Genomic DNA, 57,671 nt, shown 5'->3' with positions numbered 1-57,671 from the left:
AATATCCAGTTTATCAATTATCCTAATCCACCTTTAACGACCACGGTTATCCTAAATAAAGGAAAATCTTATATCCTTGCAGGAGTTGGGAATATCCTTGCCAACCGGGAAGGTTTCATAGGCACAAAAATCGTAGCAGACAAACCCGTATCAGTCACCAACGGTAATTCGAACGGTTATTATGCCACTACAACATCTGCAGACGGATCTGACCTTATCATGGATCAATCTGTACCTGTTGAGCGTCTCGGAAATGAATTTGCAATGGTAAAAAGTATTTCCACCAGCTCCGCCAATATGGAAGGTGGAATTATTGTGGCAACAGAAAACAATACTGATATTTACTTAAACGATGGGGCCACTCCTGTAGCAACTATTCAGGAAGGAGATTTTTACAGAATCTTAGCTAGTTCATATGTTGCACAGGCCGGAGGACATTCAAATATTTATATACGGACCACTAAAAATGTATATCTCTACCAATTGATAGGCTCAGGCAACGCCAACAATACCGGCGGCTATAATTACATCCCACCGTTGAATTGTTTTTTACCCAGAAAAATTGATGAGATCGGTAAAATTAATGAAATGCCCACCTACACCGGTACTATTAATTTAAAGTTGAATATTTTAACAGAAGCCGGCGCCGCTGTAACGGTAAATGGAAATACGCCACCTGCCGCTCAGGGGCCTTTTCCGCTCACAGGAAATACCCAATGGGTAACTTATGCCATACAGGGGATCACAGGTAACGTTACAATTACATCCACAAAAGCTGTTACGGCAGGAGTAAACGGAGGATACAATACCGCCGGATACGGTGGCTATTTTGCAGGATTCTCTTCTGTTCCCGTTATTGCCAAACAAACTGGAGATTGTATTCCCGGTATTGTACTGGAAGTGGATGACAGTTTTGAAAGTTATCAATGGTTTTGGAACGGAAACCCGATTCCGGGGGCAATCAGCAATTCATATACTCCGACTGAGGCAGGAAACTATACCGTAAAGGTTACAGTGGGAACCTGCCCGCCTGCCATAACTCCTGTATACAAAGTATTCACCTGCCTGCAGGAATCAACAGAAACAATGACAGTCTGTAATGGTTATCAACCCATAGTCCCTGAATTTACAACCTCTCCTCAAACGTATGTTCCCGGCACAGTAACTATTGTGACACCACCTGCAAATGGTACGGCAACAATTGATCCCGTGAGTGGAGTAATAACTTATGTACCGAATTTCGGATATTTTGGCCCGGATTCAATGGTTTATAAATTCTGTGGTAATGCCCCTGAATTTATTGACTGTGAGCAGATAACTTTAAACTTAACAGTGTCTTCACTGCCTGTTGTCAATGATGCTACTTTAAGAACCTGTTTTCTTGAAGAAAATGTAGCAACAGGATTATTCAACCTTACCACAGCATCTGTGACCACACAAACCGGGGTAATAAAAAAATATTACCCATCCCCTACTGATGCTGAAAACGGAACAAATGAAATCACGAACCCAACTGCATATATCGCTCCGAATGGAGTCGTTTATATAAAAGTAATCAATGCCAACGGCTGTTACAAAGTAGCCAAAGTAACATTAATTGTTTTTCCGCCGGTACAATCTGAGGTACTTATTGATAAAATCATTTGTATGGAAGATACCACCACCTTAGATGCAGGTCCTGGATTTGACGGCTATGAATGGAGTACGGGAGCTTTAACCCAGTCTATCACCAATGTTACAGTAGGTACTTATTGGGTAAAATTAAAAACAGGAGAATGTATTACCAAACAACCCGTAAATGTATATCCGGCAGAACAACCGATCATTACTAACATAGAAGTTGCCAACAATACAGTTACCGTACATGTTATAGGAGGTACTGCTCCATACAGATATTCGATAGATAACACCAACTGGCAGGATTCTAATATTTTTGAAGATGTTCCCAGAGGTGATGTTACGATATATGTAAAAGATAATTATGATTGTGATCCCATAAATGTAGCCATTACGGTTCCTAACTTAATCAATGTAATCACCCCGAACGGAGACGGAGTTAATGATATTATCGATTATTCATCTTTAGCCCATAAAACAAATCTGGTCTTCAGTATTTTTGACAGATATGGAACCAAGCTTCATCAGGGTGATAGAAATAACGGGTATCAATGGGACGGAACAACTGGCGGAAAAAAAATCTCTACCGGAAACTACTGGTATGATATCAGCTGGAACGAGCCCAATAAAAAGCAAACCGCAATACGATTTACCGGCTGGATCCTTGTAAAAAACAGAGAATAATAATTTTTATAAATCTTTATGAAAACCACGACTCAAAATCGTGGTTTTTTTATTATTTTTTCAAGGCATTACTACTTTTTATTATTAAATTTGTGACAAAAGCCAGCACTAAATGAAGAAATCTTTATCTTTTTTATTTATACTTTGCGTTTTCATGTCTACTTTCGCTCAATTAGACAGAGAACATTGGTTTGCTCCCATGATGGACAGAACTGCCAATCCAAATCCATATCAGAAGCTATACCTGTCCACCAACCGTACGACCCCGTTTCCCGTAAGCATTTACAATAATAACATCTTAATAGGAACTGTAAATATCAGTAAGAATAATCCTCAGAAATTTGATGTATTAAGACAGTATATCATTACCACCCAACAGGCAGACCTGTTTACTCCCACATCAAAAGGGCTTTATCTGAAAGCAGATTTCCCTTTCTATGCCAATCTGAGATTTTCGGTATTCAATCATGCGGAAATCATTACTTCAAAAGGAATTCCTTCCACAGGAAAGACTTTTTATGCTGCTAATGCACCCATTACTGTTATTAATTCCATTTTGAATTTCATGACCAGTGTATTGGCAACAGAAGACAATACAACCGTTACGGTTTCAGGATATAAACCTACTGTGCAGTTTTCAAACGGTACATCAGGGATGACCAACCCTACTATGACTTTTACCCTTAATAAAGGACAATCTTATATCATTGAAGGCAGTGGAAGCCTTACCGGAAATTCCGATGGATTCATCGGTGCCAAAATTGTTGCCAATAAACCGGTTAATATCACCAATGGTAACTTTAACGGCCAATATGCAGGTAACTTTCCCACAAGTTCCGATATTTTAATGGACCAGGCGGTTCCTGTTGAAAGATTGGGATCTGAATTTGCCCTCGTGAAAGGAAACGGAAGTGTGGGCGCCAATATGGAAGAAGTTCTTGTTATTGCCACCGAAAACAATACCCAGATTTTTGTCAACAATGAAGGAACTTCCCTCGCCACATTGAATACAGGCGAATATTATGTAATCCCGGACACCAAATACCAGGCCCAGGGAAGCAGCCACTACAATTTATACATCAAAACCACAAAAAATGCATATGTCTATCAGATGCTGGCCGGAGATTCCGGAGTGGGCAACGAGGTAGCTACCGGCGGTTTTAATTTTATTCCTGCCCTAAACTGTTATCTGCCTAAGCAAATTGACGAGCTGGGATTGATTGACGAAAATTTTGTTCATTCCAATAACAACCCTGCCGGAATTCTCAATATCCCTACAAAGCTTAATCTTATTACAGAAAGAGGTGCCACAGTAACGGTAAATGGCGTTACTCCACCGGTCAGTACAGGTCCTTTCGGCATGACAGGTACCAATAACTGGGTTACTTACGGGATCCCCAATGTAACAGGAACAATCACAGTGGTTTCGAATAAAGCGATTACTGCCGGAATCAATGCAGGGAGTGACGCAGTAGGATACGGAGGTTTCTTTGCAGGTTTTCCGACACAACCGGTGATTTTAAAATCGGGTGGAGATTGTGTTCCCGGAATTGTTCTTACTGTAGATCCTGTTATTTATAATGCTTATCAATGGTATGTAAACGGGACTCCTATTCCGGGAGCTACCGGAGTTTCTTATTCTCCTACGCAATCGGGCTATTATACCTGTGCAGTAACGATGGGAAGCTGCGCGCCACTGATAACGGAACAATATAAAGTTTTAAACTGTACCAAATTAAGTACTGCAACTTATGATATTTGTACTGATAAAGTAATTACTCCTGCATTCAGCAGCTCTCCACAGACTCCTGTAGTTTCTACTATAGCGATTACAACGCCTCCTACTTTAGGAACAGCAACGATCAATGCAACTACCGGAGCAATCATTTATACTGCAACCAACCCAGGAACAGCAGGAACAGATACCTTCACCTATACGTTCTGTGGAAATGATCCGGATTTTCCGGATTGTGAAACGGTGACGGTAACAATCAATATTCAGCCAGTTACAGTAAATAATGTTACGCTAACCACTTGCAGCATAAACGGACAGGGAACTTTTGACCTTACCTCTGCCAATGTAACGAATAACTCACCGGTAACGATAACCTATTATCCTACCCTTTTAGATGCTCAGAATGAAAATGCAGCAGCATTAATAACCGTACCCACGGCTTATCAAGCTCCCAACGGTACCATTGTCTATGCTGTTGTAAAAAACCCTACCGGATGTAAGAGCATCGCACAGATTACTCTTAATCTTTATCCCGTAGCCATTGTATTACAAAATTACACAGCCAATTTATGTGATGATAATCTGGATGGCCTGGTTACAGTTATTCTGTCCAACATTACTCCTTTGGTGCTTAATAACCCTACTTATTTTACCAATGTAAGATATTACGCCAACTTAGCTGATGCCAATGCAGGGAATGCCACGACATTACCCAATACCTGGACTTTCAGCACCAGTACAACCATCTATATCAGGGTAGATTCTCCCGATGGATGTGCCGCGGTAGTTCAGCCTCTGGTTTTCAATATCGGTGCTAAAATACCTTTAATAACCGGCACCGTAACCGCAAGCTTTTGTGATGATGATTTAGATGGCACCAAACAGGTAGATTTAAACCAATATCTTGCTCAATTTACAGCAGATCCGCTGGTAACCGCAAGCTATCACAGCACATTAGCTGATGCTCAAAATAATGTAAGCCCACTTACCAACCCTGTTACCATTACAGGGACTCAAACCATCTATGTAAGATTTGAAAAGTCCGGGGTATGCCCTCAGGTGGGAACAATCATCATTACTATTAAAACTCCGAAAAGCTCACCTCTTCTGATGGATCAGATGATCTGTCCGCAAACCACCACAACATTGGATGCAGGCCCGAATTTTGAAAGCTATCTTTGGAGTACCGGAGCAACAACCTCTTCCATTACCAATGTTCCTATCGGCAACTATTGGGTTGACCTCACAACCAATGGCTGTGTGTACAGACAATACGTGAACGTGATTGAAGCACCAACACCGGCTATCATTTCGATAGACATCAATGGAACTACAGTAACGATTGGAGCCAGTGGCGGAACTCCGCCTTATGAATATTCACTGGACGGAAATACGTGGCAGACTTCAAATGTTTTCCTGAATGTACCGAGAGGCAGCTATATTGCTTATGTAAGAGACGCCAAAAGATGTACGGAAGTTCAAAGACCGTTTACCATCATCAACCTGATCAATACCATTACGCCTAACCTAGACGGGCACAATGATGCTATAGATTATTCGGCATTAATGGGAAAAGACAATATTGAGTTCAGAATATATGACCGGTATGGTGCAGAGATTTTCAGAGGAGACAAGTCTAACCGATATATATGGGACGGAACATTAGGTGGAAGACCGGTGTCTACTGCAACGTATTGGTATACCATCAGCTGGACTGAATTCGGGGCTACCACAAATGTAAAATACTCAAGCTGGTTATTGGTAAAACAAAGATAATTTGTATAAATTTCTCTTAAAAAAGGCATTTATAACATTCATTAACAGTTCTATGGTAAAGTTTAATATAACTTTAACCTGTTTTCACTATTTACTTAGGTATAAATTGAATGATTTCTGTGTAATTTTGCCCCATTATATGAAGAATCTTATTACTCTATTGCTATTGGTTTTTCTGACAAAAATCAATGCTCAAACATATTCGGGGGAAGTATTCCTTAGAGATAATTCAGTATTATATCTCAACCAGGTATATGTTACGAATCTTAATACTCAAAAAACCGTTCTTACAGATTATAACGGAGACTTCAATATCCAGGCAAATGCAGGTGATATTATCCGCTTTACCTCTATTGTTACGGAGAGAAAAGATATTCAGCTTTCTCCTCAGATGCTTGGCCCTAAAAATCTAATAGAGCTGAAAATTGCTTATCATGATATTCAGGAAGTTGTTATCAGCAGATTTAAGCCTACCGGGAATTTAAGATATGATGTAACGGCATTGGCCAAAAAAGATAAGGCACTTGAACTCAAAAAAGTAATCGGCTTACCGGAACCTAAAGGTGACGGTACCCCGCCTCAGCTTCCTGTTGCCGGATTACGAGATGGCGGACTGACTTTCAGCCTCGAGAGTATCTTCGATATTTTATCGGGTGAAAGAAAGAAAAAACAGCGTTACATCGCCTATGAAAGAATGAACTCCTCCGTCAGCCAGATCAAAAATTATCTGGGAAAAGATTACTTTACAAAATTCAAGATTCCTGAAAATCTGATTGATAATTTCCTGCAATTTGTTTATTCGTCGGAAAATCTTGATCCTTATATTCAGGCAGGAAATTTTGAGGCTGTAAAAATTCCGATTGAAAAATATATGCCTATTTATCAGAGAAGGCTGAGAAACTCCCATCTTCAGGAAGTCGTAAAATAGTAAATCATATTATAAATAAGTATATGTCAATCGACGGTATATTTTTTGTATATACATGCTTTATAACTTTTTTTTCGTTTTAGATTAAAAATAAAAATAAAGTTATCCCGTTTGTATTAGTGTACCACACCGAATCACAATAGCAAAAGGAGCATATTAATAAAAGTGCTTTATTTTAACTTATTATATGTATTAAATGAAAAAAATACTTTTACTATTTAGTTTATGTATCTGCTTTGGTCTTTCAGCTCAGAAAAAAGGAAAAGATTACAGCAATATCCTGAAAAGCAAAAATATCTATGAGATCAATGCCTTCCTTCGCGATGCACATCCTGATGATCCCCGGAGATCAGTATTAAAACCCAAGGTTATGGATATGATGAAAGACTATATAAAGAATGCTCATCCGGCCGATCAAAAGGTTAAAGAAATGCAGGAAATGCTGGCTCTGCTGAAAAGAAGACCTTCCACTAAAATTACTTTTGACGAAATGAATGCTATCATTAAGCAGAAGCAGATCGCCAAATATAAAGCAGAACTGGCAGCGAAACAATCTACAGTGGTCTACACTCCAAGTAATGCCAGCAATGCTATTGTCGTAAATACATCTGCAAGTACAGTAGCCATTCCGGATGCAGAAGCAGAAGAATTCAATATGCTCATGAAAGTTTCTCCAGTAGAGCATAGAAACAATACCGTAAAAATACTCAACTCCCTTTTCGATAATGATCCGACGACTAAGGAATGTATTGTTCTTATCGAAAACAAATCCGATTGTAATATTATTGTAAGAATGGAGGGAGTAGGTACCACAAAATACAGACTTGCCGTTCCCGCTCATAATGAAAATTCAATTGTGGTAGAAAAAGGAAATTACCTTTTCACAAGTCTGGTTTGCGGGGCGCAGTACGCTTCTCAGAAAACCATTCAAAAACCTATTATGGTGGCATTGGGAACTTCAGACGGCAAATAATCAAAAAATTCCGAACCTTTCTTTTTAAAGCTAAAAGCAACATAATCTGTTTAAATTTTGCTATTTTTGCAGGATTTTTATAAACAGTTATGGGCAAGAATAAAATAGCAAGATTTACAGAAAACAAAATATTACCAAATGTCATTCAGCCTACCAGAGAAGAGGCATTGAACGGTTTTGAGCTTAAGGGAAAATGGAGATCCGATTTTTTTAAGAATGATCATCCTATTGTCCTTGAATTGGGCTGTGGAAAAGGGGAATACTCTGTAGGGCTTGCCAAAACCTTTACTGAAAAAAACTTCATAGGAATAGATATTAAAGGAGCTAGATTCTGGTTTGGGGCAAAAGAAGCTGTTGAAAACAATATGAATAATGTAGCATTCTTACGGTCTCAGATTGAGCTTGTAGATTGTTTTTTTGCAGAAAATGAAGTAGATGAAATCTGGATTACTTTCCCGGATCCTCAAATTAAGTACAGACGTACAAAACACAGATTGACCCATCCTGATTTTCTTGACAGGTATAAAAAATTTTTAAAACCCGGCGGAATCGTTCATTTAAAAACCGATTCTGAATTTCTGCATGGGTACACCTTAGGTTTTCTTCAGGGAGCCGGCTACGAAATCCTTACTGCCCATCATGATATTTACGGAGCCCCGGAATATGATCCTAACACAGAACATTTAAGAGATATCAGAACTTATTACGAAGAACTTTTTTCTGCTAAAGGAAAAACAATTACCTATATTAAGTTCCGGATTAATTAAATCAAAAAAAACACATGAGAAATCGATGAAATCTGATCTTTTACTCTAACAACAGCAAATACAATTAATATGTGAAATTAATATATAAAACTATAACCCATGAAAAAAAATTTCCTCACATTCCCTTTATTCTTTGCCTTATTTTCATGCAACACTACTCATGATGTTCAGAAGTCTACTACCAATATCCTTGACAGTAAGAGTATAAGCGAAATTGAATTGTTTTTAAAAACAGCTCATCCGGAAGATCCGAGAAGAAGTGTTTTAAAGCCAAAGCTGATTGCTTTAAAAAACCAGGAATGGACAAAAGGCAAAATAAATGCAAAGCCAATGCAGGCAAGGCCTGTAATTTCCGAGATCCCGAACAGCATTATGAAAAGCTCCAACTCGGCAGAAGCTGAGGAATTTAAGCGTTTAATAACCTCTACATCAAACCAGCACAAAGATAAAACCGTAAAGCTCCTGAATGCCATGTTTAATGAAGATATCAGCAGTAAAGAGGTGATTCTTTTATTTAAAAATAATTCAGACTGTAATTTAGTCCTGAGAATTCAGGGGAAAGATTTTTACAATATGGCAGTTCCCGCTCATGGTGAAAATTTCATTGTTATTAATAAAGGGACTTATACTTTGAACAGTAATGTCTGTGATATTCGATACAGCTCACAGAAAGAAATAAAAAAAAGTATTTTTTTAACCATTAACAATCCTGAAGAGTCAACGAATCAAGTGGTTTTAAAAAAATAAAAAAAGCTTAATTTTACATCACAAATTTTTAATATGAAAAAGGCATTTCTCTTTTCAGGCTTTACTCTGGCTATTATTTTAAACAGCTGCAATGCAAATTATACTACAAGTTCTCCAGCTAAACGCCCTTATCCCCGCGCTACTACCTCTTCCACTTCATCCGTTTCACAGACAGAAAGGGAATATAGCGCCCTGATAAAGACTTATAAGCCGGAAACAGCTGAAGTTCTTACAGACCTGTTAAATGATTCGTCTGACAGTCCTAAAACATCCGTAACGATCGAAAATAAATCCAGATGCAACATGGTGATCACGATCAGCGGTCCTAATTATTTCAAGAAGATCCCCATTGGAGCCGGCAAGATAGGATCTGCCATGGTTCTTAAAAATCAGAATTACAATTTGTCGGGAAGGGTTTGTGAATCGGTATATCAAAAAACTAAATTTATTACCACTTCTTACAATATCACACTTTCCAATTGATAATTAATAAAAAAACAACAATAAAAAAACCGTTAAGACTCGCTTAACGGTTTTTTATATTTCAAAGATAATCTTTAATTATTCAGCATCGAAATCAGCATCTGTATCAGCAGATACTTTTTCTCCTTCTTCTTTAGATTTTTCTTTATCAGCTTTTCTTTGAGACTGACCTTCTTTGATCGATTCAGAAACTACGTTCAAAATCATGTCGATAGATTTGGAAGCATCATCATTCCCTGGAATTACGAAGTCAACTTTTCTAGGATCAGAGTTCGTATCTACGATACCGAAAACCGGAATACCTAATTTTTTAGCTTCAGTTACAGCAATGTGTTCTCTTAAGATATCAACAACAAAGATTGCAGAAGGAAGACGAACCATGTCAGAGATAGAACCTAAGTTTTTCTCTAAGTTAGCTCTTTGTCTGTCAACCTGAAGTCTTTCTTTTTTAGATAAAGTTTCGAACGTACCATCTTTTTTCATTTTATCGATGGAGTTCATTTTTTTAACAGCCTTTCTGATTGTAACGAAGTTCGTTAACATACCACCAGGCCATCTTTCTGTAATATAAGGCATATTAAGTTCAGAAGCGTGTTTTGCTACTACTTCTTTTGCTTGCTTTTTAGTTGCTACAAAAAGAACTTTTTTACCTGCAGAAGTTAATTTTTCTAAAGCATTACAAGCTTCGTCTAATTTAACTGCTGTTTTATGTAAGTCTACAATGTGAATACCATTTTTCTCCATAAAAATGTATGGAGCCATATTTGGATTCCACTTTCTAGTCATGTGACCGAAGTGTACACCAGCCTCTAAAAGGTCTTTTACATTTGCTTTTGCCATGTTTTCTGTTTTTGTTAGTTTACTTTCCGCTTTTTAAGCAATCAACAACTTCTTTAGATGGGAGAAGCGTTTGGATGCTAAACGTAACGGGCAATTTTTAAAATTAGATTAATAGATTTCAGATATAAGATAGCAGACGAAAAAAAGTCTGACATCTGACATCTCCAATCTGATGTCTGAAAAAAATTAACGTTTTGAGAATTGGAATCTCTTTCTTGCTTTTTTCTGACCTGGCTTCTTTCTTTCCACCATTCTTGCATCTCTCGTAAGTAAACCAGCAGGCTTCAATGCTAATCTGAACTCAGCGTTGATTTCGCATAAAGCTCTTGAAATACCTAATCTGATAGCTTCTGCCTGACCTGTATTTCCACCACCGAATACGTTTACGGTAACGTCATACTGACCAACAGTTTCAGAAAGGATAAACGGTTGGTTTAATTTATAAACCATTACGTCTGTAGAGAAATATTCTTTAGCATCTTTACCGTTTACTGTAATGTTTCCAGAACCTGGTTTTACATAAACTCTAGCTACAGAAGTTTTTCTTCTTCCGATTTTGTGAACTATAGACATATTAATTATTTAAATTCGTTAACATTAATTGTTTTAGGCTGTTGAGCTTCATGTTTGTGCTCAGTTCCTTCATATAAATAAAGGTTCTTTAATAAAGCAGATCCTAATCTGTTTTTCGGTAACATACCTTTTACAGACTTTTCCAATACTTTTAAAGAATCTTTCTTTTGAAGTTCAGCCGCAGTCATAGACTTTTGACCTCCAGGATAACCTGTATGCCAGATATAAGTCTTATCGTTCCACTTGTTTCCTGAAAGAGTTACTTTCCCAGCGTTCAAAACGATTACGTTATCACCACAATCTACGTGAGGTGTATAATTCGTTTTGTGCTTACCTCTCAAAATCTTTGCAACCGTAGAAGCTAGTCTTCCTAACGGTTGTCCTTCAGCGTCTACCACAACCCATTCTTTATTAGCAGTAGCTTTGTTCGCTGAAACAGTTTTGTAACTTAATGTATTCACACGTTTTAGTTAAAGATTAAACATAATTTTCCCCATAAGGGTGTGCAAAGGTACAAATAATTTTCGTAACCTAAAAACATATTTTATTTAATATGCTGAATGATATCCAGCTTAAACGATTCCACACATTCGGCCTATCTGAATTATCCATGGCATAAATATTGTAAAATCAAAATACAGATGGGAAACAAATTTTCGGAAGATTCTAAAAACATAAGTGATAAAGTAAAGAGTTTGATCCCTCAACTCTTGCTTTATTAATTTATTCACACCCATACTTTAAGATTATTATAAAATTCACATTACATTTTTCCTGAAATAATTATATTTGCTCAAAATCTTAAAAAACGATGAGCCACGGAAAAATCAGAGAAGAAAAAGATTGTCTTAACTGCGGACATATAGTAGAAGAAAGATTCTGCCCCCATTGCGGACAGGAAAATACAGAACCCAGACAACCTTTTTATTATCTCTTCACTCATTTTATAGAAGATTTTACCCATTATGACGGACAATTCTGGAAAACCATAAAATACCTCCTGTTCCGTCCCGGAAAATTAACCAAAGAATACATTGCAGGGAAAAGGCAGCTTTATGTAGCCCCTGTAAAACTTTATATATTCATCAGTTTTATTACATTTCTCCTCCCGGGATTCCTTCCCGGTACGGATGAAAAATCCCATGACACAAAAAGACCTTCTGCCGAAGAAACCAGAATAAAAAAGGAAAAAACTGAAAAAGCACTGGAAAACCTTAAGAAAGAAGGAATTCTTACAGACGAAAATGTAATCAATGCTAAAAAGCTTATCGATACTATAGAAAGTAGCTCAAAAAAAGAACATGCCATCCCGGACAATGATGATCTGATCGATGAAACCCTCACCGAAAGCAATACAAAAGTGCTCGGAGCTGAAAACATGAAGCAGTATGATTCTTTACATCAGAAAAACAAAAACAATATACTTTATGCTCTTTCAAGACCTTTTGCCAGGAAAACCTTTGAGCTGAAAGAAAGTGGATTAAATAAGGCACAAATTAAAGAACGCTTTCTGGAAACCTTCTCACATACTCTTCCCAAAGCACTCTTCGTATACCTTCCTATATTTGCTTTCTTTCTGTGGTTATTTCATAATAAGAAAAAATGGTGGTACTTCGACCACGGTATTTTCACACTTCATTATTTCTCATTTTTATTGTTGGGAATCCTGATTTTTATGATCAAATCCAGTATCATGGATTTCTTACCTGACTATGGAGTTATTAATTTAATATCCGGCCTTATTACAATGGCGCTTACCGTTTATTTATCCATTTACTTTTTCGTTGCCCATCACAGGGTTTATGAAACCAAAAAAAGAATCAGTATTTTTAAGGGTGCTCTTTTATTTATGATTAATTCTTTCGGACTGATGCTGATGCTTATTGGCCTCCTGTATATCAGCTTCTTAATGATCCATTAATTACGCAAAGACTTGCTTCCCCTGAAGCTTGCGATTAAATAATAGGCCACAAAAACAGTTGAAAATTTAAGAATGGAAGGAACTGCCAGCTCCAGGCTGAAAATCAAAGTCCCCAAAAGAACCAGAATTCCCATTGCAGCAAAAGACAATCCTAATTTTTGAGGTAATGTAAAATTCGGTGTGTCTAAATAATAGGCCAATCCCCAGGCAAAACCAAATGCCGCTGCATAGTAGAGTTCAAGACCAATATTTTGAGTGCTCAGGAAAAAATAATTGATAAGAAAACTGATCACTGTTCCTAACGCGAAGTAAATAAGAGCTTTTTGCATACCATAAAATATTCTGCAAAAGTAGATAATTTAAAGATGATATCTAAACGAATGTTTATTCAAACGGGAGAAAATTAAATCCTTAAAAAGATATAATGAATTATTTTTCAATGCCTTAAATAGTAAAATAAGGTTGGTATTTTATTATTATATTTGGAAATTCAGAAATTTTCTAGATTTTTTATGGAAACCCAAAAATATACTCCTAAAAACAAAGTAAGAATTGTAACAGCCGCGTCGTTATTTGACGGGCATGATGCAGCGATTAATATTATGCGCCGTGTAATTCAGGGAACAGGATGCGAGGTCATCCACCTGGGACACGACAAATCTGCAGAAGAAGTTGTAAATACAGCGATTCAGGAAGATGCCAATGCCATTGCCCTGACTTCATATCAGGGTGGTCACAATGAATATTTTAAATACATCTATGACCTTTTAAGAGAAAAAAACTCACCGCAGATCAAAATCTTCGGTGGTGGCGGTGGTGTAATCCTGCCCGAGGAAATTAAAGACCTGATGGATTACGGGATCGACAGGATCTACTCTCCGGATGATGGCCGTGAGCTTGGCCTTCAGGGAATGATTGATGACCTGGTCAACAGATCAGATTTCGCAACAGGAAAAGAAGTAACTGCTGATGACCTGGATTCAATTAGCTTTGAAAACTCAACAAGCATTGCGAAAATTATCTCTGCCGTTGAAAACTTCTCAGATGAAAAACCTGAGCTCGTAAAGGCAATTGATGAAAAATCGAAAGATCTACATATCCCGATCATCGGTATCACAGGTACAGGTGGTGCAGGAAAATCTTCTTTAACAGATGAACTGGTAAGACGTTTCATCCGTTCAAATCCGGAGAAAAAAATTGCTATCATTTCTATTGACCCTTCAAAAAAGAAAACCGGAGGAGCACTTTTAGGAGACAGGATCCGGATGAATGCGATCAATGATCCAAGAGTCTACATGCGTTCGATGGCAACAAGAGAAAACAATGTTTCCGTTTCGCCGTTCATTCACTCAGCTTTAAATGTTTTAAAACTGGCTCATCCGGATGTGATCATATTGGAAACTTCAGGTATCGGGCAATCAGGTTCTGAGGTTTCAGATTTCGCTGATGTTTCAATGTATGTAATGACACCTGAATATGGTGCTTCTACACAGCTGGAAAAAATCGATATGTTGGATTATGCAGATCTTGTAGCTTTAAACAAATCTGACAAACGTGGGGCTTTAGATGCATTACAGGCCGTAAGAAAACAGTTCCAGAGAAACCATCTTCTATGGGAAAGCCCGTTGGAAAGCATGCCGGTGTATGCTACAAAGGCATCTCAGTTCAATGACCACGGGACAACAGAATTATACAACAGGCTGATTTCTAAAGTCAATGAAAAGTTCGCTGAATTAGGTTTGAAAACTTTTGCCGAACAGGAAATTACGGATGAAGTAACGATTATTCCTCCGAAAAGAGTCCGCTACCTTTCTGAGATCGTTGAAAATAACAGACAATATGATGCAAATATTCAGAAACAGGCAGAGTTAGCCAGAAAAATGTATCATATTGAAGGGGTAAAAAATATCATTGCCAATGAGGCCCTGGATGCAGAATATCAGAAGGCGGAAAAGGATCTTCAGCAGGAAAATATTGATTTCCTGAAAACATGGGATGATACTAAAAAAGCTTTCCATGAAGAGTTCTATTCTTATTTTGTACGTGGGAAAGAAATTAAGGTTGAAACCTCAACAGAATCTTTATCCCACTTAAGAATTCCAAAAATCGCATTACCAAAATACAATGACTGGGGCGACCTGATCCAATGGAAAGGCCAGGAAAACCTTCCGGGAAGCTTCCCTTACACTGCCGGAATTTACCCGTTTAAAAGAACCGGAGAAGATCCGACAAGGATGTTCGCAGGAGAAGGAGGTCCGGAAAGAACCAACAGAAGATTCCATTATGTATCTGCTGAAATGCCGGCAAAACGTTTGTCTACCGCATTTGACTCTGTAACATTGTACGGACAGGACCCGGCTTTACCACCGGATATTTACGGTAAGATCGGAAATGCAGGAGTTTCCATCGCTACGTTGGATGACGCTAAAAAACTGTATTCAGGATTTGATCTGGTGAATGCTTTGACTTCCGTTTCCATGACGATTAACGGACCTGCTCCAATGCTGCTGGCTTTCTTTATGAATGCTGCCATTGACCAGAACGTTGAAAAATATATCGCCGAAAACAAACTTGAAGCTAAGGTTGAAGCCAAGCTTAAGGAAAAATTCGACGACAAAGGATTAGAAAGACCGAAATATAATGGAGAACTTCCTCCTTCCAACAGTGGTTTGGGATTAAAACTTCTGGGAATTACCGGAGACGAAATTATTCCTAAAGAAGAATATGAAAAAATTAAGGCCTACACCATTGCTACCGTACGTGGTACTGTTCAGGCAGATATTCTAAAGGAAGACCAGGCACAAAATACGTGTATCTTCTCCACTGAATTTGCTCTTCGTCTGATGGGTGACGTTCAGGAATATTTCATTAAAGAAAAAGTAAGAAACTTTTATTCCGTTTCCATTTCAGGATACCATATTGCAGAAGCAGGAGCCAATCCGGTTTCACAACTGGCGTTCACATTAGCCAACGGCTTCACCTATGTGGAATATTATTTAAGCCGTGGAATGGATATCAATGATTTTGCACCTAACCTGTCTTTCTTCTTCTCCAACGGTATCGACCCTGAATATTCAGTGATCGGACGTGTAGCCAGAAGAATCTGGGCAAAAGCAATGAAATTGAAATACGGAGCAGACGAAAGAAGCCAGATGCTGAAATATCACATCCAGACTTCCGGGCGTTCTCTTCACGCCCAAGAGATTGATTTCAATGATATCAGAACTACCCTTCAGGCATTGTATGCTATCTATGATAACTGTAATTCGCTTCATACCAACGCTTATGACGAGGCGATCACTACTCCTACTGAGCAATCAGTAAGAAGAGCCATGGCGATCCAGCTGATTATCAATAAAGAATTAGGCCTTGCTAAAAATGAAAATCCACTCCAAGGTTCATTTATTATTGAAGAACTGACAGATCTTGTAGAAGAAGCTGTTTATACGGAATTCGACAGAATCACTGAAAGAGGTGGTGTTCTCGGCGCGATGGAAACCATGTACCAGCGTTCAAAAATCCAGGAAGAATCCATGCATTACGAATGGCTGAAGCATACCGGAGAATATCCGATCATCGGGGTAAATACTTTCCTTGGAAAAGACGGTTCCCCAACGGTACGTCCGGGAGAAGTCATCCGTTCTACCGAAGAAGAAAAGCAAGCACAGATCGCTGCCCTGCACAACTTCCAGAATGCCAATGAAAGCCAGTCTGAAGAAGCGTTAAGAAAACTACAGTATGCAGCTATCAATCAGCAAAACTTATTTGGAGTTATGATGGATGCTGTGAAATACTGCTCTCTTGGACAAATTACCAACGCTTTGTTTGAAGTGGGTGGTAAGTACAGAAGAAATATGTAATCTGCATCAGATAATAATTATAGAAATCTCCCTATTTTTGGGAGATTTTTATTTTAAATATGAAACCGAAAGCCATCTTCAACTGGAGCAGCGGAAAAGATTCTGCCTTAGCTTTATATACAACCTTAAAAGAATCTCAGTTTGAGGTTACTGCTTTGCTGACAAGCATCAATAAAGAGTTTCAAAGAATTTCGATGCACGGCGTTCATGTTTCGCTTTTAGAAAAGCAGGCTGAAAGTCTGGGGCTGAACCTGATTAAAATGGAACTTCCTAAAGAACCGACGATGGAAGAATACCGGGATCTGATGAGCAAAACCATGACTGAAATTCAGTCTCAGGGGGTTACCCATTCTATTTTTGGGGATATTTTTCTGGAAGATTTAAGAAAATACCGTGAAGATCAATTACAGGCCATTGGGATGAAAGCTGTTTTCCCCTTATGGAAACAAAATACAACCGATCTCATCCATGAATTTTTAGATTTAGGTTTTAAAACGATTGTGACCTGTGTGAACGAAACTTATTTGGATAAAAGTTTTGCAGGACGAATCATCGATAAAAGTTTCATCAACGATCTTCCCGAAAATGTAGATCCCTGTGGAGAAAACGGTGAATTTCACACTTTCACTTTTGATGGCCCTATTTTCAAACAACCGGTTCATTTTGAAATCGGGGAAATCGTAAAAAAAACTTACCCGAAACCTAAAGCTGATCCCGATGATGAGGAAGAAGAATATGTTTTCTGGTTTTGTGATTTGATTTCAAAATAAACCCCGCAGCAATTTACTGACGGGGCTTTTATAATTATTTCAATGTTGTGATGATTTCATTCATCAGGTTAAAGACCAGTTCTATATCTTTTTCATTCGTTTTCCAATTGACGAAAGCTGCCCTGATTCCTTTATGCTGATTGTAAAAAGTAGAAGTCATAAAAACTTTTCCGGTATTGTTAAGGAGCTCCAAAAACCGTTCAACTTTATCCTGATCTGCACTATTTTTAAGGGTAAAGCAAACCGTATTCAGCCGCACCGGAGAGAGGAGTTTAAAATCACTGCTGTGATCAATCAGTTCACCGAACTTTTTTGATAATGCTACATTGTTTCCTACAATTTCCTGATATCCCTTTTTACCGTAAGCTACGATAGAAAACCAGGCAGGTAAAGCCTTCAGTCTTCGTGAGTTTTCAGGAAGAAAATTTAAATAGCTGAAGTTTTCCAGCGGATCTCCCAGATAAGGAGCATTAGAATTCTGAAAGGTCTCTACCTGTAATAATTTATACTGTTCTTTTATGAAAAAAACAGCACTTTCATAAGGGACATTCAGCCATTTATGACAGTCTACCGTAATGCTGTCTGCATTTTCCCAGCCTTCTACCAGATGTTTTGTATCGTCTGTACAGGCTGCAAACCCTCCGAATGCCGCATCAATATGCCACCAGAATTTATATTTCTTTTTCAGCTCTGCAATGGCTTTAAAATCATCGAAGTCTACCGTATTCACCGTTCCGCCGCTTGAGATCAGAATAAAAGGTTCACCCTGCAATTCCCTGATCTGTTTTTCCAGGTCTTCAATAGATATGGCTTCCCTGTTTCCTGCCATTGTTTCAACCTTAACAATATTACTGCTCCCGATTCCTAAAAGAGACAGGGATTTTATGCTTGAAGAATGAGGTGTGGCCGTTACGATCTTAAAAGGAAATGAGATGCCGTCTTTTGCAATATCTTTCCCTTTTTCTTTGCCTATCCATTGTCTGGCTACTGCCATACAGGTAAAGTTGGACATCGTTGCTCCCGTTACAAATCCTCCTAAAAAACTTTCCGGAAGCCCCAGAAGATCCAGCATCAGCTTAATGGTTTCCAGCTCGATCACCGCAGATGCATCTCCCTGCTCGTTCAATGACTGTGTATTCTGATCATATACGGAAGCCAGCCAGTCTCCTGCAATGGAAGCTGGTGTAGATCCTCCCGTTACATAGCCCCAGTATCTCGGGCCTGATGAAGCAACAATAACCGGTTCAAATTTTTCATTAAAAATCTCCAGTGCTTTTTCTGTTCCGTAGCCGGATTCAGGTATTTCTTTAATATCCGGGATTAAATTCTGATCAACAGTAGTTCTTCTGTCGGATATTGTATTCAGATAAGATAGTCCCTGCTCTTTTACCTTCTCCAATAAATTATCGATTTGTGACCAATCGTTTTCGAGATATGTTTTCATTCTTGTTGAATCGTTTATTCAAAATTATTACTTTTCGTGCATAGTTGCGTTACCTAATTTACGTCCAATTTGTAATTTTAAGTTTCCGTTTTAATGAATTCCTTTCATGTAACCTGTAAGCAATTAAATATAAATCAATTAGAGCAAAACCATTAAATTTTTAAATACAAAACCTTCAATTTGCATTCTTTTTGATAGGTTTTAAAATAAAAAAACAAATGCTGAAAATTTACAACCTGACATTCATTTTATTCATTTCCCTCTTTTTTTTAACAGCCTGTAAAGAAACTTCAACCCCAAAAATACCGGTTGTTGACAGAAATGCAATTATAGATTCAACGATCACCTCATTTGAGAAAAAGCTTCTGGAACAGCAGGTCGATTCCGTTTTTAAAAAGTACCATTTCAACGGAAGCATCGGTGTATTCAAAGATTCAATACAGCTCTACCGAAAAAATAACGGATTTTCAGATTTCAAAAACAAAACAAAGATCGACAGCAATACTATTTTTGCTATTGGTTCCGTCAGCAAACAGTTTACAGCAGTCATGATACTTTTGCAGATGGAACAGGGAAAGCTGAAAACTGAGGATAAAGTTTCAACTTATTTAAAAGAATTTCAGACTAAAGGATATGAAAACATTACCATTCATCAGCTTTTAAATCATACTTCAGGATTAAATACTCTTGGTGGAAAACTGATGTTTAAAAGCGGTTCTGATTTTTATTATTCAAATGACGGGTTCAATACATTAGGAAAGATCCTCGAAAAAGTTTCGGGGAAATCTTATGATGAGAATCTCAAAGAGCTGTTTCTGAAAGCAGGAATGAAGCAATCTTCCACCGGAAATACGTTTAAAGGCGGTGATTTTGCAGGCGCCTATCTTGGGAATGAAAAGAATACGGAAAAGATAAAGAATATGCCTGAAAGACTGGGCGGAAAAGAAATCGGAATTCCTGCAGGCGGGATCCTTTCTACCATTCAGGATCTGCACCAGTGGAACACAGCTCTGTATGGCGGAAAAATTTTAAAGCCTGAAACCTTACAGAAATTTACTGCAAAAAGTGCCGAAAGACATCATGCTGTTTTCGGAAAAATGAATTACGGCTATGGCATCATGACAAGTACAGGAAAGCCTGACACGTATTTTCACAGCGGATATATCAAAGGCTCTCCGTCGCTCAATATTTATTATCCCGGAACTAAGACCTCTGTTATTATATTGTCTAATATTGCCGATGAGGCTAAAGGAAAAGGTTCGATTTTCAAACCTCATCTTGAGGTCAAAAAAATCACCGATGCTCTTGAAAATACCATTGTTGATCTGAGAAAAAAGATGATCAATACGGTAGAGAAAAAATAGTTTTATATTTTTAGCTCATGAAAAAATTATACTTCATAGCGATTTATCCACCTCAGCAGATTATTGAAGAAGTAAAGGTTTTTAAACAGGATTTAGCGTTAAACTATAATAATTCAAAGGCGGTAAAGAATGACGCGCATATCACGTTGTGCCCACCTTTTTCCAGGGAGCTTGAATTGGAAAATGATATTTTTGTGGCATTCGATAAAATAGATACTTGTGTCTCCCCTTTTGAAATTGAGCTTAACGGTTTCGGAGGTTTTCCTAATCCGAAAAATCCGGTTCTGTATATACATCCGGAAGAAAGTATACCATTAAAAGATCTTTATGACAGAGTGAAACAGCAGTTCAGTTTTATGAGAAATTCTTTTACGCCTCATATGACGGTTGGCTACAGGGATTTAAGCTTTGAGAATTATTTAAAAGCATGGGAAATTTACAAAGACAAAGAATTTAAAACTAAATTTACCGTTAATAAGATCCTACTCCTCCGCCATGAAGGAAAATGGCTGCCCATTGCAGAGAAAGTATTAAATATAAAATAAGGCAACTATATTTACACTCATCAATTTTTTATTAACGCAAAGCTTTTAAAATCCGACTGCTATATTTTAAGAAAAGCAAAGAAAACAGCAAAGCTGCTATAAAGTATTCTTTTGAAATCTATTTTGACAGATTAAAAACCTTTGCTCATCTTAGATCGATCCGATTCATCATTTTCTTTGCGATAAAAACCGATCAGAGAGGCAAGAAAAAAAGTGTAAAATAGTATACGATTGCCTAAAATAAAATCGGCTCTGATAGAGCCGATTTAAATATTAAAACTGAAGATCATTTATTCTTTTACAATTTTCTGGGAGATAATCAAACCTTCGTTTTCCGTTACATTCAAAGTATAAACTCCGGCAGGTAAGGTATTAATTTCCACATGTATTGTTGATGAATCTTTCATGTCAAATTTCACAGGGATTATTCTGCCCGATCCGTCATACAATGCCAGTTTAATGTTTTTTGCAAACTCCTGTTTCCCTTTGATATAAAATTCATTATTGGCAGGATTAGGATAGATCCCGAATCTTCTTTCTTTTGCTTCCACATCAGAGACTTTCAAAGTGGCAGATTTATTCAGCGTCCAGGTTACGGTAGCAAAATGAACCGTGTTATGCCCCGTCACTTTGACTAAAGTGGTATTATCGGTTACAGAAAAAATCAGGGTATTATTTCCGGTGTTTAGCTGGCTTGGGGATATTGTCAATGAATTAGCTGCTGAGGAAAGAGCCGTTCCGTTAAGTTTCCATGAATTTACTAATGTATTGGGTATCGGTAAAACCTCATTTACGGTAAAGGTGATCGGCGCTGCTACATTCACTGTACTGTTGCTGGCTGGTGTATAAGAATCCACCGGTGAAACCAATGAATGGATTCTTTCAATGATAGCTTCTTTACATACGGAACAAAACTGCCTGTCAAGATATCTCATTTCACAATTCTGATGCGGACGGTACCATGAAGGGCTTTCAGTATAAGGATAAACTCCTACACTATTGAATCCAACCCAGTTTTTCCATTTAATTGTTGCAGGATTGGAGTTCTGGGTTTTGTTGGGAGATTCTCCCGTACCTGCAAACCAGTATTCATCGGCCAGGTTTCCGAATGAATGCCCCAGCTCGTGTACTACAATTTCATTAGCTGATCCATTTAAAGAGGCAAAGGCATACGTTCCGCCACAACCGCCGTATTCCGTAGAATTTCCAAGCACATAAGTAATATCATAATCCGGTACATTAGCAGCCAGAACCTGTGCTACCTTATTTGTGGTATTGCTGTAAATACACCGGTGAACCCCGAAGTCAAAAGAAGATCCTAAATAATTGGTAGGATTGGAAACCGGGATCACAGGCTCCGTAACATCAGTTGCCGTTCCGGGATGCTTTACTCCGGTTTGTGTAGAGATCACTTTTACAGCATATGCATTAAAGTAATTTTTATATTCTGTGTATGGGCTTTTGGTAAAAAGATAGTTGATGGTAGACTGTGCTGAGGAAACAAAGCTGCTTTGCTGTGCTGCAGTAAACCCGTCTCCTAAAACCGCAATATTGATGCGTTTGTCATTCGATCCGTTATTCAGGATAGATACGGTCTCAAAAGTTTGAGAAAAACAGAATGTGCTGATCAGTAGGAAAAATAAAGTTTTTTTCATGGCTAAAGTTTTTGGTTAAATAATAATTGATTCCCTGCATTTGTAATTTTCTCCACCTTCACGATTCTGATATCCGCAGAATGAGGATACCGGACACTGAATTCCGCTGTTTCAAGTGAAACCTTATGCCTGCTGATTCCTTCTTTTTCAAAACTCTCCATATTCTGATTCAACGGGTCTTCAACAATCTGCTTGTTGATTTCTTTTCCGTTGCCATCCGTCAGGGAAATAATAAAATCACCCATCCCTGCAGAATTTCTGTCATAAGCCGGTACAGATTTAAGCTTTCCGTCTGTAATTTTTTTAGATTCAAGGGTTACTTTTTCCGGCCCGGAATCACTTTTTTCAACTTTAAAAAAAAGATATCCGATCTGGTTTTTCTCCTTCAATACATTTTCGGTTTCCATTGGGCTCTTTACTCCTAAGTTATTCACCTGCAGAAAGCTGCAAAAAGCAAAGAGTGGAAAAATAAAAAGGTTTAGTAAATTTTTCATAATCATTTTTTGTTGAAGTTAATCAATTTTCACTATATAAAGATTTATTATTATTATTTTTTTACTTCTTAAAAAATCCGGAAAGTTATATCTTTGACTCAATGATTTCAGAAAAAATAATTTTAGGTATCGATCCGGGAACCGCTATCATGGGGTTTGGAATTATCTCCGTTAAACAAGGTAAAATGGAATTGGTTTCCATTCATGAGCTTATTTTGAAAAAATACCCGAACCACGAAACTAAATTGAAATATATCTTCGATAGAACCTTGGCTCTGATTGATGAGTTTCATCCTGATGAAGTGGCTTTGGAAGCTCCTTTTTTTGGTAAAAACGTTCAGAGTATGCTAAAGCTGGGCCGGGCACAAGGAGTCGCAATGGCTGCAAGTCTGTACCGGAATATCCCGATTACAGAATACTCTCCGAAAAAAATAAAAATGGCGATTACCGGAAACGGAAACGCCAGTAAAGAACAGGTCGCAGGAATGCTGCAGAATCTATTAAAACTGAAAGAATTTCCCACAAAATATCTTGATGCCTCTGATGGTCTTGCTGTAGCGGTTTGTCATCATTTCAATTCAGGAACCATTTCAGAAACCAAATCCTATACCGGTTGGGACAGTTTTTTAAAACAGAATCCGGACAGGTTAAAATAGCCAGGATTACTGTTTTTCATAAACATCTTCAATCTCCGTTACTTTCCCGTATAAAATATCATTATAGAGTATTGAGAATCTGTTTTTTGAAATTATTTTAAACCGTTCATTTTTCTTCAGGTCTTCTTCGAAATATGAAAATGAATTTCCGTTTAATGTAACCAGATTCCGGGAAGTAGAGCTTTTTACCGCACAGTCTTTACCTGTTGCAAAGTTTTTGGTTAAAAACAGATCCTTTCCGTCTTTTTCAAACAGCAAGTATATTGTCTCATACATTCATGAAGAGGAAATACTTTCTTTTCATTTCCAGCCGCATAGTTCTTAGCTGTTAATTTCCATGTTCCCACAAAATAATCTGCATTACGGTCTTGTTCAAAATTCTTGGGAGCATTAACTAATGCCGTATTTTGAGATTGGGCCTGACAGCTCACGACTAAACTGTAAAGCAGCAATACAATAAGTATTCTCATATTCACCCGTTTTAAATCAATAAAAAAGCCCTTTGTTAAGGGCTTTTTTATTTTAGTTATTTAAGAATTTTTTTGATTCTTTTTTATCTGAATAATTGATAATGTACATTCCTTTTGGAAGCTGTTGATTGATCTGAATCTCATCTGATTTAGAAATTCCTTTTTGCAGGATTTTTCCACTTGCATCATAGATCTCATAATTTCCAAATGTGCTATTTTTACCACCAACCAGTTTTAGTTTATTTTCAGATTTTACATAAACCATTTTAGTTTCTGAATTATTTTTCACGTCAGAAGTTCCTAATACATCTAAAATTCTTACTGCATAATCTTCCATCTGCCCGTACTGTAATTGAGAACATGCCCCTAAATCAGGAAAGGTAGTTCCATTGTATGTTGCCGCATCTACTGCTATTCTCATTCTGAGATAAGTATTTTTCACAGCATTTACCGGCGGTGTGATATTATTCGTAACAATCATCCCTGAATTAGACAGGTTACCGGATGTATGATTAACTACCAATTCAGAATCATCAAATGCCCCGTTATTATTATAATCTATCCAAACCTTTGTCTTAAATTTTTCCGGCTGACTGAATGCATAAGCATATTCCACCTTCAGCTCGGTGCTTGCGGTTGAAGAAATATCTGTATAATAAGCAGGTCTGATACAGTTTGCTGAAGCAAAATCATCATAGTATTCAGGAGAAGCTTCATCAGAATCATATCCATTTGTAGTACTATTGATTGTTCCAAATTTAACTTGCGTCGCTCCGATAGCAAAATTGTTATTGGTAGGATGAGCCGTTCCTACAGGATTACATTGTGCTGCAACTACAGAAACCGGCGAAGGGATAACCACTGAAGGATCTTTTCCCGCCGTTGAATTAAGCAGATTTTTTCTGTATTCCATCATCAGCATGATCGCTCTGTCTCTCTGCCCTTCCGTAAACTTACGGTTAGAGTTTGTATAATTCATTACATTATACTGAGTACCATCGTTGTTTTGTCCTGTACATGGATCAATCGTATTATTATTAGGAATCGGAACTCCGTACATACTTCTTGAAGGAGAGGTATCACAAACCCTGTCACCGTCTGTTGCGCAGTTATTATTTACAGGGCAACTTGTCTGATTGGTATAGGGTACTCCCTGGAATGTATGGTATAATCCGAAGGCATGCCCCAATTCGTGGGTTAATGTTGTATCGTTCAGGTTTTTGATCGTAGCCACTTTCATGAAACTTTCATACTCGTAATCATAAGAATCCGGGAACATGGCATATCCCATTAATCCGTATGATAATTGTTGCTGACCATCAAACCCGATCACCACATAGATATTAAAATAGGAAGTTTCCGGCCAGTGAGGTGCCAGTTCGTTTTTAATCTGGCTGTCGCTTGCCCCACTTGAGCTCTGCATCTTAACGCCTCTGGTATCATATAAAGGAATTGTGCTTCCGTTATATCTTACAATACCTGTGGTAGGAGTACAGCTTGGGGATCTTTTAGCCAACACAAGCTTAAAAGGAATCACAGCTCCGCCGTCAGGTCCGGGACCTTCAGGGTAAAAACCGTTTCCAAAAGTTGTGGCATACATACTGTTTGCTCTGTCGATCCAATCTTTAATCTCCTGGTCTGTAAGCGAAAGGTTAGAATTGGCTGCAGCCTGTGATTCAATCACGTGCACCACAACAGGAATCTCGTATACCTGGCCTGTATAAAGCCCGTTCCAGGAGGTAGTGGCACCTACTTTATTCAGATAAGACTGTTTATTTAATCCTGCCAATCTGGCTTCAACTTTCTCTCTGTTTTTTTCCAAATTTGGATATTTGGCGTTCATTTTTCTCATTACATCATCAAAACCACAATATTTTTCCGTGTTCTGAGAAAATGCATTAACAAAAGACACTAATGCAAAAATCATAATAATTTTCTTCATATCATATTTATTTCGTAAATAATTTTGGCAAAACTATCATTTTTTCAAAAATCCCCAATAATTTTGCAGTTAAATTTTACAAATATTCAATACAGTTTCACATTATTTTATAAAAAACTGGAATACAAGGAATTAATTGGTAAAATAAACATACTTGGTAAAACATATTACTATTTTTAACATTGGTATGATTTTTAGTATTACTTTTGTATAAATTTTCAATCATGAAAAATAACCAACAAACTATAAATCAATCGAATCATAAGATAAATTGGTTCCAGAAATTTCTGATGGTCTGTTCCGGAGGAAACATCCATATTTTAAGGAAAACCCCGAGTGAATGGAATAAATTTGCAGGCATCGGAGGAATCGTTCTTTTCACCGCAATTTTTGCTACTCTTTCAGCAGGCTATGCCATGTACACCGTATTTGATAATATCTGGGCAACTGTAGGCTTTGGAATTTTATGGGGATTAATGATTTTTAACCTCGACCGTTATATTGTTTCTTCCATTAAGAAAACCGGAACCTGGTGGAATCAGATCCTGATGGCCATACCGCGTTTGGTTTTGGCAACATTTTTAGGAATTATTATTTCAAAACCCTTAGAGCTTAAGATCTTTGAGAAAGAGGTCAACAAACAGCTGAATACAATCATCCAGAGAAATAAAAAACAGCTTCAGGGTGAAATGAACGGAAGAATTCTACAACAAAGCGGACCTTTCGAAACCGAAAAAAAACAGATCTCAGAAAAAGTTGTGCAGTACCAGAAATCTTATGATTCTGCGGCCGTGGAACTGGAAAAAGAGATTTTAGGAAAACAATCCGGCCTTACAAGTGGAAAAGAAGGTTTTGGCCCCAATGCAAAACGTAAACAGGAACTTAAGGAACAAAGAAGACAGGATCTTGAGAATTACCAGAAGCAGGTAGCTCCAAGACTGGAATATCTGGATAAAGAGATCTCAAAAGTATATACCAATCTTGAAACGGAACGAAAATCAACCGAAACCTTTGAGGATAAATTCAATGGATTTGCAGCAAGGCTACAGGCACTGGATGAGCTGGGAAAAAACTCCGCCATTATAGGATTAGCGGCAGCTTTTATTATGGGGCTTTTCATCTGTCTTGAAATTTCTCCTGTACTGGTCAAATTAATTTCCCATATCGGCCCTTATGATTATCTGCTGGAGAAAACTGAAAATGACTTCCGGTTGTATTCAAAAGAAAAAGTAGAGAAAGGAAATGCGCTGACCGATTTCCGGATCGATGATTTTAAAGAAAACCTTAAGAAATAAATTAATCCCTTTCAGAAATTCTGAAGGGGATTTTTAATAGGAATATTTTTTGCAGGAAAATGATATGCCTTCCAGTGTCGTTAATCAATATATCTATTTTCCTGAAACTGAAATATTGCGGATTATATATCAGTCGGGAGCCATATATGATTATCTGAAGGTTCCACAGGGTATTTCTGATAAATTTAAAGCAGCAAGATCTAAGGGTAGGTTTTTAAATGCTGTCATCAAACCAAAATTTAAGTTTGTTAAAATAAAATAATAAATCAACTTATTTTCCTTCTGATGTTTTTTTTCAGAACTTAGTTGTTAAGCTTCTTTAATATTATTTGAGAACTTTATATTTTTATTGTAAATCTTTGATTTTATCTAAATAGGTGTAATCTTCCTTAACTTTGTTTATGTAAGGATCTCGCCCTTCCGGTTTGCTTACGAAATCCGAATGAAATGTTTCAGCTCCTGAATAAGTAACAATCTGTTTTGCTAAATCCTTCACTAATTGTGAATTTTGAGAATCTTTATTCAAAGTCACTAAGGTATTGTACAAAAGACAATATCCTATGTATTTTGAAGCAACTAATTCTTTAGCATAATTTATTATTAAGGCAGCCTGATCTTGAGTTGGTGTATCATTTTGAATCCCAAGAAGATCTTTTTTAGCAAGTATTATATAGATCAAAAATTGTTTTTCGGCAGTACTTAAATCAATATGATACAATGAACTAATTGCTTTCCATCCAATTTTAGAGTCATTCATTTTATGATTAAGGTCATTCTCAGTACTGAAAGTAAGAAAATCTGTATGAGCATCAAGATATGGTAATTGTTCTGTATACTCTTTTCCAACGATCCTGTTAGTGGCTGAATTATTTTCATTTAAAACCGATGATTTAAATGCACTTTTATCATTATTTGATTCGTTTGCCATAGCGTCTTCTTTGGAACAGTTTGTTAAAATTGAAGTTATAGCTATAGTGCTTAAAATGATTTTTTTCATATTATTTGATATATTTTTTGTTAGCAACCTATACTTGTTCCTTCCCACGAATCAACTACTCCGGTATCAAAGACATAATCTGACGTTGCATATGCATAATGCACTGTTGTTCCACGAGGTGGATTTCCTGTACAAGCAGTTCCATTCGGGACATTCCATCCCATACCAATTCCATAACCACCGGCTGAATTATAACAACCTTTTGTACATACTTTTGCTTCAATAGCCACAAAAGCTACCATAGCTAAATCTGTCATTAGTTTTTTCATATTTATTTTAATATTTAAATTTCATCCTGAAGACATAAAATAAATCCAATAATGAGGAAATTACTTTTCTATGTTAAGCACCTTTAATGCGACTTTTCAAAGATATAGAACAGGATTAAAATTTAATTACGGCTATACGTAATGTAGAATAATTGAAAAATTAGTATGAAGTTGAATTACATTTCATATTTAACCAAATCCAAAAAGCATTCACCAAGAATGTTTTTTGTTATTTTTGTATATGTTAAATAATTCTCATTTTAAGCCAAATTTTAATATAAATTTAAGTCTTTAAATACAATGAATTAAAATTCCTATTTATAATTTTAATCTACCATTAAAATACACATTAACCAAATCTCTAAAATATGATATTAGAAAAAGGGACCCCCGCCCCGGAATTCGAACTTCATTCCACACCTGATCAAAAGCTGAAACTTTCTGATTTTTCGGGTAAAAACCTAGTTTTGGTTTTCTATCCTGCAGACTGGAGCCCTGTGTGTGGAGACCAGGTAAGTTTATATAATGAAATGCTTTCTATTTTCCGAAAATACGACGCCGATATTCTGGGAATTTCTGTAGATAGTGCCTGGTGCCATGATGCTTTCATGGAAAACAGAAAACTTCATTTCCCTTTATTGGCCGATTTTAATCCGAAGGGAGAAGTTTCAACAGCCTACGGAGTCTACAATGAAGAAAACGGAACTTCAAAAAGAGCCTTGTTTGTCATCGATAAAGAAGGAATCATTCAATGGAGCTATTTATCTCCTGATGGTATTAATCCGGGCGCTGACGGCATTATCGACGCTTTAGAAAGTTTAACTCAAAAACAATAATTATGTCTGTTTTAAGAATTCCAGTTGGCCCGAACGACCATGTTCAGGGCGATCCCAATACTGCAAAAATCGTATTAGTAGAATATGGTGATTATCAGTGTCCTTATTGTGGGCACGCATTTCCGCTCGTAAAAAAGTTTGTAGACGAACATTCTGACGAAGTGGCTTTTATTTTCAGAAACTTTCCTTTAACAGACTCTCACGAATATGCTATGGCAGCTGCAACAATAGCGGAAGCAGCCGGAAAGCAGGGTAAATTCTGGGAAATGCATGACCTGATTTATAATAATCAAAACATGTTGAATGAAGAAATGCTTAAAGAATGTGTCAAAACATTGAATCTCGATATTAATAAAGTTGAGAACGATATCACTACAGCCAACCTTCAGGATAAAATTGAAACTGATTTTGAAGGTGGAGTAAGAAACGGTGTCAACGGAACCCCATCATTTTTCGTCAATGATCAGAAATGGGAAGATTATGACGGAACCTATGATTCATTTATTGATCTTCTTTCTTAATTGAAAACATTCTGTAAAAACAAAAAAACCATGCAATGCTGCATGGTTTTTATTTATATCCAGTTATTTTATAATGAATAATTCGGAGCTTCCTGAGTGATAATTACATCGTGCGGGTGAGATTCTTTCAATCCGCTTCCTGTAATCATGACCATTTTGGTGTCTTTTTGTAATGCTTCAATATCTTTTGCACCACAATATCCCATTCCTGCTCTTAAACCACCGGTCAGCTGGAAAATAACATCTTCCAATTTTCCTTTGTGCGGTACTCTTCCTTCAATTCCTTCCGGAACGAATTTTTTGGCTTCACTCTGGAAATATCTTTCTTTACCTCCTCTCTTCATTGCAGAAAGGCTTCCCATTCCCTGGTAAGATTTGAATTTTCTTCCCTGGAAAATAATTTCTTCTCCCGGAGCTTCATCAGTTCCTGCTAAAAGAGAACCTAACATTACCGCGCCTGCTCCACTTGCAATTGCTTTTACAATATCTCCTGAAAGCTTGATCCCGCCATCTGCAATTACAGCCACATTTTGAGACTTGGCATAATCATAAACATTATAAATAGCAGACAATTGAGGAACACCAACTCCGGCAACCACTCTGGTTGTACAGATAGAGCCCGGACCAACACCTACTTTAAGAACATTTGCTCCTGCTTTGATCAGGTCTTTTGCTGCTTCTGCGGTAACAATATTTCCACCAACAACATCTAAATCCGGATAGGCATTTCTGATTTCTGAAATTTTGTCTAAAACTCCTTTAGAATGACCGTGAGCTGAATCGATTGCTACAATATCCACGCCGGCTTTTACCAAAGCTGCGATTCTATCCATCGTATCTTCACCTACTCCAACTCCGGCTCCTACGATAAGACGCCCGTTCTGATCTTTGTTGGCATTCGGGTACTCCAATTGATTGTCGATATCTTTAATCGTAATTAAACCGACTAATTTATTGTCTTTATCTACGATCGGAAGTTTTTCAACTCTGTTTTTAAGAAGAATTTCTTTGGCTTTTTCAAGGTTGGTATCTTTATCGGAAGTGATCAGATTTTCCTTCGTCATAATCTCCTCAACTTTCATATCAAGGTTTTCCTGATATTTTACATCTCTGTTTGTAATGATCCCGATCAAAACATTGTCAGGGTTTACTACCGGAAGACCGGAGATTTTATATTTTGCCATCATATCTTTGGCCTGGCCCAAGGTATGATCTTTTGAAAGGGTAACGGGATCAGAGATCATTCCGTTTTCGGAACGTTTTACACGGTTTACCTGTGCAGCCTGCTCTGCAATCGTCATGTTTTTGTGAATGAAACCCAAGCCTCCGACTCTTGCCAGAGCAATAGCCAGATCTCCTTCAGTAACTGTGTCCATCGCAGCAGAAACTATCGGAACATTCAGCGTAATTTTGTCGGTAAGTCTTGATTTTAATGAAACCTGGTTAGGTAAAACTTCTGAATAAGAAGGGACTAGAAGAACGTCATCGAAAGTGATGGCTGTCTCTACAATTTTGTTATGAATAGACATCTTTACTTTCTTTGCAAAATTAGGTTATTTTGACGAGATATGAAAATCCTTTTTAATAGTTTAAATAAAATTTAATAATCAATAACTTAAATCGAAAAACCGCTCTTATATAAAGAACGGTCTTCTGTACAAAAATAATGAATGTATGTGAAACTAATTGCTTCTTGTATAAGAGCCTATTTTATAATCTGTCCGTTTTCGTCCAGTTTATCAATATGAGTCTGGTTGTTTTTATCAACATAAATTTTAAGACGGATACGTCCGTTGGTATCTTTAAGGAATAGTCCTATATCTCCGTCTGCCGTTTTTCCTGCAAAAAATCTTTCTGTTGTTAGTTTTCCTTCCTTTCTCAACTTGCCATATGCCTTTTTAGATGCTGCGGGGTCATTGAGCTTCTTTAAAGAATCTTCAAATTTTATAATATCTTCCAGAGGAAAATCATCAGGCCTGTCCCAGAGCTTAAGCCCGTAGGTCCTGTTCTTTTTATCTCCGGTTCCTTCCATGTACTGCAGCTGCATAATCTGGTCTGTATTTCTCTGATCTACGGAATATACCATTCCAGATCCATCTTTATCCGCACCATACACAAGTCCTCCGCATTCGTCACCCAGCTCGTTAAAAAAGATCAGTCCCGCCTCTCGTTCTCTCGGTTTAAATTCTTTACTGTTGACCATTCCGTTGTGCTGGCGTTTTTTATTACTGATCACCATTTTTAATGTTCCGTCTTTTTCGATAACATTAATACGCTCTACATCTATTTCTTCAAATCGTTGGCGGGTATTTTGATTTTTAAATGCAAAAAAGAAAAACAGGATACATACAGCGGTGAGTGAAACTGCATAAATCTTGAGAATACGCACTTCCTTTATAAGTTTTTCCATAATAAAATATTTGTGTTTGGTTGTGATAATTATTTATCCGAAGCAGCATCGATCATTTTTGAAATGTCGTCTGCCGTAAAATTTCCTCTCACATCCACAAAAACCAATTCTTTATCGGAGTTTACTGTAATCAGCATATTTTTAATAGACTCTCCCGTCTGCTTTACACGGATGTTTACATTATCTCCGTCATGCTTTATAGTTGCCCAGTCTTCATAATTGTTGTTATTTAAAAATGCGGCATAATCATTAAGCATTTCCTTATCACCATTTTCAACGGTCAGGACTTTTATTTTTGATACTTTCTTCACAAGATCCATCATCGCTTCATCTTCGCCATCTTCTCTTAAAGCTTTTATAATAAAGGGTTTTGCCAAAAACATCGGTACATTGACACTTTCAAACTTTGCCCCTTTAAAATCATACCCGGAATCTGAAAAGAAATCCATATTGGGTTTGTGTGAAACGACACAGGATTGCAGTAAAAACAGGATACCGGCGATGAGTGAAATGTTTTTTAAAGTTTTCATGGCTACTCAGTTTTAATTGATCGGTTTTAAACTTCCGCCGGACATTTTGCTGATATCGGATTCTATATCAGGATTTCCTCTGTATTTCACCAAACCTCCTGATGAAGCTTTTACTTTAAGCTTTTTAGCTACATTTACAGAAAGGCTTCCCCCTGACGTAGATTCGGCTTCAAGCTCGTTCAGTCTTAAGTTTTCAGCTTTACAAAGCGCTCCGCTGCTGATATCGATTGATCCGGAATTGGCCTGGCCTTCAAAGAACGTATCGGCACCACTTGAAGTTTTAATAATAATATTTCCGGTATTGATCTCTGCTTTAATATTGGAACCGGAAGCAGCCTCTACATGGGTTGTGTTGGAAACATTAAACTTTCCTTTGATAAACGCTCCTGATGAGGCATCAATATCAAGATTATCCGCTTTTACAGAATTTACGGTGGTAAAACTGGCACCGGAAGAAGCTTTAACATTATCCATTCTTGGAGCGGAAACGTTTACGCTTAAATTTTTAAACTTTAAGTTTTTAACGCCTTTATTATCTATATACACTTTTAAAATGCCATTTTCCACTTTCGTTATGATATATTGAAGTTTATCGGCATCGGCAATCACCTTGATGTTAGTCGGAGTTTCCTGTTTATAAACCAGGTTTATTCCGGTACTTACATGAATTCCTGAAAACTCACCTACATTTCTGGCTTCGCCATTCAGATAAGAGGAAGTAGTTTCCGAAGTCAGATTGCTTCTTAAATTACTGACAGGACTATTTTTTGATTCTGCAGAATTGATGATTTTATTAACATCGCTCATTTTCATTTTCCCGTTAAGGATAAAAAGGATATTCTCTTCGTCAGAATCAATATTGAAAACCAGGTTCTCTAAAAAATCACCATTTTCCGCCTCTGCCAAAAATTTCATGGAAGTCCCGTCACTGTTCATAGACATCAGCTCATTAAAATTAAGTGATCTCAATGCCTTATTAACTTTCTCTGTTTTCAGATCATTTAATCTTATATTGTCTGCATTTTCAGATTTCAGATCTTCCGGAAATGTAGCTTTTGGAATAATAAGAACTTTAAGGCCATCTACCTGGCTCAGGATAGGTTTTATTTTTGTAAGGTATTCATCATCCACATCAAGGGTATTCAATAATTTGAACATCGGTTTTTTAATGTTGATAGAGGTTACCCCACCGTTTTTTTCAAAATCCTGAAAAAGCTGGTCCAATTTTTCGGTTTGTGCAGAAAGCGTTACCAAACCGGTAAGGATAATCATTAATATAGAAAATATTTTTTTCATGACTTTTAGTATTCGTTGTTCAAATTTTCATTTTTTTGAGAAGATGCTACTGATTTTTTAAACTCACTTCCCATTTTCATAAAGGAATAGGTAGCAACATCTATCGCTTCTTTTTCACTGGTGATTCGCTTTCCGTTTACAATGACATAGGAATCGTTATAGCTTGTAGAATCTCTTGAAATCTTTTTGTAGGAAGAATTATCCACATACTTCGGTTTTCTTTCTTTTTTCAATCTGCCCCGTTTAGGTAAGATTTCATCGAGAACGTCTTTATCTGCCACTGTATTTTCCTGAAAGATCGAATCTTTTTTGGCTCCGGAAATCGTATCATTGGTATGATTAACGGCTACCTGATCTTCATGGTCATTGTTTTCTTCGATAAAATCATTTTTCTGATTTTTAATCTGGTTTTCGACAAACTGAGCCTGATTTTTAGCGGTATTGTCCTGATTATAATTAAAGATCAGCCCGATACCTAAAAGTACCACTACACTCGCTGCCATCCAGAACCATTTCGGGAAAGAGGGTTTATTTTTTCCAATCGGGATGACCGGAGCTTCATGATCTGTTTCACCATCCCCTTCTTTTCCTTCTGCTTTCTTAAGGAAATCTTCAAAATCCCAATCCATTTTTTCTTCCTTCAGATTCCGGAAGACTTCGTCGTATTTATTTTGATATTGATCGTTGTTCATAATTCATCAGTTGTGATATTTGTTCTTTTACTTTTTGTCTCGCCCGCATCAGATTTACTCTTACTGCGTTTTCTTCCATTTCCAGTATTTCAGAAATTTCAGACACTTCATACTCTTCTACATCTTTCATATGGATAACCATTTTTTGTTTCTCGGGAAGCTGATTGATAAACCCTATGATATGCTCTTTCAGATTATTCACTTCCATGCTGTAAAGCTCTGAGCGGTGAAGCTGCATATCTGCAAACCCTAACTTCACATCGTGGTGCTTCAGTCTGTTCAGGCATTCGTTCCGGACGGCTTTCAATGCATAGGATTTTAAATTCCCGAATTGCTCAAGCTCCTCTTTTTTCTGCCAGAATTTTATCATCAGATCCTGCACTACATCTTCCGCCTCATCACTGCTCATGACAAATCTTTTCGCAAAACGATACATCTCGTTTTTGAGAATAAACACCGTATTCTTAAAAATTTCTTGGGTCATGAGTTTTGTTTCTATAGGTAAGACAATTAAAATTTGAATTGTATTACATCTTAAAATAAAAAAACTTCAAAAAAATTGAAGTTTCTATTTTTTATCGATATTTTCCACTTGGTGAAAATACAGTTTACTTTTATCGTTCTCAAAATTAGAATATGTTTTCTGAGATATATTAAAAACTTCTGCAAGGTTTTCCTGCGTAAAGTCTATACTGATTTCTGTTTCTTTCAGTTTTTCTCTTAAAATCATAGTAAAATGTATTTCATCAAAATTACATTTTTTTTCTTTTAGAAAAATGTTACTTTGAACAGTAAAATTATACTACGTTTCCTTATTTTTTTTAAACTTTCATATAATAATTGAAAAATTATATATTTAAGGGCTTTACTCAATCTTGAAAAGAAAAAACAATGATGAAAAACCAAATCAAAATCCAAAATCCCTGCCCCGAAAATTGGGAAAGTATGCAAAATTCTATCGAAGGAAAATTCTGTGAGAAATGTTCAAAATGTGTTATAGATTTTACAGATAAAACAGACAAACAAATTCAGAATATTTTCAAAAAAGCTGATGGAAAAGAAATCTGTGGAAGAATTTCTACAAGATCATTATCAATGGCTGCAACAGGAATTATTTTAATTACAAACCTCACTTTTGCTCAGGCTCAAACTAAAAATAATTTTGAAATCGCAACAGAACAAAAAGCTGTAAATATTATAAAAGTATCAGGAAAGCTTATCTTTAAAAGAACAAAAAAGGAAATACCTGATGCTGAAGTTTTCTTTATCTGTAAATCAAAATATATTAAGACAACAACCGATGAAAATGGAAATTTTGTTTTAGAAATACCCGATGAATTAATTAAAAGGAAAAACGTTTTATACTTTGATTTTGAAAAATTAAATAATGAAACGTATAAAAATCCCGACAGAGAAGCACCAAATCTAGTAAATGGAGATATTTATGAAAATACTTCAATCATTTTCAACAAAAATGAACAAATAGATAATAAAGAGTTTCAAATAGATTCACAGCATTCATATGTAGGCGGTGCTGTTATCATGTCAGAAAGACCTCCGGATTACTATTACTTCAATGGTAAGAACATCAGTGAAAGAAAATTTGAAAAGCTGAAAAAAGAAAATCCAAATTATCAATATTTCTTTTTTAAAAACAAAGAAGCTGAAATTATTTCAAGAAAAGATTATTTGAACAGTTTACAATTACTATACCCTAATTAAAAACAAAACTTCAGAAAATTCTGAGGTTTTGTTTTTAATAGGTATCAAAAATATATTTCAAAATAGCTTTATCATCATCTGTTAAAGGCACTTTTCTTCTTCCCATTGCTCTTTCTGCAACTTCATAGGCTTTATCCAGTTTAAATTTCTCATCGTCTTTAAATCCACCCCATGAAAAGTTCTCAATTAAATTGGGCGGGAAGCCTTCTTTAAAAATATTGGAAGCCACACCAATCACGGTTCCTGTATTCAATTGGGTATTGATGGCTGTTTTGGAATGATCACCCATAATCAGGCCGGCAAACTGTAATCCGGTATCTTCAAATGCTTTGGTTCTGTAATTCCAGAGTTTTACGTGGCTGTAATTGTTCTTAAGGTTTGAAGAGTTGGTATCGGCTCCGAAGTTACACCATTCCCCGATCACCGAATTTCCTACAAAGCCTTCATGCCCTTTGCTTGAATAGCCGAAAATGATAATATTATTAACCTCCCCTCCCACTTTACAATGAGGTCCGATTGTAGTAGCTCCGTAGATTTTCGAGCCCAGATTAAACTTAGATTCTTCTCCAAGTGTAATCGGACCACGAAGATTACAGCCTTCCATCACCTCGGCTTTTTTCCCGATATAGATTTTCCCGGTTTTGGTATTTAAAGTTGAAAATTCAATCTGTGCTCCTTCTTCTATGAACAGGTCTTTTTTATCACCTAAAAATCCGTTGGATGAAGAAAGCTCCTGTGAAACCCTCCCTTTAGTTAACAGATCAAAATCAAAATCAATAGCCTTGTCATTATAGGTAAACAAATCAGTCGGTTTTTTAAAGAAAACAAGCTTTTCTTTAATATCCGTCATTTTTTCAATCTGATTCAGAGAAAAGCCTTTCATATTGATTTTAGCAGCAATCAGCTCATCTTCATATACCAGAGCCTCTCCTTGCTTAAGATCTTTTATCTGCTGAATAACGGTTTCAGTCGGAAGAAAATTGGTTACTAAAAAAAGGCTTTCCTTCTCTTCCGGACTTTTAAATTTATTCTGAAGATAGTTTTCAGTAAAATAAGAAATTTCCGGATTGTCTAACAGCTTTTGCCATCTTTCGGAGAACGTAAGAATTCCGCATCGCATTTCTGCAACCGGACGTGTAAAAGTAAGCGGAAGGAAATCTTCCCAATACTGTGCATCTGAAAATACTAATTGCATTCTTATAGAAGTTAGAGGTTAGAGACTAGAAGTTAGAAGCTGAAAGCTGGAAGTTTAAAAATCATTAATAAACTTCTAATCTCAATCTCTTTTCTAGCCGAAAGCAAAAATACAAATACTGAAACGAACTTCTAATATCTAATTTTTAAATTCTATTAAATCAATAAAAAAGTCTCCCAATCACTTGGAAGACTTTAATATTTTATATTCAAAAAATTACTTAGCGAATTTTTTGTATTTGTTCATGAACTTATCAACTCTACCTGCAGTGTCAACTAATTTCACTTTACCAGTGTAGAAAGGGTGAGAAGTAGAAGAGATTTCCATTTTGATCAAAGGATATTCTTGTCCTTCATACTCGATAGTATCTTTCGTTTCTGCAGTAGATTTGCAAAGAAACACCTCGTCGTTACTCATATCTTTGAAAACAACAAGTCTATAATTTTCTGGGTGGATTCCGTTTTTCATAATACAATTGTTAAAAAAATTAAAGTTTTGCTTTCGAAATAGTAATGGATATTTCTCTGCTAATTTTAGGGTGCAAAAATACAATATTTTTTCTAATATCCAAATAGCTACCCAATATTTTTTGTTTAATAAGAAATTCAAAGTATTTTCGTTAAATTTGAAATCTATTTAAACTTTAATTTCGATGAAATTCAAATTATTACTGGCTTTTTCTTTCTGGATGCTTCTTGTAACGGTATCGTGTAATAAAGACGATATCAGTTTTGATGCTCCTTCACAGTCATTAAGATTTTCGACCGATACGGTATTTTGTGATACGGTTTATCATCAGGTTCGTTCTGAGACCTATGCTGTAAAAGTATATAATAATGAAGACAAGGATGTTTTAATTCCGAGAATCAATCTTGAAAAAGGGGCTGCATCTCTTTACAAAATCAATGTAGACGGAAAATCGGGATATGATTTTAAAGATGTTCCCTTAAGAAAAAAAGACAGCCTTTATATTTTTGTTGAAATTGCTCCGCAGGCTTCCGGGCCTGAAGCCATTGCTGAAGACCGTATTATTTTCAACAGTCCGGCAGGAGAACAGCATGTTACTTTATTTTCTGTAGTTCAGGATGCGGAATTTTTTATTCAGACTCCCAACAATCCGAATGTAATCAGCAATCATACGACGTGGACTAATGATAAGGCTAAAATTATTTATGGAGACCTGACCATTGATTCCAATATTACTCTGGATATCCAGCCCGGGACCAAAGTCTATTTCCATAAAAACAGCGGAATGAAGGTATCTTCAGGAGCTACCCTTAATATCAACGGTACTTTAAATAATGAAGTGGTCCTTCGTGGCGACAGGAACGACCCGAAATATGATACGATTCCGAAGAACTGGAACTCCATTAAAATGGATGCAGGTTCTACTCTTAATATGAATCATGCAAGACTTTTCGGAGGTACCCGGGGCCTGGAAATGAAACAGACGAATGCCACGATCAGCAATTCATTCATACACACCTTCCAGGAATATGGGATTTATGCTGTAGCTTCTACAGTCAACGCAAAAAATCTTGTGATGAACAATTGCGGTGAATCTTCTATCGGTATTTTCAAAGGGGGAACCCATAACTATACTCATTCTACAATCGCTAATTACTCTGATGTAATGGCCTCTTCCAACCGCAACGGGATTTTTGCCACCAACGAATGGCAGAACGAATCGGGTCAGGCTGAGCAGGGAGCATTACAGATCAGCTTAATCAACAGTATTGTGTATTCCGACCGGGATAATGCCGTAAATTTTGAGCAAACGCCGGGGCAGTTATTCAACTATCTGTTCCAGAACTGTTCACTGAAATATTCCGATACTTCTGAAGCCGGATTTAGTTTTGACAACAATAATAATGTGGAACTGTGTAGAAAGAATGAAGATCCTTTGTTTGTCAATTATTTTACAGCACACCTTAATTTAAGAGTAAAGCCTGATTCACCGGCAAGAAATAAAGGAAATGCTGCAGGTGCGACAAGTGTACCTTTTGACATTGTGAATGTATCAAGACCTTCTATCCCTACTCTCGGAGCTTATCAATAATGGAGATTACCAATTTACAGCAGCAGGTCGACGAATGGATAAAAACCATTGGGGTACGTTATTTTAATGAGCTTACCAATATGGCCATGCTTACAGAAGAAGTAGGTGAAGTTGCAAGAATTATCGCCAGAAGATATGGTGAGCAAAGTGAAAAAGAAAGTGATAAAAATAAAGACCTTGGCGAGGAACTGGCAGATGTACTGTTCGTTACCCTGTGTTTAGCCAATCAGACAGGAGTAAACCTGCAGGAAGCTTTCGACAGAAAAATGAAAATAAAAACTGATCGCGATAAAGACAGGCATCAGAATAATGAAAAGTTAAAATAGTTATAAGTTATGAATGATGAGTTATCAGTTAACTTATTCTGCTTATATAATGAAGTTAATATAAAATGAAGCTAGAAAAATCTAAATTAATCGGGGATAAAACAGTTCAGATCAGCGGTTCGAAAAGTATTTCGAATCGTTTGTTGATTTTGGAAAGTTTATTTAAAAATATACAAATCGGAAACCTTTCCAATTCTCAGGATACCCAACTGCTGAAAAAAGCATTAGCTGAGAATTCCGAAACGGTAGACATTCATCATGCAGGAACAGCCATGCGTTTCCTGACCTCATATTATTCAATTTCTGAAGGAAAAACAACCGTTCTTACGGGCTCCAAGAGAATGAAGGAAAGACCCATCAAAAATCTTGTCAGTGCATTAAGAGACCTTGGAGTTGAAATAGAATATATGGAAAATGAAGGTTTTCCGCCTTTGAAAATTACAGGAAGGAAAATCACAGAGAATAAGGTAGATGTTCCGGCTAATATTTCCAGCCAGTTTATCACTTCCCTGCTTCTTATTGCCGGAAAACTTGAAAATGGATTAAAAATCAACCTTGTCGGTGAAATAACTTCCAGGTCTTATATCGAAATGACCCTTGATATTTTAACAAGATTCGGAATTAAAAACAGCTTTGAAGGCAATACAATTTCCGTTGAGAAGTTTGATGAAAATATTAAAACGGATACCTTCGAAGTGGAAAGTGACTGGAGCTCCGCCTCCTATTTCTATTCATTCTGTGCCATAGGAAGAGAAACCATTCACCTGAAAAGTTTTTACAAAGCATCTACACAGGGAGATTCTGCGAGTGCAAAAATTTATGAGAAGTTCTTTGGAATTACCACTACTTTCTCTGAAAATGAGCATAAAATCACGTTGCAACCTGATCCCGATTTTTCATTTCCGGAAAAAATCGTCCTGGATATGAATGATTGTCCGGACATTGCCCAAACGCTTTGTGTGACAGCTGCAGCTTTACAGATCCCGTTTGAGATTTCAGGGCTGGGAACTTTAAAAGTAAAGGAAACCGACAGGCTGCAGGCTTTACAGAATGAATTGAAAAAACTCGGTACGGAAACCGAAATCACAGATTTAACGATTCAATCGACTCAGTTTAAAGAAGCAGAAGAAAATATTTCGATCAGAACCTATCAGGATCATAGAATGGCCATGAGCTTTGCTCCGTTTTGCCTTATCAAAGAACTGAATATTGAAGATGAAGACGTTGTTGAAAAATCATATCCAAAATTCTGGAAAGATCTTTCCGAAGTATTAAATAAGGAGTAATGAAAAACTTCTTTTCCTTTTTAGCATTTTTACTGATCCCTTTCTTTCATGCCCAGGACCTGAAAGATTTTATTGTTCCTGAGGGCTATACCAGGCTTTCTGAAACAAAAGGTGATCTGGATAAAGATGGTAAAAATGAAGTGGTCATCTTATTGAATACAAAAAACAAAAAAGACACGGAAGGCTATCAGAGAGTACTTTATATTTTAAAGAACAGCAACGGAAAACTGAAAATCTGGAAAGAAAACTTCAGTATTATTTTTCCGAGCGATTACGGTTTTTATCCGGAAAACAACGAACTTCCTGAGATTACCATCAAAAATAACTGTCTGATTATTTCGCAACAGTTTAATACCAATTCAAGACATACCCAGACGTACACTCATACATTCAGGTTTCAGAATAATGATTTTTTCCTGATAGGATCTGTCAGTAAGTTTGACGATACCTGTGAGTTTAATATTCTGAATGAAATTAATTTTTCAACCGGAAAGGTAATTGTGGATGAACAGTATTTTCCATGTGCCGACGGAGAGGCAGCTCCGGCAAAAAATTTCTATAAAGAATTTAAGTATCCGTTCAAAACACTGACAAAAATGAATAATTTTACGGTCGGAGAAAATTCATATAAAATTCCTAATTCAGATAAATATTTTAATTTCTAATGTCAAAAACGATCATCATCACAGGAACCTCATCTGGAATCGGCTTTGTACTTGCCGAATATTTCGGGAAGAAAGGCCATAAAGTCTACGGTTTAAGCAGAAAACATACTGAAAGCCGGTATTTCAGATCTATCCCGACTGATGTTACCGATAATGATGCGGTGCAGCAAGCCATTGCAGAAGTTTTAAAAACCGAAACAAGGATTGATGTTCTGATCAATAATGCCGGAATGGGAATGGTAGGTGCTGTGGAAGATTCTGCAAAGGAAGATATTTTAAAGCTGTTCAACCTTAATCTTGTGGGAGCTGTTCAGATGATGAGTGCGGTTTTGCCGAAAATGAGGGAACATCAATTCGGGCAGATCATTAATGTTTCAAGTATCGGAAGTGAAATGGGACTTCCTTTCCGTGGATTTTATTCTGCCTCAAAATCCGCTTTGGATAAAGTGACGGAAGCGATGCGCTATGAAGTCTATCCATGGAATATCAATGTCTGCTCGCTTCATTTGGGCGACATAAAAACCAATATTGCTGAAAACAGGGTGAGAACAAAGGTTTCAGATCCTTACAAAACTATTTTTGACAAGGTCTATTCGCTGATGAACTCTCATGTCGGAGACGGTACCGAACCTTTTGAAGTGGCTGAATATGTAGACCGTCTTCTCCATAAAAACAAATGGAAAGCCCATTATTATTTTGGTAAATTCGGGCAGAAAATAGGTGTTCCTTTGAAATGGATTCTTCCGCAGGGAACTTATGAAAATTTAATGAAGAAATATAATAAACTGGATTAAATCCTGTTGTTAAAAGAAGTTTGAAATTATTCCTGAACATATTTTTCGTACTGTTTTGCGTTTTTACCCAAGCGCAGAAAAAGGAATATTGGCTTATTGATATTCAGACCAACCAGAAGAAAAAAGTGAAGGATTCCACTTCTGCAGTGAAGTTTCTGGATTCCCTGGCACAAAGCAATTATTTCTTTACACAGCTTAAAGATGTAAAAGTAGATGGAGATAAAACAGAAATCTCCTACGACAAAGGCAAAAACTTCAATGAAACATATGTCAATCTTTCTGATTCTATCAGTCATAAATTAAAAATCCAGAAAGATTTTTTCACTAAAAACTTAGACTCAACCAAGAAGAGCATTAATAAAAAATACATTGACGACGGATATTCTTTCAGCCGTCTCAAATCCAAATATAAAGGGCAGAAAAACGGCTATCCGGTTGTAGAGCTGGAAATCAATAAAAATGACAAAAGAACAATTGATGGTTTTGTTGTAAAAGGCTATACCAGTGTTCCCAAGAGATTTATGAAAAATCTTGAAAAAGAATTTAAAGGTAAAACCTACGATGATAAAAATCTTCTGGCTATCAATAAAACCTTTCAGAGCCATCCGTTTATTACTCTGGAACGTCAGCCACAAACCTTATTCACCAAAGATTCTACCCAGATCTATCTTTTCATGGAAAAGAAAAAGACCAATACTTTTGACGGGGTAATAGGTTTCGGAAATGATAAAACGGATAAATTTACTTTAAACGGAACCCTGAATGTCAACTTCAAAAATATGTTCAACGGTTTTGAAGCCATTAATCTGTACTGGCAGAGAAACCCGGATAAAGGGCAGACTTTCGACCTGCAAACCGATATCCCATACCTTTTCAAATCGAATGTTGGTTTGAATATGAAAGTAAATATCTTCCGGCAGGATTCTACTTTTGCGAATGTAAAAATGCTTCCTGCATTCTATTATCATATCAATAACCGTAATAAAGTCGGTTTCAGGGGAACTTTTGAAACATCCAGCATCATTGATACTTTATATGTTCAGGGTAAGGATTATAACAAAAAAGGAATCGGGATCTGGTATGAAATGACAGAACCTACAGATATTGACCTTTTCCTTTATAAGACGAGGATCAATGCGGGATATGATTTTCTTACGACTACTTATACCGCGAATAATGTAAAGGCCAACCAAAACCAGTTCTACTTCTTTGGGGAACACAATTACCATATTTCGGGGAACCATTTTCTCAATATAAAAGCGGAAGGCGCCATGATGGATTCTAAAATCGAGTTTTCAGCCAATGAATTATACCGTTTTGGGGGCTGGAATTCCATGCGGGGGTTCAATGAAAATTCTCTCGCCGCCGACTTTTACTATTACGGAAGTCTGGAATACCGGTACCTGATCGGGAACCAGGCCTTTTTTGATGTCTTCGGGCAATATGGCCAGCTCAATAATAAATCGTTAAATGTAAAGCCCAAGCTCTACAGTGTCGGGCTCGGCTTCAATTTCTTTATCCCGATAGGGCTGATGAGTTTCCAGCTTTCCAATGGTAATGAATTCGGGAATCCATTTAAATTCAATGATATCAAAATACATTGGGGAATCCTGAGCAGATTCTAGCAAAAAAAGTACGTATACCTACTTATTATCCTATTTAAAATAAAGCAAAAAATGTGGTATATGCTGCATTTTCCGCTTTATAATTTTATTAATTTTTCCCGGAGTCCATTGCCGAAATGATATTTTTATTTTAATACATCATTAAACTACAGGTAACAATACACGGCTAAATTTGCTCTCAAAAAAATGAAGAAGACTTTAGCTACTTTTGCGATTTTTTTGCTCCCCCTTTATTTAACTGCCCAGGAAATTAATATTTCCGGAAATGTAAAATCCGAAAATGGTACCAGTGTATCCGGTGTGAATGTTACTGATAAAAATACCGGGAAGTCAGCGACTACTGATGAAAACGGAAATTTTACCATTACAGCCAATCCAAAGGATATTCTTGAATTTTTCTCTCCTGATTATTCGGTGTACAGTGTAGAAGTTTCTTCTAAAAGACAATATTCCATTGTTTTAAAGAAGGTGAATGAAAAGCAGCTTGAGGGTGTGGTAATTACCGCTTTGGGAATTGCTAAAAAGAAGGAGAAAATCGGCTATTCTACTCAGGAAGTCAATACAAAACAGTTTGAAACCATCACCACTCCTAGTATAGGAAATTTATTTTCAGGACAGGTAGCGGGACTCAATGTTTCCAATCCTACGGGAATGCAGCAGGCACCTGAATTTACCCTGAGAGGAAACTCCAACCTGGTATTTGTGATCGACGGGGTTATTGTAGAAAAAGCTGTTTTCCAGAACTTAGATCCTAATAATATTGAGAACATCAACGTTCTGAAAGGAGCAACCGCTTCTGCATTATATGGCTCCAGAGGTAGATACGGAGCCGTTTTAATTACTACAAAAAGTGCTAAAAAGAAAGGGTTTACCGTAGAGTTTTCACAAAATGTGATGGTAACCGGTGGTTTTACCAATCTTCCTAGAACCCAGACCGAATATGGAAACGGCTCCCACGGACAGTACGAATTCTGGGACGGCGCAGACGGTGGTGTGAATGACGGTGATATGATCTGGGGACCAAAATTTGTTCCGGGATTGAAAATTGCCCAATGGAACAGCCCGATCAGGGATAAAGTAACAGGAAAGGTCATTCCTTGGTACGGAACTGTCGCAGGAAGCCAGTACAACGATAAATCAAGATACGAAAGAGTTCCTATCGACTGGGAATATCATGATAACTTAAGCACTTTCTTAAAGCCTGCCATAATCAACAATAATAATTTTTCGATAAGCTATAAGAACAATAAAGATATCTACAGGCTTTCCGGAAACTTCATGAATTATGATGACCGTGTTCCGGATTCTTATTTACAGCGTTACGGGATTAATTTCTCTTCGGAAAATCATCTGGGCGAAAAATTGATTTTTGATACGAAGTTTAATTTCAACCAGACTTTTACTCCTAATATTCCTAATTACGATTATAACCCAAGCGGGCACATGTACACCATTCTGATCTGGATGGGTGGGGATGTCAACGGAAAAGATCTTAAATCTCATATGTGGGTTCCCGGAAAAGAAGGAACGGTACAGGCCAACTGGAACTATGCATGGTACAACAACCCCTGGTTTGGAGCAAATTATTATAAAAATCAGAACAGAACCAACGTTATCAATGCTCAAACCGGCTTAGAATATAAAGCAACGAAAGATTTCTCGGTAAAAGGTAAAATATCGATCGTTGAAAACCATAACAAGCAGGAGATTTTAAGTCCGTATTCTTATTTCAATTACAGCGCACCGAGAAGTGGCGGGTATATCCTGAATGATACCAAAACATGGAATTTAAACTATGATGTTTTAGCAACATATAAAAAGAAAATTTCTGATAATTTTGATTTCACCATCAATGCCGGAGGTTCTGCCTTCTATTATAAAAACGATATTGACAATGCTTCTACAGACGGTTTGAAAATACCTGAGCTGTATAACCTTGACAACTCTATCGGAGCCGTAAAATATTATGATTATTTAAAGGAAAAACTGATCTACAGTGCTTATTCCACAATTGATATCGGATTGTACAATGCTTTTTTCATAAACGTTTCCGGACGTAATGACTGGTCTTCTACCCTTCCGAAAGCCAACAGGTCATACTTCTATCCTTCTGCCTCTTTAAGCGCAGTGATCTCAAACCTTATTAAAATGCCGGAAGCTATCGATATGTTAAAATTATCAGCTTCATGGGCAAAAGTAGCATATGATTTCCAACCCTATTCGATCAGGAATTATTATCTGAACAACGGCGGAGTTACGTACAACGGAAATCCTACTTATTATTACCCGACAACACTGAATTATGAAAACTCTTTAAAGCCGGAACAAACTAAATCTTATGAATTGGGATTGAGTGCAGGATTATTCAAAAACGGGGTTACCTTGGATGCTACGTATTTCAGGACCTTAGACTATAATAACATCCTTCAGTTCCCAAGTACAGAATCATCAGGTTTCACCTCCCAATATGTAAACGGTAACGAATACACCACACAGGGTCTCGAAATCTCATTGGGATTGGTACCTGTAAAAACAGATAAGTTTACATGGAGATCTTTGATCAACTGGAGTACTTACGAACAGAAGCTGACTTCTATTTATCAGGATATGCCTAATTATAATAATATTAAGCTGGGCGAAAGAATGGACAGCTATTATGATTATACATGGCAGAAATCCCCGGACGGAAAAGTCATCCTTAACGCTGAAACAGGAATGCCGACAAGAGCTACCACACCAACTAATTTAGGACATTTCAATCCGGACTGGACGTTTGGCTTTAACAACACTTTCAAATACAAAAAATTAAGTTTAAATATCGGTATCGACGGAAGCATCGGCGGAGTAATGAGATCTCAGGTAGTCGAAAAAATGTGGTGGGGCGGAAAACATCCGAACTCTACAGCATACAGAGATCTTGAATATGCCAATCCGGGAACTTATTATTTCGTACCGGATGGGGTAAATTATAATGCAGCAACAGGAACTTATACGCCACACACCAAAGCGATCAGCTTCCAGGACTGGGCACAGAATTATCCTTATCAGGCAAGAGTAACGGAAGATGAAAGTGAATTGTTTGCGAATGTATTTGACAGGACGTTTGTAAAGCTGAGATCTGTAGTCCTTGAGTACGATTTTTCTTACCTGCTGAATCCGAAAGGAATGGTGAAAAGCTTCACTGCAAACATTTCAGGATACAACCTTGCCATGTGGAAAAAATCTAAAAACCTTTATTCCGATCCTGATTACAAAATCGGAACCGGAAATGATATCCAGGACCCGTCGAGCAGATGGTTTGGAGTTGGATTTAATCTTAAATTTTAATTAAAAGCAGTTTAATCAAATGAAAAATATTATAAAATCAGTATTTGTTGCAGGAATATTTGCATTGACTTCATGCGAATCCAATCTTGATACCATCAACGAAAACCCAAATGACCAGGCAAGCATTGATCCTAAATTCCTTTTAACATATGTTTCAAAATCCGCGTTCCAGGTGAATGGTGATAATATGTATGCTTCAAGAATGATGATCGGTACCGACGGAGAAAATGTATACCAGTACATGAAATGGAATGATGCCTCTTTTGGTGTTTATACATCAGGCCTTCTGAATACGGTGAAAATGATGCAGGAAGCCGAAAAGATCAATAATAAAAATTACGTGGCAATCGGTAAATTTTACAGAGCTTATCATTTTTTCAATTTAAGTTTAAAATTCGGAAGCATTCCTTATTCTGAAGCCGTAAAAGGGGAATCAGGAATTACCCAGCCGAAATACGACAGCCAGGAAACAGTGATGGCCGGAATCTTAACCGAATTAAAAGAAGCCAATGACCTTATCAATGCCAATGATAAAATAGAAGGTGACATTATTTTTAATGGTGACGCCTCTAAATGGAAAAAGCTGATCAATTCTTTCCGTCTGAAAATTTTAATCAGCCTTTCTAAAAAAACAACGGTAGGAAGCTACAATATCGCAACAGAATTTGCTTCTATCGCAGGAAGCCAGCCCTTAATGAACGCCATTACAGATAACGGTGAGCTTAAATTTGCCGATGCTGCAGACAGCAGATATACGATGTTCAATAACAGTGGTTACGGTTCAAGTTTATACATGGCCAATTATTTTATCAATTTCTTTAAAGACAGACAGGATCCTCGTTTATTCACCTTTGCAGCACAAACTACTGCAGCAAAAGAAGCAGGAAAACCTGTTACGGATTTTACAGGATACAACGGTGGAAATCCTACATCTCCTTATTCTGACAACGCAGCTTTGGTAGCCGCCAAGAATATTTCCAAAGTAAACGACCGGTTTTATAAGGATGCAACCAATGAGCCTTCTTCGGTATTGAGCTATTCGGAATTAGAATTTATTTTAGCGGAAGCCACGGCAAGAGGATGGATTTCAGGATCTGCAAAAACACATTATGACAACGCCATCAAAGCAAGCTTCACTTTTTATCAGACCTATGTAAAAAATCCGGGACAATATTTCACAGGATTTGATGTGACCCAGTACTTAACTAAATCTTTAGTTGTTTATGATAATTCAGCCCCGCTGGCTACTCAACTGGAAAAAATCATGACCCAGAAATACATGACCATGTTCCATCAGTCACAGTGGACCTCTTATTACGATTATCTGAGAACCGGATATCCTAATTATCCTTTACAGACCGGAGTTTCTGCACCATACAGGTTCAGATACCCACAAGCAGAATACAACTATAACAGCATCAATTTAAAAGCTGCACTCGCAACACAGTACGGCGGAACTGATAATATCAATTCCAAACCATGGTGGCTGCAATAAAAATCTAACTTTTTACTATATTCAAAGAGAAATCGCAGGAGAATAACTATTATCTTGCGGTTTCTTTCCTATTATTATTTATTATGAAAAGAAGAGAATTTTTAGAAAAATCAGGGCTGTTATTAGCAGGACTGGGAACGTCAAGTGTTTTACATCCTTCTATTCTGAAGGCATTAACGATAGAGCCTGCTGCTCAGTCTACTTTTTATGATGCGGAACATGTCGTGATCTTAATGCAGGAAAACCGTTCCTTCGACCACGCTTTCGGCTCGCTTAAAGGAGTACGCGGCTTTCTGGATAAGAGAGCTTTTACAAAACAGGACGGGCATTCCGTTTTTTTCCAGAAAAATGATACCGGGAAATATGCTTCTCCTGCCCGTTTGGATTTAAGAAATACAAAATCTACCTGGATGAGCTCACTTCCTCATTCATGGTCTGATCAGCAAAAAGCTTTAAATAAGGGCAAATATGATCAGTGGCTGCAGGCAAAAGCATCAGGAAATAAAGATTATAAAGATATTCCGCTGACGTTGGGATATTACAACCGTGAAGATCTACCTTTTTATTATCAGCTGGCAGATGCCTTCACCATTTTTGACCAGTATTTTTGTTCTTCACTGACAGGAACAACACCCAACAGGCTTTTCCTTTGGTCCGGAACTATTCGAGAGCAGAAAAATGGCAAAGCAAAAGCAAATGTTTTTAATGAAAATATTGATTATGATAAAAACCATCAGGCAAGATGGAAAAGTTTCCCTGAAATATTAGAAGAACAAAATGTTTCGTGGAAAATTTATCAGAATGAAATCAGCTTACCCAAAGGGATGTCCGGGGAGCAGGAAGCCTGGTTAAGCAATTTTACGGATAACCCGATTGAGTGGTTTTCCAACTTCAATGTAAAATTTTCAAAAGGATATCATAAAAATATTCCCAATATCATTGCTTACCTGAAGCAGGAAATTGAAAAAAATCCGAAACAGAAGGAAAGACTGGAAAATATGATTGCAGAACTTGCGGAAGATCAGGTGAAGTATCATCCCGATAATTATTCAAAGCTTTCCCAAAAAGAAAAAAATCTGCATGAAAAAGCATTCACCACCAACTCCGGAGATCCTGAATACTGGAATCTGGAAATCGGAAATGATGAGCATGGAGAAAAATTAGTCGTGCCTAAAGGTGATGTCTTATTCCAGTTTCGTAAAGATGTGGAAGAGAAAAAGCTGCCTTTGGTGTCATGGTTGGTTGCTCCGGAACATTTCTCGGATCATCCCGGTTCACCATGGTATGGAGCCTGGTATATTTCAGAAGTTTTAAATATTCTGACCAAAGATCCTGAAACCTGGAAAAAGACCATTTTTATAATCAATTACGATGAAAATGACGGCTATTTTGACCATGTCCTGCCTTTTGCACCGCCGTTAAACCCCAACCAGCCTGTTGATATGAACGGGAAAGAAGGAGCCGAATATGTCAACAAAAGCCAGGAATATATGTCAGTTCTTCCGTTGAAAGATCATGAACGGATTGAAGGAACGGTAGGATTGGGATACAGAGTTCCAATGATTATTGCATCTCCGTGGACTAAGGGAGGTTTTGTTAATTCCGAGGTTTCGGATCACACTTCTGTGCTTCAGTTTCTTGAAAAATTTATACAGAAAAAATTCAGTAAAGATGTTAGTATTGATAATATCAGTGACTGGAGACGCGCGATCTGTGGTGATCTCACTTCTGCCTTTAATGCTTCCAGTGTGAAAGCTCTGCAAATGGATTATTTAAATCAGAAAGATTATGCGAAAATAATTAATGCTGCGAAAAATAAACCCGTCCCTGATCTGAAATGGTATTCTGAAAATGAATTGCATAATGATTTACTGGAAATTCAGGAGCGGGGAATGAAACCTTCCAATGCGTTGCCATATGATTTCCTCGTTAATTTAGAGAACGGGCATATTAAAATGGTTAATCTGAAAGACGCAGGAATTCCATTATTGATTTATGACAGAACACAGTTTGATGGTGAAAATTATCACTTCTCCTATGCTTTATATTCAAAACAGGAATTATCTCACACTGTAAGTTCCGGCCGTTATGACTATGAAGTTTTTGGTCCCAATGGCTTTTACAGAAATTTCAAAGGCGATCATCAGCCTGAACCGGAAATCAGATTACTGAATGATACCCGGAAAAATGAAATTCATTTGATGATAAAAAAGAATACGAAAGAAAATATAAACATCAGCCTGGAAAATCTGTATGAAAAAAGTCAGAAGAAGATTGCTGTCAATCAATCCGAAGAGAAAATCATTATTAATCTCGCTACAACTAAAGGCTGGTATGATATCAAAATACACTCTGAAAAAAACAGCTGGCATTTTTCAGGAAGGATAGAGACGGGAAAACCCTCTACCTCTGATCCGCATTGGGCATAATATATTTCAATGTTTCAAAATAAATCTAAGCCTTATCTCTGTGTAAGGCTTTTGTTTTTATAAATGTTAATGTTTTGCATTTTAACATAAAAATTTTTAGCCTTTATCTATTTTTTATTAATTTCACTCTACAAAACTACAACCAACCATGAAAAAACTAAAACTAAACTTACCCCTGTCTTTAGTGGCATTAGCCGTTTCTGCTTATGTACACGCTCAGGACACCAACACGGATAATCATACGATTGGCATTACCGTTCCGGAGGTTGCACTGGTAGATATTGAACCTGCTGCCAGCAAAAACATCACTTTAGGTTTTACCGCTCCTACAGAAGCCGGTCTTCCTATCGTTCCTACAGCTACCAATACTACACTTTGGCTCAATTATTCATCTATTAAATCTGTTGCAGATGCTACCCGTAATGTCTCTGTAAAATTGGATGCCTTAATTCCGGGAGTTGATATCAATGTTACCGCTGCTGCAGCTACAGGTGCAGGTGGTGGAACATTAGGTACTCCTTCTGCCCAATTAACATTGAGTGCAGCGGATCAAACGATCATTTCAGGGATCGGCAGTGCTTATACGGGAGATGGAGCCAATAACGGCCATCATCTTACCTATGCCTTGGCTGCAGGGAGCGGGCCCGGTGGTGTAGCTGCCTATGCGGATCTGGAAGCCACAACTACAGCTGTAGCTACTGTTACCTACACCATTTCGGATAATTAGAATCTGAACAACCCGACCTTAAGTAAATAAGGAGAAATTGTTTATCAGTTTCTTCTTTATTTTCTGCTGCCTTATTTTAAACTCAAAACTTTACATAAAAATGATAAAGCGTATTTTCTTTTTTATTACCCTTATTTTACCTTTTGCTCTTATACAGGCGGGTATTGTGATCCTTAACGGCCTTACCCATAATTATAAAGTGGAAAACGGACAGGTTTATAAAGGAAAGATAGCAATAGAAAATACAGACAACAAACCGCAAAATGTAAAAATATTTTTACAGGATTTTACTTATCATGCGGATGGCTCGATCAATTTTACTGCTCCCCATACGAATGATAAGACCAATGCAGACTGGATTAAGCTTAACACCAATTTTTTGACGTTAAAAGCCAAGGAAAAAACTGAAGTGTATTATGAGATCACCATTCCCAATCAGGTAGCCAGACCGGGCAGTTATTGGAGCGTGATCATCGTTGAGCCCGTAGAAGATGTAAAGCCTAACGAGAATAAAGACGGGGTGAATATCACATCCATCGTCCGGTATGCAATCCAGGTGATTACCGATTATAATTCGGAAAATATAAAGCCGGATCTTAAGTTTGAAAGTGTAAAAATTGATAAAGAGGAAGGCAGGCACATCGCGAAAGTCGCAATAGCCAATAGAGGTGAAATTTATTGTAAACCGACAGCAGCTATTGAAATATACAACCGCAAAAACGGACAGAAAATAGGAAGTTTTTCCAGCCAGGCTATGGGATTATTACCTGAAACATCCAAATCATTTCACATTGATATCAGCAAAATACCTCCCGATAAGTACAATGCAGTAATCATAGCCACTGATGAAGATGAAAACGCTTTTGCTCTCAATGTGGAACTAGAAGTAAAGAATGATTAAAAATTGGGCACTATATCTTATCATACTATTCCCAGTACTTATTTTTTCTCAACAACCTAAAGAATTTGTCAGCAAAAAAGATAGTCTACTGCCGGGAATATCCACTTCTATTTCTTTTACAATAGAAAACAGGACTTCTGAGAATAAAATTTATGATATCCGGATTGAAACTTCGGATTCATTTATCATTCCCATTATTACAAAAAATGAATTTTCAGTGCCTGCAGGAGAAAGTGCTGTTTATATTGTTCCATTAAGAATTGCCTCTGAAGCTCCACAGGGAAAATATACCATAAAATTATACGGAACCGGGAAAACTGACAATGAACAGATTATCAAATTTTCAGAAATCATCATTTCCGGAAACAGAAAGATTTCCCTGACAGCAATAGATTTTCCGGAATTTGTAAAAGCAGGAGAAACGATTAAAGCTTCTTTCCTTTTAAAAAACAATGGAAATGTGACAGAAAACCTGATACTGGAAAGTAAAAATGCAATTGTAGACCATGATGCTTCATTGAGCTTACCGCCAGGTGAAACAAAAATAATTACCATCAGTAAAAATACAAGCCCGGATTTGGGAAAGAATGAATATCAGAACCTGAACTTATCGGTTTATTCACCCGACAATCCGACAGAAAATCAGAGTGCTTACACAAGTACAAAGATCATTGCCGTTAAACCCGTTGAAGACGACATCTATCACCGCTTACCTGTTTCAGCTTCCTTAGCATTCATCGGAATGAAAAACAGAGGCGATTATAAGGATGGCTTTCAGGGTGAGCTTTACGGTAAAGGCAGCTTAGACAAAGAAAATAAAGGCCAGCTTGAATTCCATGCTGTAACTAAAAACCCGGTGGAATTTAATTCTTTTACAAAATATGAGGAATATTTTATCAATTACAGACGTGATGAATTTTTCATTCATTTAGGGGATAAAAACTATTCATCTTCTTATCTGACAGAATTTGCCCGGTATGGACGCGGAGCAGAAATCCGTTACAATTTCAATAAAATAAGTTTAGGCGGTTTTTATAATCATCCGAGATTTTTCCGCGATATTAAAGATGAATTTAATGTATATTCTACCTTTAAGCTTAATAAAGAATCTGAAATTACAGCTGGATATTTATATAAAATCCCTAGACAGGACGAAATCAGCTACAGTTTTAACGGAATGAAGCTGGATTCGAATGCCCATCTTCCTTATGCAGCAGGAAAATTCAAGATCAACAAAAACATTGATGTTTCCGGTGAAATAGCGTACAGCAAAACAGATAAGACAGAAGGAAATGCTTATATGCTGCAGGTTTTGGGAAATTTTGAAAAAATTAACGGAAGTATGATGTATATGAGAGCAAGTCCTCAGTTTTCAGGATATTTCTCCAATACAAGTACATTTAATGGTAACCTGCAATATAAAATATTAAAAAAACTGAGTGTGTTCGCCAACTATGTTCAGGACGCCCGGAATTTCCAAAGAGATACTTTATACCTCGCGGCACCTTACAGAAAGTTCTTTCAATATGGTATCAGCTACAGGTATCTGAAAACCGGAACGATTATGATTTATAACGGATATCAACGATATGAAGACCGCCTCGAACCCAGAGAATTTGATTATAATGAAAAGTTTTTCAGAATAAGCATCGATCAGCAATTAGGAATTTTTCAACTGAATATGGAAAGTCAGTTTGGCAATACGAATAATTATCTGACAGGATTTTCCGGAAATTCAAGTTTTTATACCATTAATCTGGGCTTTGAAAAATTTAAAACTTCTTTCAATATGTATGGAAGTTATGCCATCACTTCACGATACCAGCTGCAGAATCAGAAACAATTTTATTATGGAGCCCGTGTAATGAGCAGGTTTTCTTCCAAAACGTTCCTGAGCATTTTTTATCAGAATAATTATATGCCTGAAGAATATTTTAATGACCGAAATCTTTTTGAGCTTCTTTTTCATCAGCAGCTTTTTCAGGGACATGAATTTGATGTATCCGGAAGATATACCTTACAAAGAGGAGAATTGGGAAATAAAGATTTTATATTTTCTCTGCGCTACACATGGCACCTGAATGTACCCGTACAAAAAATTGCAGAATACACTACTTTATCGGGAAACATTAGTAATATAGGTGTAAATAAAGTGGATGGAGTAAGATTAATGCTTGGAAATCATCTTTCAGTTACTGATAAGAGCGGAAATTTTATGTTTAAAAATATTGTTCCGGGAGATTATTTGCTTGAAATAGATAGGTCAACAACAGAAATTAATGATATTTCTGATATTACTTTGCCAGCTTCAGTATTACTGACCGATAAGGATAATATTTTTAATTTCGGCTTAACGACTGCTGCAGGTATTCAGGGACATATTGAATTTAATGAAGCTCCCGGGAATAATCAGTTGAGTTTTGCCCAATTTCAACTCAAAAAGGAAAAGAAGAAAAGAGAAAGTATCATTCTAGAAGCATCCAATGGCGAGCAGACTTACAGGAAAATAGCTTTTATAGGAGATGTTTTTGATTTCACTTATTTACGTCCGGGAGATTGGACTGTAAAAATATACAGAAACGGGCTGGACAAACGCTATAAAATTTCAATGGATGTCTTTCATTTTACTTTAAAGCCTTCCGAGATTAAAAATTTAACCATCAATGTTGTGAAGCAGCAATCGGAAATTAAATACCAGCAGGAAAGTATAAAAGTAGGATACAATGAACTCAAAAAGAAAAAATGAAGAAAGCTAATCAGATATTATTTACGGTTTGCTTTATATTATCCTGTAAAGTATTTCCACAAACAACGGGAAGCAGGACCGTTTCCGTAACACTTCCGGTTGTTACATTACTGGATGTTGAGCCTACGGGAAGTATTAGCTTAAATTTCGCTGCTCCTACTGATGCGGGAAGACCAGTTATAAACCCATCTGCGAATACGACCAAATGGATCAATTACACTTCAGCCATTAATTCCGGAGGACTTACCAGAAGGGTTACAGCTTCCGTTAATCAGATTATTCCCGGCATTGATATAAAACTGCAGGCTGCTGCTGCTTCCGGAGCCGGAGGAGGTACTTTAGGCACACCTTCAGCGCAAGTAACTCTTACTACCACCCCGATTACCATTATAAGTGGAATTGGCGGAGCATTTACAGGAAATGGTGCCAATAACGGCCACCGTCTGACCATTACACTGGTTCCTAATACCTATTCCAATTTATCTGCCCGTACGAATACTCAGGTTGCTATTACCTATACCATCACCGAATAAATAAAATTAAGATGAAATCTAACAGCTGCTTTTTACAAAAGAAATTCCTTCATAAAAAATGTATGATTCTTATTCTTCTGATCGTATTCGGTGGTCTGTTTAAAGCACAACGAACATTGACGGTTGGAGGGACAAACTGGACCGTTACAATACCTTCTATTACTGAAGCCGGAAGTAATTATGCCGGAACTTATGAAAGTGCAACCAACCAGATTCTATTGGCTGCCAGTGTCCCGTTATTATTGGGTAACGCAAAGGTCTCTGTACATTATCAGGCTAATCCTACATGGCATAATTCCCTGGTTTTATCAGCTAAAAGAACCGGAGATGGAACTACTGCCTGCGTATTGTGTACCATAAGCGGAGGGACGACTTATCAAACGCTTACTCTCACTGATGTTGAATTATTCAGAATTACGGCAACTTTAGCTTTGGCGGCTTATTCTAATATTCCGATCCAGTTACAACTGAGTGGTGTATCGGTAACGATTCCTGCAGCAACGTATCAGAGTAGTGTTGTTTTTACGATAAGTTCAATTTGAATTAAGTTGAGAGATGATGGTTGAGAGTTGAGAGAAAGAGCAGAACTAAATATAATAGATAAGTGATAATTGATAAATAATCATTGATAAGAGATGATTGACAATGATTCGGAGTGTGGCTATTCCCTACTACCTACTACCTATTTCCTATCACCTATTCTCCTATATGTATACAACAAAAAAAGTCTCACACAAAACTGTATGAGACT

General features: G+C 37.1%; 53 protein-coding genes (1 of these 53 running past the window's edge). 32 read left to right on the top strand and 21 right to left on the bottom strand.

Annotated features, from left to right (window positions below; translation table 11 throughout):
- The 7 genes from AB8P06_RS16035 to AB8P06_RS16005 form a co-directional block, all read left to right on the top strand.
- A protein-coding gene (locus tag AB8P06_RS16035) for a T9SS type B sorting domain-containing protein (protein ID WP_369843269.1) crosses the window boundary here: on the top strand, positions 1–2,301 show its 3' portion. It extends 522 nt beyond the left edge of the window; the window shows 2,301 of its 2,823 coding nt (coding positions 523–2,823); its start codon lies off the left edge, out of view; the stop codon is at positions 2,299–2,301.
- A gap of 112 nt (positions 2,302–2,413) precedes the next feature.
- Positions 2,414–5,812 (top strand): FIDD domain-containing protein, encoded by a 3,399-nt coding sequence (locus AB8P06_RS16030; RefSeq protein WP_369843268.1) that lies wholly within the window; start codon positions 2,414–2,416, stop codon positions 5,810–5,812.
- 139 nt (positions 5,813–5,951) lie between these two features.
- Positions 5,952–6,740, top strand: coding sequence for a hypothetical protein (locus AB8P06_RS16025; protein ID WP_369843267.1), 789 nt, complete (start codon positions 5,952–5,954; stop codon positions 6,738–6,740).
- 196 nt (positions 6,741–6,936) lie between these two features.
- Positions 6,937–7,713: a DUF6759 domain-containing protein gene (locus tag AB8P06_RS16020; RefSeq protein ID WP_369843266.1), complete on the top strand. Its 777-nt coding sequence runs from the start codon at positions 6,937–6,939 to the stop codon at positions 7,711–7,713.
- 89 nt (positions 7,714–7,802) lie between these two features.
- The gene (gene trmB, locus AB8P06_RS16015) at positions 7,803–8,480 is read left to right on the top strand and encodes a tRNA (guanosine(46)-N7)-methyltransferase TrmB (protein ID WP_369843265.1); all 678 of its coding nucleotides are present in this window, start codon (positions 7,803–7,805) and stop codon (positions 8,478–8,480) included.
- 99 nt (positions 8,481–8,579) lie between these two features.
- Positions 8,580–9,227 carry a DUF6759 domain-containing protein gene (locus AB8P06_RS16010; protein ID WP_369843264.1) on the top strand — a complete coding sequence of 216 codons (648 nt, stop codon included), beginning with the start codon at positions 8,580–8,582 and terminating at the stop codon, positions 9,225–9,227.
- A gap of 33 nt (positions 9,228–9,260) precedes the next feature.
- Positions 9,261–9,710: a DUF6759 domain-containing protein gene (locus tag AB8P06_RS16005; RefSeq protein ID WP_369843262.1), complete on the top strand. Its 450-nt coding sequence runs from the start codon at positions 9,261–9,263 to the stop codon at positions 9,708–9,710.
- A 78-nt stretch (positions 9,711–9,788) separates the two neighbouring features.
- On the opposite strand, the gene rpsB is transcribed toward AB8P06_RS16005, so the two are convergent.
- The 3 genes from rpsB to rplM all read right to left on the bottom strand — a co-directional run bounded on the left by rpsB (position 9,789) and on the right by rplM (position 11,584).
- A complete protein-coding gene (rpsB, locus tag AB8P06_RS16000) occupies positions 9,789–10,550 on the bottom strand; it encodes a 30S ribosomal protein S2 (protein WP_007843279.1) in 762 nt (253 codons plus the stop codon).
- 186 nt (positions 10,551–10,736) lie between these two features.
- The gene (gene rpsI, locus AB8P06_RS15995) at positions 10,737–11,123 is read right to left on the bottom strand and encodes a 30S ribosomal protein S9 (RefSeq protein WP_007843277.1); all 387 of its coding nucleotides are present in this window, start codon (positions 11,121–11,123) and stop codon (positions 10,737–10,739) included.
- A gap of 5 nt (positions 11,124–11,128) precedes the next feature.
- Positions 11,129–11,584 carry a 50S ribosomal protein L13 gene (rplM, locus tag AB8P06_RS15990; protein WP_007843275.1) on the bottom strand — a complete coding sequence of 152 codons (456 nt, stop codon included), beginning with the start codon at positions 11,582–11,584 and terminating at the stop codon, positions 11,129–11,131.
- A 350-nt stretch (positions 11,585–11,934) separates the two neighbouring features.
- Here rplM and AB8P06_RS15985 point away from each other — a divergent pair, with 350 nt between their 5' ends.
- On the top strand, positions 11,935–13,044 hold the full coding sequence (locus tag AB8P06_RS15985; RefSeq protein ID WP_369843259.1) for a DUF3667 domain-containing protein: 1,110 nt from the start codon (positions 11,935–11,937) through the stop codon (positions 13,042–13,044).
- Here AB8P06_RS15985 and AB8P06_RS15980 read toward each other — a convergent pair.
- Positions 13,041–13,373 carry a hypothetical protein gene (locus tag AB8P06_RS15980; protein WP_369843258.1) on the bottom strand — a complete coding sequence of 111 codons (333 nt, stop codon included), beginning with the start codon at positions 13,371–13,373 and terminating at the stop codon, positions 13,041–13,043. The genes AB8P06_RS15985 and AB8P06_RS15980 overlap by 4 nt on opposite strands.
- Before the next feature lie 183 nt (positions 13,374–13,556).
- Between AB8P06_RS15980 and AB8P06_RS15975 the strand changes: the two genes are divergently transcribed.
- A complete protein-coding gene (locus AB8P06_RS15975; RefSeq protein WP_369843256.1) occupies positions 13,557–16,904 on the top strand; it encodes a methylmalonyl-CoA mutase family protein in 3,348 nt (1,115 codons plus the stop codon).
- A gap of 59 nt (positions 16,905–16,963) precedes the next feature.
- Complete coding sequence (locus AB8P06_RS15970) at positions 16,964–17,674, top strand: Dph6-related ATP pyrophosphatase (protein WP_369843254.1); 711 nt, start codon at positions 16,964–16,966, stop codon at positions 17,672–17,674.
- Positions 17,675–17,708: 34 nt separating this feature from the next.
- On the opposite strand, the gene AB8P06_RS15965 is transcribed toward AB8P06_RS15970, so the two are convergent.
- Positions 17,709–19,118: a pyridoxal phosphate-dependent decarboxylase family protein gene (locus AB8P06_RS15965; RefSeq protein ID WP_369843252.1), complete on the bottom strand. Its 1,410-nt coding sequence runs from the start codon at positions 19,116–19,118 to the stop codon at positions 17,709–17,711.
- Between the two features lie 218 nt (positions 19,119–19,336).
- On the opposite strand from AB8P06_RS15965, the gene AB8P06_RS15960 reads away from it, so the two are divergent.
- Both AB8P06_RS15960 and AB8P06_RS15955 read left to right on the top strand, forming a co-directional pair.
- Complete coding sequence (locus AB8P06_RS15960; RefSeq protein ID WP_369843250.1) at positions 19,337–20,482, top strand: serine hydrolase domain-containing protein; 1,146 nt, start codon at positions 19,337–19,339, stop codon at positions 20,480–20,482.
- 17 nt (positions 20,483–20,499) lie between these two features.
- The gene (locus tag AB8P06_RS15955; RefSeq protein WP_369843249.1) at positions 20,500–21,027 is read left to right on the top strand and encodes a 2'-5' RNA ligase family protein; all 528 of its coding nucleotides are present in this window, start codon (positions 20,500–20,502) and stop codon (positions 21,025–21,027) included.
- Positions 21,028–21,317: 290 nt separating this feature from the next.
- Here AB8P06_RS15955 and AB8P06_RS15950 read toward each other — a convergent pair whose 3' ends face one another.
- Positions 21,318–22,682 carry a T9SS type A sorting domain-containing protein gene (locus tag AB8P06_RS15950; protein WP_369843247.1) on the bottom strand — a complete coding sequence of 455 codons (1,365 nt, stop codon included), beginning with the start codon at positions 22,680–22,682 and terminating at the stop codon, positions 21,318–21,320.
- Between the two features lie 2 nt (positions 22,683–22,684).
- The gene (locus AB8P06_RS15945; RefSeq protein ID WP_369843246.1) at positions 22,685–23,176 is read right to left on the bottom strand and encodes a hypothetical protein; all 492 of its coding nucleotides are present in this window, start codon (positions 23,174–23,176) and stop codon (positions 22,685–22,687) included.
- A gap of 101 nt (positions 23,177–23,277) precedes the next feature.
- On the opposite strand from AB8P06_RS15945, the gene ruvC reads away from it, so the two are divergent.
- A complete protein-coding gene (gene ruvC, locus AB8P06_RS15940) occupies positions 23,278–23,832 on the top strand; it encodes a crossover junction endodeoxyribonuclease RuvC (protein WP_369843244.1) in 555 nt (184 codons plus the stop codon).
- 6 nt (positions 23,833–23,838) lie between these two features.
- On the opposite strand, the gene AB8P06_RS15935 is transcribed toward ruvC, so the two are convergent.
- The 3 genes from AB8P06_RS15935 to AB8P06_RS15925 are packed head-to-tail and all read right to left on the bottom strand — an operon-like array spanning position 23,839 to position 26,244.
- On the bottom strand, positions 23,839–24,108 hold the full coding sequence (locus AB8P06_RS15935; protein WP_369843242.1) for a hypothetical protein: 270 nt from the start codon (positions 24,106–24,108) through the stop codon (positions 23,839–23,841).
- On the bottom strand, positions 24,054–24,302 hold the full coding sequence (locus tag AB8P06_RS15930) for a DUF6705 family protein (RefSeq protein ID WP_369843240.1): 249 nt from the start codon (positions 24,300–24,302) through the stop codon (positions 24,054–24,056). The genes AB8P06_RS15935 and AB8P06_RS15930 overlap by 55 nt, the downstream gene beginning before the upstream one ends.
- A 52-nt stretch (positions 24,303–24,354) precedes the next feature.
- Positions 24,355–26,244 carry a zinc-dependent metalloprotease gene (locus AB8P06_RS15925; RefSeq protein ID WP_369843238.1) on the bottom strand — a complete coding sequence of 630 codons (1,890 nt, stop codon included), beginning with the start codon at positions 26,242–26,244 and terminating at the stop codon, positions 24,355–24,357.
- A 224-nt stretch (positions 26,245–26,468) separates the two neighbouring features.
- Between AB8P06_RS15925 and AB8P06_RS15920 the strand changes: the two genes are divergently transcribed.
- Together AB8P06_RS15920 and AB8P06_RS15915 are read left to right on the top strand one after the other, a co-directional pair.
- Positions 26,469–27,539, top strand: coding sequence for a DUF4407 domain-containing protein (locus AB8P06_RS15920; RefSeq protein ID WP_369843236.1), 1,071 nt, complete (start codon positions 26,469–26,471; stop codon positions 27,537–27,539).
- Between the two features lie 64 nt (positions 27,540–27,603).
- Positions 27,604–27,801 carry a KTSC domain-containing protein gene (locus AB8P06_RS15915; protein ID WP_369843234.1) on the top strand — a complete coding sequence of 66 codons (198 nt, stop codon included), beginning with the start codon at positions 27,604–27,606 and terminating at the stop codon, positions 27,799–27,801.
- An 84-nt stretch (positions 27,802–27,885) separates the two neighbouring features.
- Here AB8P06_RS15915 and AB8P06_RS15910 read toward each other — a convergent pair whose 3' ends face one another.
- Both AB8P06_RS15910 and AB8P06_RS15905 read right to left on the bottom strand, forming a co-directional pair.
- On the bottom strand, positions 27,886–28,536 hold the full coding sequence (locus AB8P06_RS15910; protein WP_369843233.1) for a hypothetical protein: 651 nt from the start codon (positions 28,534–28,536) through the stop codon (positions 27,886–27,888).
- A 20-nt stretch (positions 28,537–28,556) separates the two neighbouring features.
- Complete coding sequence (locus tag AB8P06_RS15905; RefSeq protein WP_369843232.1) at positions 28,557–28,805, bottom strand: hypothetical protein; 249 nt, start codon at positions 28,803–28,805, stop codon at positions 28,557–28,559.
- Between the two features lie 368 nt (positions 28,806–29,173).
- On the opposite strand from AB8P06_RS15905, the gene AB8P06_RS15900 reads away from it, so the two are divergent.
- Positions 29,174–29,641 (top strand): redoxin domain-containing protein, encoded by a 468-nt coding sequence (locus AB8P06_RS15900; RefSeq protein WP_369843230.1) that lies wholly within the window; start codon positions 29,174–29,176, stop codon positions 29,639–29,641.
- A 2-nt stretch (positions 29,642–29,643) separates the two neighbouring features.
- Positions 29,644–30,162 (top strand): DsbA family protein, encoded by a 519-nt coding sequence (locus tag AB8P06_RS15895; RefSeq protein ID WP_369843228.1) that lies wholly within the window; start codon positions 29,644–29,646, stop codon positions 30,160–30,162.
- 68 nt (positions 30,163–30,230) lie between these two features.
- Here the strand turns inward: AB8P06_RS15895 and guaB are convergent, their stop codons facing one another.
- The 7 genes from guaB to AB8P06_RS15860 form a co-directional block, all read right to left on the bottom strand.
- Positions 30,231–31,691, bottom strand: a complete 1,461-nt coding sequence (guaB, locus tag AB8P06_RS15890) for an IMP dehydrogenase (protein ID WP_369843226.1) — start codon at positions 31,689–31,691, stop codon at positions 30,231–30,233.
- Positions 31,692–31,867: 176 nt separating this feature from the next.
- Positions 31,868–32,572 carry a hypothetical protein gene (locus AB8P06_RS15885; protein WP_369843225.1) on the bottom strand — a complete coding sequence of 235 codons (705 nt, stop codon included), beginning with the start codon at positions 32,570–32,572 and terminating at the stop codon, positions 31,868–31,870.
- A 29-nt stretch (positions 32,573–32,601) separates the two neighbouring features.
- Positions 32,602–33,102 (bottom strand): DUF4252 domain-containing protein, encoded by a 501-nt coding sequence (locus AB8P06_RS15880; protein WP_369843224.1) that lies wholly within the window; start codon positions 33,100–33,102, stop codon positions 32,602–32,604.
- A 12-nt stretch (positions 33,103–33,114) separates the two neighbouring features.
- Positions 33,115–34,398, bottom strand: a complete 1,284-nt coding sequence (locus tag AB8P06_RS15875; protein ID WP_369843222.1) for a DUF4252 domain-containing protein — start codon at positions 34,396–34,398, stop codon at positions 33,115–33,117.
- Between the two features lie 5 nt (positions 34,399–34,403).
- A complete protein-coding gene (locus AB8P06_RS15870) occupies positions 34,404–35,090 on the bottom strand; it encodes a hypothetical protein (protein WP_369843220.1) in 687 nt (228 codons plus the stop codon).
- On the bottom strand, positions 35,065–35,574 hold the full coding sequence (locus AB8P06_RS15865; protein ID WP_369843218.1) for a GFO_1088 family ECF-type sigma factor: 510 nt from the start codon (positions 35,572–35,574) through the stop codon (positions 35,065–35,067). Before AB8P06_RS15865 ends, AB8P06_RS15870 begins: the two co-directional genes overlap by 26 nt.
- An 84-nt stretch (positions 35,575–35,658) precedes the next feature.
- Entirely contained in the window at positions 35,659–35,820 is a 162-nt protein-coding gene (locus AB8P06_RS15860; protein WP_369843217.1) for a hypothetical protein, read from the bottom strand.
- Positions 35,821–36,035: 215 nt separating this feature from the next.
- Here AB8P06_RS15860 and AB8P06_RS15855 point away from each other — a divergent pair, with 215 nt between their 5' ends.
- Positions 36,036–36,812, top strand: a complete 777-nt coding sequence (locus tag AB8P06_RS15855) for a hypothetical protein (RefSeq protein WP_369843216.1) — start codon at positions 36,036–36,038, stop codon at positions 36,810–36,812.
- A gap of 34 nt (positions 36,813–36,846) precedes the next feature.
- Here the strand turns inward: AB8P06_RS15855 and AB8P06_RS15850 are convergent, their stop codons facing one another.
- Both AB8P06_RS15850 and AB8P06_RS15845 read right to left on the bottom strand, forming a co-directional pair.
- Complete coding sequence (locus AB8P06_RS15850; protein ID WP_369843214.1) at positions 36,847–38,007, bottom strand: GlmU family protein; 1,161 nt, start codon at positions 38,005–38,007, stop codon at positions 36,847–36,849.
- Between the two features lie 216 nt (positions 38,008–38,223).
- A complete protein-coding gene (locus AB8P06_RS15845) occupies positions 38,224–38,475 on the bottom strand; it encodes a type B 50S ribosomal protein L31 (protein WP_002976190.1) in 252 nt (83 codons plus the stop codon).
- Between the two features lie 184 nt (positions 38,476–38,659).
- Between AB8P06_RS15845 and AB8P06_RS15840 the strand changes: the two genes are divergently transcribed.
- The 14 genes from AB8P06_RS15840 (at position 38,660) to AB8P06_RS15775 (ending at position 57,462) form a co-directional block, all read left to right on the top strand.
- Complete coding sequence (locus AB8P06_RS15840; protein ID WP_369843212.1) at positions 38,660–40,066, top strand: hypothetical protein; 1,407 nt, start codon at positions 38,660–38,662, stop codon at positions 40,064–40,066.
- Complete coding sequence (locus tag AB8P06_RS15835; protein ID WP_062162541.1) at positions 40,066–40,392, top strand: nucleotide pyrophosphohydrolase; 327 nt, start codon at positions 40,066–40,068, stop codon at positions 40,390–40,392. Before AB8P06_RS15840 ends, AB8P06_RS15835 begins: the two co-directional genes overlap by 1 nt.
- A 65-nt stretch (positions 40,393–40,457) precedes the next feature.
- On the top strand, positions 40,458–41,678 hold the full coding sequence (locus AB8P06_RS15830; protein ID WP_369843211.1) for a 3-phosphoshikimate 1-carboxyvinyltransferase: 1,221 nt from the start codon (positions 40,458–40,460) through the stop codon (positions 41,676–41,678).
- A complete protein-coding gene (locus AB8P06_RS15825; protein WP_369843210.1) occupies positions 41,678–42,343 on the top strand; it encodes a hypothetical protein in 666 nt (221 codons plus the stop codon). The genes AB8P06_RS15830 and AB8P06_RS15825 overlap by 1 nt, the downstream gene beginning before the upstream one ends.
- A complete protein-coding gene (locus AB8P06_RS15820) occupies positions 42,343–43,137 on the top strand; it encodes an SDR family oxidoreductase (RefSeq protein WP_369843209.1) in 795 nt (264 codons plus the stop codon). Before AB8P06_RS15825 ends, AB8P06_RS15820 begins: the two co-directional genes overlap by 1 nt.
- Positions 43,138–43,157: 20 nt before the next feature.
- Positions 43,158–44,762 (top strand): BamA/TamA family outer membrane protein, encoded by a 1,605-nt coding sequence (locus tag AB8P06_RS15815; protein ID WP_369843208.1) that lies wholly within the window; start codon positions 43,158–43,160, stop codon positions 44,760–44,762.
- A 186-nt stretch (positions 44,763–44,948) separates the two neighbouring features.
- Positions 44,949–48,089 (top strand): SusC/RagA family TonB-linked outer membrane protein, encoded by a 3,141-nt coding sequence (locus tag AB8P06_RS15810; protein ID WP_369843206.1) that lies wholly within the window; start codon positions 44,949–44,951, stop codon positions 48,087–48,089.
- 19 nt (positions 48,090–48,108) lie between these two features.
- Positions 48,109–49,584: a SusD/RagB family nutrient-binding outer membrane lipoprotein gene (locus AB8P06_RS15805; RefSeq protein WP_369843204.1), complete on the top strand. Its 1,476-nt coding sequence runs from the start codon at positions 48,109–48,111 to the stop codon at positions 49,582–49,584.
- An 83-nt stretch (positions 49,585–49,667) separates the two neighbouring features.
- Positions 49,668–52,013 (top strand): phosphocholine-specific phospholipase C, encoded by a 2,346-nt coding sequence (locus tag AB8P06_RS15800; RefSeq protein ID WP_369843202.1) that lies wholly within the window; start codon positions 49,668–49,670, stop codon positions 52,011–52,013.
- Between the two features lie 148 nt (positions 52,014–52,161).
- On the top strand, positions 52,162–52,740 hold the full coding sequence (locus AB8P06_RS15795; protein WP_369843200.1) for a hypothetical protein: 579 nt from the start codon (positions 52,162–52,164) through the stop codon (positions 52,738–52,740).
- Between the two features lie 100 nt (positions 52,741–52,840).
- Positions 52,841–53,641: a WxL protein host-binding domain-containing protein gene (locus AB8P06_RS15790; protein ID WP_369843199.1), complete on the top strand. Its 801-nt coding sequence runs from the start codon at positions 52,841–52,843 to the stop codon at positions 53,639–53,641.
- A complete protein-coding gene (locus AB8P06_RS15785) occupies positions 53,634–56,387 on the top strand; it encodes a COG1470 family protein (RefSeq protein WP_369843197.1) in 2,754 nt (917 codons plus the stop codon). Before AB8P06_RS15790 ends, AB8P06_RS15785 begins: the two co-directional genes overlap by 8 nt.
- Complete coding sequence (locus AB8P06_RS15780; RefSeq protein WP_369843196.1) at positions 56,384–56,920, top strand: hypothetical protein; 537 nt, start codon at positions 56,384–56,386, stop codon at positions 56,918–56,920. Before AB8P06_RS15785 ends, AB8P06_RS15780 begins: the two co-directional genes overlap by 4 nt.
- 11 nt (positions 56,921–56,931) lie before the next feature.
- On the top strand, positions 56,932–57,462 hold the full coding sequence (locus AB8P06_RS15775) for a hypothetical protein (protein ID WP_369843195.1): 531 nt from the start codon (positions 56,932–56,934) through the stop codon (positions 57,460–57,462).
- The last annotated feature ends 209 nt before the right edge of the window (positions 57,463–57,671 follow it).

Source organism: Chryseobacterium tongliaonense (assembly GCF_041224435.1).
GTDB classification, from domain to species: Bacteria; Bacteroidota; Bacteroidia; order Flavobacteriales; family Weeksellaceae; genus Chryseobacterium; species Chryseobacterium tongliaoense.
This window is presented reverse-complemented; position numbering and strand designations above follow the sequence as displayed.

What these genes read in the sequence shown, in the direction of transcription:
- AB8P06_RS15930 (WP_369843240.1), bottom strand. Translation starts at nt 24,302, where the DNA reads ATGAGAATACTTATTGTATTGCTGCTTTACAGTTTAGTCGTGAGCTGT.
- AB8P06_RS15800 (WP_369843202.1), top strand. Translation starts at nt 49,668, where the DNA reads ATGAAAAGAAGAGAATTTTTAGAAAAATCAGGGCTGTTATTAGCAGGA.
- AB8P06_RS15945 (WP_369843246.1), bottom strand. Translation starts at nt 23,176, where the DNA reads ATGAAAAATTTACTAAACCTTTTTATTTTTCCACTCTTTGCTTTTTGC.
- AB8P06_RS15790 (WP_369843199.1), top strand. Translation starts at nt 52,841, where the DNA reads ATGATAAAGCGTATTTTCTTTTTTATTACCCTTATTTTACCTTTTGCT.
- AB8P06_RS16025 (WP_369843267.1), top strand. Translation starts at nt 5,952, where the DNA reads ATGAAGAATCTTATTACTCTATTGCTATTGGTTTTTCTGACAAAAATC.
- AB8P06_RS15920 (WP_369843236.1), top strand. Translation starts at nt 26,469, where the DNA reads ATGAAAAATAACCAACAAACTATAAATCAATCGAATCATAAGATAAAT.
- AB8P06_RS15985 (WP_369843259.1), top strand. Translation starts at nt 11,935, where the DNA reads ATGAGCCACGGAAAAATCAGAGAAGAAAAAGATTGTCTTAACTGCGGA.
- AB8P06_RS15955 (WP_369843249.1), top strand. Translation starts at nt 20,500, where the DNA reads ATGAAAAAATTATACTTCATAGCGATTTATCCACCTCAGCAGATTATT.
- AB8P06_RS15975 (WP_369843256.1), top strand. Translation starts at nt 13,557, where the DNA reads ATGGAAACCCAAAAATATACTCCTAAAAACAAAGTAAGAATTGTAACA.
- AB8P06_RS15835 (WP_062162541.1), top strand. Translation starts at nt 40,066, where the DNA reads ATGGAGATTACCAATTTACAGCAGCAGGTCGACGAATGGATAAAAACC.
- rpsI (WP_007843277.1), bottom strand. Translation starts at nt 11,123, where the DNA reads ATGTCTATAGTTCACAAAATCGGAAGAAGAAAAACTTCTGTAGCTAGA.
- AB8P06_RS15915 (WP_369843234.1), top strand. Translation starts at nt 27,604, where the DNA reads ATGCCTTCCAGTGTCGTTAATCAATATATCTATTTTCCTGAAACTGAA.
- AB8P06_RS15825 (WP_369843210.1), top strand. Translation starts at nt 41,678, where the DNA reads ATGAAAAACTTCTTTTCCTTTTTAGCATTTTTACTGATCCCTTTCTTT.
- AB8P06_RS15950 (WP_369843247.1), bottom strand. Translation starts at nt 22,682, where the DNA reads ATGAAAAAAACTTTATTTTTCCTACTGATCAGCACATTCTGTTTTTCT.
- AB8P06_RS15880 (WP_369843224.1), bottom strand. Translation starts at nt 33,102, where the DNA reads ATGAAAACTTTAAAAAACATTTCACTCATCGCCGGTATCCTGTTTTTA.
- AB8P06_RS15960 (WP_369843250.1), top strand. Translation starts at nt 19,337, where the DNA reads ATGCTGAAAATTTACAACCTGACATTCATTTTATTCATTTCCCTCTTT.
- AB8P06_RS15970 (WP_369843254.1), top strand. Translation starts at nt 16,964, where the DNA reads ATGAAACCGAAAGCCATCTTCAACTGGAGCAGCGGAAAAGATTCTGCC.
- AB8P06_RS15860 (WP_369843217.1), bottom strand. Translation starts at nt 35,820, where the DNA reads ATGATTTTAAGAGAAAAACTGAAAGAAACAGAAATCAGTATAGACTTT.
- AB8P06_RS16030 (WP_369843268.1), top strand. Translation starts at nt 2,414, where the DNA reads ATGAAGAAATCTTTATCTTTTTTATTTATACTTTGCGTTTTCATGTCT.
- AB8P06_RS16005 (WP_369843262.1), top strand. Translation starts at nt 9,261, where the DNA reads ATGAAAAAGGCATTTCTCTTTTCAGGCTTTACTCTGGCTATTATTTTA.
- AB8P06_RS15810 (WP_369843206.1), top strand. Translation starts at nt 44,949, where the DNA reads ATGAAGAAGACTTTAGCTACTTTTGCGATTTTTTTGCTCCCCCTTTAT.
- AB8P06_RS15775 (WP_369843195.1), top strand. Translation starts at nt 56,932, where the DNA reads ATGAAATCTAACAGCTGCTTTTTACAAAAGAAATTCCTTCATAAAAAA.
- AB8P06_RS15910 (WP_369843233.1), bottom strand. Translation starts at nt 28,536, where the DNA reads ATGAAAAAAATCATTTTAAGCACTATAGCTATAACTTCAATTTTAACA.
- rpsB (WP_007843279.1), bottom strand. Translation starts at nt 10,550, where the DNA reads ATGGCAAAAGCAAATGTAAAAGACCTTTTAGAGGCTGGTGTACACTTC.
- AB8P06_RS15780 (WP_369843196.1), top strand. Translation starts at nt 56,384, where the DNA reads ATGAAGAAAGCTAATCAGATATTATTTACGGTTTGCTTTATATTATCC.
- AB8P06_RS15935 (WP_369843242.1), bottom strand. Translation starts at nt 24,108, where the DNA reads ATGTATGAGACAATATACTTGCTGTTTGAAAAAGACGGAAAGGATCTG.
- guaB (WP_369843226.1), bottom strand. Translation starts at nt 31,691, where the DNA reads ATGTCTATTCATAACAAAATTGTAGAGACAGCCATCACTTTCGATGAC.
- ruvC (WP_369843244.1), top strand. Translation starts at nt 23,278, where the DNA reads ATGATTTCAGAAAAAATAATTTTAGGTATCGATCCGGGAACCGCTATC.
- AB8P06_RS15895 (WP_369843228.1), top strand. Translation starts at nt 29,644, where the DNA reads ATGTCTGTTTTAAGAATTCCAGTTGGCCCGAACGACCATGTTCAGGGC.
- AB8P06_RS15785 (WP_369843197.1), top strand. Translation starts at nt 53,634, where the DNA reads ATGATTAAAAATTGGGCACTATATCTTATCATACTATTCCCAGTACTT.
- AB8P06_RS15820 (WP_369843209.1), top strand. Translation starts at nt 42,343, where the DNA reads ATGTCAAAAACGATCATCATCACAGGAACCTCATCTGGAATCGGCTTT.
- AB8P06_RS15870 (WP_369843220.1), bottom strand. Translation starts at nt 35,090, where the DNA reads ATGAACAACGATCAATATCAAAATAAATACGACGAAGTCTTCCGGAAT.
- AB8P06_RS15905 (WP_369843232.1), bottom strand. Translation starts at nt 28,805, where the DNA reads ATGAAAAAACTAATGACAGATTTAGCTATGGTAGCTTTTGTGGCTATT.
- AB8P06_RS15980 (WP_369843258.1), bottom strand. Translation starts at nt 13,373, where the DNA reads ATGCAAAAAGCTCTTATTTACTTCGCGTTAGGAACAGTGATCAGTTTT.
- AB8P06_RS15965 (WP_369843252.1), bottom strand. Translation starts at nt 19,118, where the DNA reads ATGAAAACATATCTCGAAAACGATTGGTCACAAATCGATAATTTATTG.
- AB8P06_RS15875 (WP_369843222.1), bottom strand. Translation starts at nt 34,398, where the DNA reads ATGAAAAAAATATTTTCTATATTAATGATTATCCTTACCGGTTTGGTA.
- AB8P06_RS15830 (WP_369843211.1), top strand. Translation starts at nt 40,458, where the DNA reads ATGAAGCTAGAAAAATCTAAATTAATCGGGGATAAAACAGTTCAGATC.
- AB8P06_RS15795 (WP_369843200.1), top strand. Translation starts at nt 52,162, where the DNA reads ATGAAAAAACTAAAACTAAACTTACCCCTGTCTTTAGTGGCATTAGCC.
- trmB (WP_369843265.1), top strand. Translation starts at nt 7,803, where the DNA reads ATGGGCAAGAATAAAATAGCAAGATTTACAGAAAACAAAATATTACCA.
- AB8P06_RS15805 (WP_369843204.1), top strand. Translation starts at nt 48,109, where the DNA reads ATGAAAAATATTATAAAATCAGTATTTGTTGCAGGAATATTTGCATTG.
- AB8P06_RS15900 (WP_369843230.1), top strand. Translation starts at nt 29,174, where the DNA reads ATGATATTAGAAAAAGGGACCCCCGCCCCGGAATTCGAACTTCATTCC.
- AB8P06_RS15840 (WP_369843212.1), top strand. Translation starts at nt 38,660, where the DNA reads ATGAAATTCAAATTATTACTGGCTTTTTCTTTCTGGATGCTTCTTGTA.
- AB8P06_RS15845 (WP_002976190.1), bottom strand. Translation starts at nt 38,475, where the DNA reads ATGAAAAACGGAATCCACCCAGAAAATTATAGACTTGTTGTTTTCAAA.
- AB8P06_RS15850 (WP_369843214.1), bottom strand. Translation starts at nt 38,007, where the DNA reads ATGCAATTAGTATTTTCAGATGCACAGTATTGGGAAGATTTCCTTCCG.
- AB8P06_RS15855 (WP_369843216.1), top strand. Translation starts at nt 36,036, where the DNA reads ATGCAAAATTCTATCGAAGGAAAATTCTGTGAGAAATGTTCAAAATGT.
- AB8P06_RS15865 (WP_369843218.1), bottom strand. Translation starts at nt 35,574, where the DNA reads ATGACCCAAGAAATTTTTAAGAATACGGTGTTTATTCTCAAAAACGAG.
- AB8P06_RS15885 (WP_369843225.1), bottom strand. Translation starts at nt 32,572, where the DNA reads ATGGAAAAACTTATAAAGGAAGTGCGTATTCTCAAGATTTATGCAGTT.
- AB8P06_RS16020 (WP_369843266.1), top strand. Translation starts at nt 6,937, where the DNA reads ATGAAAAAAATACTTTTACTATTTAGTTTATGTATCTGCTTTGGTCTT.
- AB8P06_RS16010 (WP_369843264.1), top strand. Translation starts at nt 8,580, where the DNA reads ATGAAAAAAAATTTCCTCACATTCCCTTTATTCTTTGCCTTATTTTCA.
- AB8P06_RS15925 (WP_369843238.1), bottom strand. Translation starts at nt 26,244, where the DNA reads ATGAAGAAAATTATTATGATTTTTGCATTAGTGTCTTTTGTTAATGCA.